At 68.7% G+C, this 57,671-nt stretch carries 50 protein-coding genes and 6 pseudogenes (2 of these 56 running past the window's edge); 39 read left to right on the forward strand and 17 right to left on the reverse strand.

Annotation, left to right across the window (positions count from 1 at the left end; all coding sequences use genetic code 11):
- The 3 genes from NF20_RS07025 to NF20_RS07035 form a co-directional block, all read left to right on the forward strand.
- Nucleotides 1-224, forward strand: partial view of an ArsA family ATPase gene (locus NF20_RS07025; RefSeq protein WP_085988250.1) — the end only. It extends 1,057 nt beyond the left edge of the window; the window shows 224 of its 1,281 coding nt (coding positions 1,058-1,281); the start codon falls outside the window, past its left edge; it ends in the stop codon at nt 222-224.
- Nucleotides 221-610 (forward strand): hypothetical protein, encoded by a 390-nt coding sequence (locus NF20_RS07030; protein ID WP_033713339.1) that lies wholly within the window; start codon nt 221-223, stop codon nt 608-610. Before NF20_RS07025 ends, NF20_RS07030 begins: the two co-directional genes overlap by 4 nt.
- Nucleotides 611-697: 87 nt before the next feature.
- A complete protein-coding gene (locus NF20_RS07035; protein ID WP_019733481.1) occupies nt 698-1,423 on the forward strand; it encodes a lysophospholipid acyltransferase family protein in 726 nt (241 codons plus the stop codon).
- Here the strand turns inward: NF20_RS07035 and NF20_RS07040 are convergent.
- On the reverse strand, nt 1,420-2,709 hold the full coding sequence (locus tag NF20_RS07040) for a glycosyltransferase 87 family protein (RefSeq protein WP_033713340.1): 1,290 nt from the start codon (nt 2,707-2,709) through the stop codon (nt 1,420-1,422). The genes NF20_RS07035 and NF20_RS07040 overlap by 4 nt on opposite strands.
- 106 nt (nt 2,710-2,815) lie before the next feature.
- On the opposite strand from NF20_RS07040, the gene NF20_RS07045 reads away from it, so the two are divergent.
- The 3 genes from NF20_RS07045 to NF20_RS07055 all read left to right on the forward strand — a co-directional run bounded on the left by NF20_RS07045 (nt 2,816) and on the right by NF20_RS07055 (nt 5,674).
- Nucleotides 2,816-3,685, forward strand: a complete 870-nt coding sequence (locus NF20_RS07045) for a hypothetical protein (protein ID WP_011724720.1) — start codon at nt 2,816-2,818, stop codon at nt 3,683-3,685.
- 20 nt (nt 3,686-3,705) lie between these two features.
- Entirely contained in the window at nt 3,706-4,194 is a 489-nt protein-coding gene (locus NF20_RS07050; protein WP_009976539.1) for a polyadenylate-specific 3'-exoribonuclease AS, read from the forward strand.
- A 91-nt stretch (nt 4,195-4,285) separates the two neighbouring features.
- On the forward strand, nt 4,286-5,674 hold the full coding sequence (locus NF20_RS07055; protein ID WP_003872245.1) for a class II 3-deoxy-7-phosphoheptulonate synthase: 1,389 nt from the start codon (nt 4,286-4,288) through the stop codon (nt 5,672-5,674).
- Here the strand turns inward: NF20_RS07055 and NF20_RS07060 are convergent.
- Together NF20_RS07060 and NF20_RS07065 are read right to left on the reverse strand one after the other, a co-directional pair.
- Nucleotides 5,671-7,116, reverse strand: a complete 1,446-nt coding sequence (locus NF20_RS07060; RefSeq protein WP_019733483.1) for an FAD-dependent oxidoreductase — start codon at nt 7,114-7,116, stop codon at nt 5,671-5,673. The two genes, NF20_RS07055 and NF20_RS07060, sit on opposite strands and share 4 nt — an antisense overlap.
- 135 nt (nt 7,117-7,251) lie before the next feature.
- Nucleotides 7,252-8,441 (reverse strand): annotated as a pseudogene (locus NF20_RS07065) (protein kinase domain-containing protein).
- A 175-nt stretch (nt 8,442-8,616) separates the two neighbouring features.
- On the opposite strand from NF20_RS07065, the gene NF20_RS07070 reads away from it, so the two are divergent.
- A complete protein-coding gene (locus NF20_RS07070; RefSeq protein WP_003878126.1) occupies nt 8,617-9,021 on the forward strand; it encodes an Rv2175c family DNA-binding protein in 405 nt (134 codons plus the stop codon).
- Here NF20_RS07070 and NF20_RS07075 read toward each other — a convergent pair.
- Nucleotides 9,015-10,532, reverse strand: a complete 1,518-nt coding sequence (locus NF20_RS07075; protein ID WP_003872241.1) for an alpha-(1->6)-mannopyranosyltransferase A — start codon at nt 10,530-10,532, stop codon at nt 9,015-9,017. The genes NF20_RS07070 and NF20_RS07075 overlap by 7 nt on opposite strands.
- 4 nt (nt 10,533-10,536) lie before the next feature.
- A complete protein-coding gene (idsA2, locus tag NF20_RS07080; protein ID WP_033713344.1) occupies nt 10,537-11,586 on the reverse strand; it encodes a bifunctional (2E,6E)-farnesyl/geranyl diphosphate synthase in 1,050 nt (349 codons plus the stop codon).
- Between the two features lie 264 nt (nt 11,587-11,850).
- Here idsA2 and NF20_RS07085 point away from each other — a divergent pair, with 264 nt between their 5' ends.
- On the forward strand, nt 11,851-12,744 hold the full coding sequence (locus NF20_RS07085; protein WP_003872239.1) for a mycobacterial-type methylenetetrahydrofolate reductase: 894 nt from the start codon (nt 11,851-11,853) through the stop codon (nt 12,742-12,744).
- A gap of 3 nt (nt 12,745-12,747) precedes the next feature.
- Here NF20_RS07085 and NF20_RS07090 read toward each other — a convergent pair whose 3' ends face one another.
- Together NF20_RS07090 and NF20_RS07095 are read right to left on the reverse strand one after the other, a co-directional pair.
- Nucleotides 12,748-13,428 (reverse strand): LppM family (lipo)protein, encoded by a 681-nt coding sequence (locus NF20_RS07090; protein WP_003872238.1) that lies wholly within the window; start codon nt 13,426-13,428, stop codon nt 12,748-12,750.
- A 119-nt stretch (nt 13,429-13,547) separates the two neighbouring features.
- Nucleotides 13,548-14,150: a GNAT family N-acetyltransferase gene (locus NF20_RS07095; protein ID WP_003872237.1), complete on the reverse strand. Its 603-nt coding sequence runs from the start codon at nt 14,148-14,150 to the stop codon at nt 13,548-13,550.
- 391 nt (nt 14,151-14,541) lie between these two features.
- Here NF20_RS07095 and NF20_RS07100 point away from each other — a divergent pair, with 391 nt between their 5' ends.
- The 20 genes and pseudogenes from NF20_RS07100 to NF20_RS07195 all read left to right on the forward strand — a co-directional run bounded on the left by NF20_RS07100 (nt 14,542) and on the right by NF20_RS07195 (nt 37,297).
- Nucleotides 14,542-14,943 carry a DUF3040 domain-containing protein gene (locus NF20_RS07100; protein WP_011724725.1) on the forward strand — a complete coding sequence of 134 codons (402 nt, stop codon included), beginning with the start codon at nt 14,542-14,544 and terminating at the stop codon, nt 14,941-14,943.
- Between the two features lie 413 nt (nt 14,944-15,356).
- Complete coding sequence (gene mraZ, locus NF20_RS07105; RefSeq protein WP_003872235.1) at nt 15,357-15,788, forward strand: division/cell wall cluster transcriptional repressor MraZ; 432 nt, start codon at nt 15,357-15,359, stop codon at nt 15,786-15,788.
- On the forward strand, nt 15,763-16,923 hold the full coding sequence (gene rsmH / locus NF20_RS07110; protein ID WP_095762091.1) for a 16S rRNA (cytosine(1402)-N(4))-methyltransferase RsmH: 1,161 nt from the start codon (nt 15,763-15,765) through the stop codon (nt 16,921-16,923). The genes mraZ and rsmH overlap by 26 nt, the downstream gene beginning before the upstream one ends.
- Nucleotides 16,923-18,196 (forward strand): annotated as a pseudogene (locus tag NF20_RS07115) (hypothetical protein). The gene rsmH and the pseudogene NF20_RS07115 overlap by 1 nt, the downstream one beginning before the upstream one ends.
- Nucleotides 18,193-20,184, forward strand: a complete 1,992-nt coding sequence (locus NF20_RS07120; RefSeq protein WP_033712798.1) for a peptidoglycan D,D-transpeptidase FtsI family protein — start codon at nt 18,193-18,195, stop codon at nt 20,182-20,184. Before NF20_RS07115 ends, NF20_RS07120 begins: the two are co-directional and overlap by 4 nt.
- A 102-nt stretch (nt 20,185-20,286) precedes the next feature.
- Nucleotides 20,287-21,849, forward strand: coding sequence for a UDP-N-acetylmuramoyl-L-alanyl-D-glutamate--2,6-diaminopimelate ligase (locus NF20_RS07125; RefSeq protein ID WP_033712797.1), 1,563 nt, complete (start codon nt 20,287-20,289; stop codon nt 21,847-21,849).
- The gene (locus tag NF20_RS07130) at nt 21,846-23,501 is read left to right on the forward strand and encodes a UDP-N-acetylmuramoyl-tripeptide--D-alanyl-D-alanine ligase (RefSeq protein WP_033712796.1); all 1,656 of its coding nucleotides are present in this window, start codon (nt 21,846-21,848) and stop codon (nt 23,499-23,501) included. Before NF20_RS07125 ends, NF20_RS07130 begins: the two co-directional genes overlap by 4 nt.
- On the forward strand, nt 23,498-24,577 hold the full coding sequence (gene mraY / locus NF20_RS07135; protein ID WP_009976557.1) for a phospho-N-acetylmuramoyl-pentapeptide-transferase: 1,080 nt from the start codon (nt 23,498-23,500) through the stop codon (nt 24,575-24,577). The genes NF20_RS07130 and mraY overlap by 4 nt, the downstream gene beginning before the upstream one ends.
- Complete coding sequence (gene murD / locus NF20_RS07140) at nt 24,577-26,046, forward strand: UDP-N-acetylmuramoyl-L-alanine--D-glutamate ligase (protein WP_033712794.1); 1,470 nt, start codon at nt 24,577-24,579, stop codon at nt 26,044-26,046. The genes mraY and murD overlap by 1 nt, the downstream gene beginning before the upstream one ends.
- Before the next feature lie 8 nt (nt 26,047-26,054).
- Nucleotides 26,055-27,899 carry a putative lipid II flippase FtsW gene (gene ftsW / locus NF20_RS07145; protein ID WP_033712793.1) on the forward strand — a complete coding sequence of 615 codons (1,845 nt, stop codon included), beginning with the start codon at nt 26,055-26,057 and terminating at the stop codon, nt 27,897-27,899.
- The gene (gene murG / locus NF20_RS07150; RefSeq protein ID WP_033717243.1) at nt 27,896-29,122 is read left to right on the forward strand and encodes an undecaprenyldiphospho-muramoylpentapeptide beta-N-acetylglucosaminyltransferase; all 1,227 of its coding nucleotides are present in this window, start codon (nt 27,896-27,898) and stop codon (nt 29,120-29,122) included. The genes ftsW and murG overlap by 4 nt, the downstream gene beginning before the upstream one ends.
- Nucleotides 29,119-30,608: pseudogene (gene murC, locus NF20_RS07155) on the forward strand (UDP-N-acetylmuramate--L-alanine ligase). Before murG ends, murC begins: the two are co-directional and overlap by 4 nt.
- Nucleotides 30,605-31,549 (forward strand): cell division protein FtsQ/DivIB, encoded by a 945-nt coding sequence (locus NF20_RS07160; protein ID WP_009976564.1) that lies wholly within the window; start codon nt 30,605-30,607, stop codon nt 31,547-31,549. The pseudogene murC and the gene NF20_RS07160 overlap by 4 nt, the downstream one beginning before the upstream one ends.
- A 270-nt stretch (nt 31,550-31,819) precedes the next feature.
- Nucleotides 31,820-32,980, forward strand: coding sequence for a cell division protein FtsZ (gene ftsZ / locus NF20_RS07165; protein ID WP_003872223.1), 1,161 nt, complete (start codon nt 31,820-31,822; stop codon nt 32,978-32,980).
- A 52-nt stretch (nt 32,981-33,032) separates the two neighbouring features.
- A complete protein-coding gene (gene pgeF / locus NF20_RS07170) occupies nt 33,033-33,740 on the forward strand; it encodes a peptidoglycan editing factor PgeF (protein WP_011724736.1) in 708 nt (235 codons plus the stop codon).
- Nucleotides 33,741-33,745: 5 nt separating this feature from the next.
- Nucleotides 33,746-34,531, forward strand: a complete 786-nt coding sequence (locus NF20_RS07175) for a YggS family pyridoxal phosphate-dependent enzyme (protein ID WP_033712811.1) — start codon at nt 33,746-33,748, stop codon at nt 34,529-34,531.
- Nucleotides 34,532-34,597: 66 nt separating this feature from the next.
- Nucleotides 34,598-35,242 (forward strand): cell division protein SepF, encoded by a 645-nt coding sequence (locus NF20_RS07180; RefSeq protein ID WP_003872220.1) that lies wholly within the window; start codon nt 34,598-34,600, stop codon nt 35,240-35,242.
- A 169-nt stretch (nt 35,243-35,411) separates the two neighbouring features.
- Nucleotides 35,412-35,702, forward strand: coding sequence for a YggT family protein (locus NF20_RS07185; RefSeq protein ID WP_003878110.1), 291 nt, complete (start codon nt 35,412-35,414; stop codon nt 35,700-35,702).
- Nucleotides 35,703-36,006: 304 nt separating this feature from the next.
- Nucleotides 36,007-36,789, forward strand: a complete 783-nt coding sequence (locus NF20_RS07190; protein WP_003872218.1) for a DivIVA domain-containing protein — start codon at nt 36,007-36,009, stop codon at nt 36,787-36,789.
- Between the two features lie 115 nt (nt 36,790-36,904).
- Nucleotides 36,905-37,297 (forward strand): phage holin family protein, encoded by a 393-nt coding sequence (locus tag NF20_RS07195; protein ID WP_023865801.1) that lies wholly within the window; start codon nt 36,905-36,907, stop codon nt 37,295-37,297.
- 12 nt (nt 37,298-37,309) lie between these two features.
- On the opposite strand, the pseudogene NF20_RS07200 reads toward NF20_RS07195, so the two are convergent.
- The 4 genes and pseudogenes from NF20_RS07200 to NF20_RS07215 form a co-directional block, all read right to left on the reverse strand.
- Nucleotides 37,310-38,002, reverse strand: a pseudogene (locus NF20_RS07200) (phosphoribosyltransferase); the annotation flags it as partial.
- A gap of 26 nt (nt 38,003-38,028) precedes the next feature.
- Complete coding sequence (locus tag NF20_RS07205; RefSeq protein ID WP_033712788.1) at nt 38,029-38,256, reverse strand: crotonobetainyl-CoA--carnitine CoA-transferase; 228 nt, start codon at nt 38,254-38,256, stop codon at nt 38,029-38,031.
- 323 nt (nt 38,257-38,579) lie between these two features.
- A complete protein-coding gene (locus tag NF20_RS07210; protein WP_019733675.1) occupies nt 38,580-39,287 on the reverse strand; it encodes a hypothetical protein in 708 nt (235 codons plus the stop codon).
- Nucleotides 39,288-39,327: 40 nt separating this feature from the next.
- Nucleotides 39,328-40,386, reverse strand: a complete 1,059-nt coding sequence (locus NF20_RS07215) for a hypothetical protein (protein WP_019733676.1) — start codon at nt 40,384-40,386, stop codon at nt 39,328-39,330.
- A gap of 324 nt (nt 40,387-40,710) precedes the next feature.
- Here NF20_RS07215 and NF20_RS07220 point away from each other — a divergent pair, with 324 nt between their 5' ends.
- Nucleotides 40,711-40,974: an SMODS domain-containing nucleotidyltransferase gene (locus NF20_RS07220; RefSeq protein ID WP_019733677.1), complete on the forward strand. Its 264-nt coding sequence runs from the start codon at nt 40,711-40,713 to the stop codon at nt 40,972-40,974.
- Between the two features lie 41 nt (nt 40,975-41,015).
- Here the strand turns inward: NF20_RS07220 and NF20_RS07225 are convergent, their stop codons facing one another.
- A complete protein-coding gene (locus NF20_RS07225) occupies nt 41,016-41,423 on the reverse strand; it encodes a MerR family DNA-binding protein (protein WP_019733678.1) in 408 nt (135 codons plus the stop codon).
- 271 nt (nt 41,424-41,694) lie between these two features.
- The gene (locus NF20_RS26105; RefSeq protein ID WP_075362388.1) at nt 41,695-42,543 is read right to left on the reverse strand and encodes a DUF732 domain-containing protein; all 849 of its coding nucleotides are present in this window, start codon (nt 42,541-42,543) and stop codon (nt 41,695-41,697) included.
- A 685-nt stretch (nt 42,544-43,228) separates the two neighbouring features.
- On the opposite strand from NF20_RS26105, the pseudogene NF20_RS28050 reads away from it, so the two are divergent.
- The 5 genes and pseudogenes from NF20_RS28050 to NF20_RS07250 form a co-directional block, all read left to right on the forward strand.
- Nucleotides 43,229-43,554: pseudogene (locus NF20_RS28050) on the forward strand (cadmium-transporting ATPase); the annotation flags it as partial.
- Between the two features lie 408 nt (nt 43,555-43,962).
- Nucleotides 43,963-44,274 (forward strand): DUF1490 family protein, encoded by a 312-nt coding sequence (locus NF20_RS07235; RefSeq protein ID WP_019734356.1) that lies wholly within the window; start codon nt 43,963-43,965, stop codon nt 44,272-44,274.
- Between the two features lie 49 nt (nt 44,275-44,323).
- Nucleotides 44,324-46,651: a copper-translocating P-type ATPase gene (locus NF20_RS07240; RefSeq protein WP_085989686.1), complete on the forward strand. Its 2,328-nt coding sequence runs from the start codon at nt 44,324-44,326 to the stop codon at nt 46,649-46,651.
- Nucleotides 46,652-46,778: 127 nt separating this feature from the next.
- A complete protein-coding gene (locus NF20_RS07245) occupies nt 46,779-47,417 on the forward strand; it encodes a DUF5134 domain-containing protein (protein WP_019734354.1) in 639 nt (212 codons plus the stop codon).
- Nucleotides 47,418-48,517: 1,100 nt separating this feature from the next.
- Nucleotides 48,518-48,916, forward strand: a pseudogene (locus tag NF20_RS07250) (PRC-barrel domain-containing protein); the annotation flags it as partial.
- Between the two features lie 210 nt (nt 48,917-49,126).
- Here NF20_RS07250 and NF20_RS07255 read toward each other — a convergent pair.
- From NF20_RS07255 to NF20_RS07270, 4 genes are all read right to left on the reverse strand, one after another.
- Nucleotides 49,127-49,849: a cation transporter gene (locus NF20_RS07255; RefSeq protein WP_196236150.1), complete on the reverse strand. Its 723-nt coding sequence runs from the start codon at nt 49,847-49,849 to the stop codon at nt 49,127-49,129.
- Nucleotides 49,850-50,117: 268 nt separating this feature from the next.
- Nucleotides 50,118-52,373: a manganese-exporting P-type ATPase CtpC gene (ctpC, locus tag NF20_RS07260; protein WP_033712784.1), complete on the reverse strand. Its 2,256-nt coding sequence runs from the start codon at nt 52,371-52,373 to the stop codon at nt 50,118-50,120.
- A gap of 9 nt (nt 52,374-52,382) precedes the next feature.
- Nucleotides 52,383-52,661 (reverse strand): DUF1490 family protein, encoded by a 279-nt coding sequence (locus tag NF20_RS07265; RefSeq protein WP_014379988.1) that lies wholly within the window; start codon nt 52,659-52,661, stop codon nt 52,383-52,385.
- A gap of 278 nt (nt 52,662-52,939) precedes the next feature.
- Nucleotides 52,940-53,278: a DUF732 domain-containing protein gene (locus NF20_RS07270; RefSeq protein ID WP_014379989.1), complete on the reverse strand. Its 339-nt coding sequence runs from the start codon at nt 53,276-53,278 to the stop codon at nt 52,940-52,942.
- A gap of 462 nt (nt 53,279-53,740) precedes the next feature.
- Between NF20_RS07270 and NF20_RS07275 the strand changes: the two genes are divergently transcribed.
- From NF20_RS07275 to NF20_RS28900, 5 genes are all read left to right on the forward strand, one after another.
- A complete protein-coding gene (locus tag NF20_RS07275; protein WP_033712808.1) occupies nt 53,741-54,463 on the forward strand; it encodes a YoaK family protein in 723 nt (240 codons plus the stop codon).
- A gap of 117 nt (nt 54,464-54,580) precedes the next feature.
- Nucleotides 54,581-54,934, forward strand: a complete 354-nt coding sequence (locus NF20_RS07280; RefSeq protein ID WP_075362273.1) for a zf-TFIIB domain-containing protein — start codon at nt 54,581-54,583, stop codon at nt 54,932-54,934.
- A gap of 76 nt (nt 54,935-55,010) precedes the next feature.
- The gene (locus tag NF20_RS07285) at nt 55,011-55,916 is read left to right on the forward strand and encodes a cation diffusion facilitator family transporter (protein WP_014379993.1); all 906 of its coding nucleotides are present in this window, start codon (nt 55,011-55,013) and stop codon (nt 55,914-55,916) included.
- Nucleotides 55,917-56,640: 724 nt separating this feature from the next.
- Nucleotides 56,641-57,114, forward strand: coding sequence for an ArsR/SmtB family transcription factor (locus NF20_RS07290; RefSeq protein ID WP_014379994.1), 474 nt, complete (start codon nt 56,641-56,643; stop codon nt 57,112-57,114).
- A 171-nt stretch (nt 57,115-57,285) separates the two neighbouring features.
- Nucleotides 57,286-57,671, forward strand: partial view of a DUF1490 family protein gene (locus NF20_RS28900; RefSeq protein ID WP_075362272.1) — the 5' portion only. 91 nt of this gene lie beyond the right edge of the window; only the first 386 of its 477 coding nucleotides appear in the window; the start codon lies at nt 57,286-57,288; its stop codon lies off the right edge, out of view.

Here is a 57,671-nt window from a genome sequence, read left to right on the forward strand (position 1 = left end):
GACTTGGGTCGATCTACCGGATGCGGCTAGCGTTGCCGCAACTCGACCCGTCGGCGCTGACGTTGGGCCGGGTCGACGACGACCTGATCATCAGCGCCGGCGGGTTGCGGCGCAGGGTGAGGTTGGCGTCGGTGCTGCGGCGGTGCACGGTGCTGGATGCGCATCTGCGGGGCAGCGAGCTGACGGTGCGTTTTCGACCAGATCCGGAGGTGTGGCCTAAGTGAGTGGGGCTCATCCCGACATCGGTCCGGAGCTGCGCAGGCTCGCCCAGTCGATCCTGGACGGCATCGACCCCGCCGTGCGGGCGGCGGCGGCGCTGACGGCCGGCGCCGGCCCGGGAACCGGTAAGTGCCAGCAGGTCTGGTGCCCGGTGTGTGCGCTGGCCGCGCTGGCGACTGGCGACCAGCACCCGTTGCTCACCGCGATCGCCGATCACAGCATCGCGTTGCTGGAGGTGATTCGCGACATCGTCGCCGACATCGACCGGGCGTCTCGCCCGACACCCGGACCCCCACCCGACGGCCCGCCCGGCGGCGCCCCCGACACCCCCGACACCGGGCAGGCCCCGCGGACCCGGTATCAGCCCATCCCGGTGACCTTCGAGGAGTGAGCCGGCCGCGCCGCAGGTGGTCCCTTCTTATCCGGATGGGTACAGTTGGCGCAGAACATCAGCGGGTGCAGCCGAGAGGGAGGGGCCATGTGGTACTGGCTATTCAAGTACGTGCTCCTCGGCCCGCTGCTGTCTTTGCTGGGACGGCCGAAAGTCGAAGGGCTGGAACATGTTCCGAGCTCCGGGCCGGCGATACTGGCCAGTAATCACCTGGCGGTGATGGACAGCTTCTACCTTCCGCTGGTGGTGCGACGGCGGATCACCTTCCTGGCGAAGTCGGAATATTTCACCGGCACCGGCCTCAAGGGCTGGTTTCAGCGGTGGTTCTTCACCGCCGTCGGCCAGGTGCCGATCGACCGCACCGACGCCGACAGCGCCCAGGCCGCGCTGACCACCGCGCAGCAGGTGCTGGCCCAGGGCAAGCTGCTGGGCATGTACCCCGAGGGCACCCGGTCACCCGACGGCCGGCTGTACAAGGGCAAGACCGGGCTGGCCCGGCTGGCCCTGCAGACTGGGGTTCCGGTGATCCCGGTCGCGATGATCGGCACCAACGTCGTCAACCCGCCCGGCTCCAACATGTTGCGGTTCGGCCGCGTCACCGTCCGGTTCGGCAAGCCGATGGACTTCTCCCGGTTCGAGGGGCTGGCCGGCAACCGCTTCATCGAGCGGGCCGTCACCGACGAGGTGATCTACGAGCTGATGGGGCTCTCGGGACAGGAATACGTCGACATCTACGCGGCCAGCCTCAAAAAGGGCGGCGCCGAGACACCCGGCGGCGAGGCCGCGCGGATTCCCGAGACGGCCGCGGGTTAGCCGGCCGCGGTGACCGGCGTCAGCTGCTGCGGCGCCGCGTCCCGCGAGGCGGCGCGGGCGGTGACCGTGACGCCCGCCGCGACGATGACCGCCAGCGCCCACCACACGTAGGACATCCCGGCGAGCTGGCGCCACCACACCGCGCTGGCCTCGTGATGCTTGGGCAGCAGGTCGATGGGCGTCCACCTCATCAGGGCCACCCCGACGACGCTCAGCACCAGCAGCGCCGCGTTGCGCCGCCGCCAGCCCAGGACGCCGGTGACCAGCACCGTCGGCAACACCCACACCCAGTGGTGCGACCACGACACCGGCGAGACCACCAACCCGAACAGCGCGACGCACACCAGCGCCAGCGTCGGCTCGTCGGCGCGCAGCACCCACCGCATCGCCCACACCGTCACCGCCAGCACCAGCAGCGACGCCGCCACCCACAGCAGCGACCGCGGCTGCTGCGCCAGCCCCAGGCGGGCCAGCGCGCCGGCGATGTTCTGGTCGGTGTTCAGCGACGCGGAACCGATCCGGTCGGTGTGGTGCACGGTGTGCGTCCAGTACTCCCACGAGTCGGTGTAGGCCAGGACGAAACCGAGCAGCGTCGCCCCCGCGAACGAGGCCAGCGCGGTGAGCACCGCGCGATGGTCGCGGCGCAGCAGGAAATAGAGCAGAAACACCGCGGGCGTCAGTTTCAGCGCCATGCCCAGCCCCAGCAGCAGGCCGCGCGGCCACGGCGTGCGCCGCGGCAGGCAGTCGGCGATCACCAGCGTCATCAGCACCACGTTGATCTGGCCGAAGGCGAAGTTCGAACTGATCGGCTCCAGCCAGATCGTCGCGGCCGCCGCGACCACCACGGCCAGCCACCACCGGCGCAGCCAGGCCGGGCCGGGCAGCAGCGCCGAGGTGCTCCACACGTCGAGGCGGGCCAGCACGATCACGGTCGAGACGACCAGCAACACCAACGTCAGGGCGGTGATCGCCACACTGGCCGTCGGCATGTGCATCCAGGCGAACGGGCAGAACACGATGGCGGCCAGCGGCGGATAGGTGAACGGCAGATCCACGATCGGTGTGTGGAACAGCACGTCTCCGCGGTACAGCGGGCGGCCGTCCATCCAGGCCCGGGCGCCCATCTGATACACGTCGATGTCGATGCGATAGGGGGTGTGCCCGAACAACTGCCACGCCGCGTACCCGAGGGCGGCGGCGGCCGTCAGCCACGCCAACCCCCACCACAGCGCCCACCCCGGTCGTTTGCCTGGGAAGCCGGCCCCGGGCGCTTGCCGCGTACTCATGTCGCACAACAGCGTAATGGGTGCGCAGGCCGCCACCCCTGCTGCAGCGCGGCTCCCACGCCCCGGACCCGCGCTGGCGTACGTTTCAAGGGTGCTCCACTCGTTCGTGTCCGAGGTCACCCGGTGGTTCGCACATGACGTCTACGACCGGGGACACCTGCCCCTGCTGTGCTGCCTGGTCGCCTTCATCCTGACGTTCTTCGTCACCCGCTCGTTCGTGCGGTTCATCCGGCACCGCGCCGAGACCGGCCGGCCGGCCCGGTGGTGGCACCCGCGCAACGTCCACGTCGGGGGGGTGCACATCCACCACGTGACGTTCGGGGTGGTCCTGACGCTGCTGTCCGGCCTGACGCTGGTGACGCTGTCCATCAACGGCCATGAGCCCGAATTCACCGTTGCCGCAACGTTTTTCGGGATCGGCGCCGCCCTGGTGCTCGACGAGTACGCGTTGATCCTGCACCTGTCCGACGTCTACTGGTCGGAGGACGGCCGCACCTCGGTGGACGCGGTGTTCGCCGCGGTGGCGGTGGGCGGACTGTTGATCATGGGCCTGCACCCGCTGATGTTCTTCCTGCCGATGTGGCACGGCGCCGACTCGATGATGCTGCGCGCGCTGGTGGGCGGCGCCATGGTGTTGACGTTGCCGCTGGCCGTGGTGGTGGTGCTCAAGGGCAAGGTGTGGACCGGCCTGCTCGGCATGTTCCTCGTCGTGCTGCTGGTCATCGGCGCGGTCCGGCTGTCGCGCCCGCACGCGCCGTGGGCCCGCTGGCGGTATTCCACCCAGCCGGAGAAGATGCGCCGCGCGCTGCAGCGGGAAAGGACGCTGCGCCGCCCGGTGGTGCGGGCCAAGCTGTATCTGCAGTGCGCCATCGCCGGCACGCCCCGATTTCCCGACGAGCGCACCGTCGATGCCACGCTCGACCACGAGGTCCATCCGGCACCGGCGCCCACCGGTCCCATCCTGATCGGCAGGTAAGCCGGCCGTAGGCTGCCCGGGTGCGGTATTTCTACGACACCGAATTCATCGAGGACGGCCGCACCATCGAGCTGATCTCGATCGGTGTGGTCGCCGAGGACGGCCGCGAGTACTACGCGGTGTCCACCGAATTCGATCCCGAGCGCGCCGGGCCCTGGGTGCGCGCCAACGTGCTGCCCAAGCTGCCGCCCCCGGCGTCGCAATTGTGGCGCTCCCGCAGGCAGATCCGCGACGACCTGGAGGAGTTCTTCGGGGTCCGCGCCGCGCAGAGCGAGCCGATCGAACTATGGGCCTGGGTGGCGGCCTACGACCACGTGGCCCTGTGTCAGCTGTGGGGCCCGATGCCGGATTTGCCGCGCGCCATCCCGCGGTTCACCCGGGAACTGCGCCAGCTGTGGGAGGACCGGGGCTGCCCGCGGATGCCGCCGCGCTCACCGGATGCCCACGATGCGCTGGTCGACGCCCGCGACCAGCTGCGCCGGTTCCGGATCATCACCGGGGCCGGCTGAGACGCCGACTGAGGCGCCCGGCTGAGGCGCCCGCGCGTTCCCGCAGTTCAACCCTGACCAGGGGACTTCGCGACCCGGTTACCATGGACCGATGAACTGGACCGTCGACATCCCGATCGACCAGCTGCCGCCGCTGCCGCCGCTGCCGGGCGATCTGCGGGCGCGGTTGGACGCCGCGCTGGCCAAACCGGCCGCCCAGCAGCCCAGCTGGCCCACCGACCAGGCCACCGCGATGCGCACGGTGCTGGAGAGCGTGCCGCCGGTGACGGTGCCCTCCGAGATCGTCCGGCTGCAGGAGCAGCTGGCCCAGGTGGCCAGGGGGGAGGCGTTCCTGCTGCAGGGTGGGGACTGCGCGGAGACGTTCACCGAGAACACCGAACCGCACATCCGCGGCAACATCCGCACCCTGTTGCAGATGGCCGTCGTGCTCACCTACGGCGCCAGCATGCCGGTGGTCAAGGTGGCCCGCATCGCGGGGCAGTACGCCAAGCCGCGGTCGGCCGACATCGACGCGCTCGGGCTGAAGTCCTACCGCGGCGACATGATCAACGGCTTCGCGCCGAATGCCGCTGTGCGCGAACATGATCCGTCGCGACTGGTGCGCGCCTACGCCAACGCCAGCGCGGCGATGAATCTGGTTCGGGCGCTGACGTCCTCGGGACTGGCTTCGCTGCACCTGGTGCACGACTGGAACCGCGAATTCGTCCGGACTTCGCCGGCCGGCGCCCGGTACGAGGCGCTGGCCACCGAGATCGATCGCGGGCTGCGCTTCATGAGCGCCTGCGGGGTGGCCGACCGCAACCTGCAGACCGCCGAGATCTACGCCAGCCATGAGGCCCTGGTGCTCGACTACGAGCGCGCCATGCTGCGGCTGTCGGACAGCGATGCCGGCGAGCCGCAGCTCTACGACCTGTCGGCGCACACCGTGTGGATCGGCGAGCGCACCCGCCAGCTCGACGGCGCGCACATCGCGTTCGCCGAGGTGATCGCCAACCCGATCGGCGTCAAGATCGGCCCGACGATCACCCCGGAGCTGGCCGTCGAGTACGTCGAGCGGCTCGACCCGCACAACAAGCCCGGCCGGCTGACCCTGGTGAGCAGGATGGGTAACAGCAAGGTGCGCGATCTGCTGCCCCCGATCGTGGAGAAGGTACAGGCCACCGGCCACCAGGTGATCTGGCAGTGCGACCCGATGCACGGCAACACCCACGAGTCGTCCAACGGCTACAAGACCCGGCACTTCGACCGCATCGTCGACGAGGTGCAGGGCTTCTTCGAGGTGCACCGCGCGCTGGGCACCCATCCGGGCGGCATCCACGTGGAGATCACCGGCGACAACGTCACCGAGTGTCTCGGTGGGGCGCAGGACATCTCGGACATGGATCTGGTCGGCCGCTACGAAACCGCTTGCGACCCAAGGCTGAACACCCAGCAGTCGCTGGAGTTGGCCTTCCTGGTCGCCGAGATGCTGCGCGACTAGGACCGTACCGCAATCCTGTTCCCCGGCGGGTTCGCCGGCCCGACCGGAGCCGTCTCGGAGCGGTGTCGCTTTGCGGCGAACCGGGCCCGTAGGTTGCCCCACACGATGCGCGGTAACAGAGCGGGATCCCGCAGCCGCGACGGCGGGTCGATGAAGTTGAAGACGCGAAAGCAGCGTTCGGTCAGCACGACATCCTGGGTTGACGCATTCAACGTCGCCCTGGATATCCAGCCTTGCAGCCGCTGCCGCACCCCGTGGTAGACGCCGGACGTGGTCCGGTCTCTGGCCTGATTGACGGCCCACGTCGCGCCGATGTACTGGGTCGTAGCCCGGAAAAAGCGTTGCGCCAGCAGGGCATCTCCCGCGCGCAGGCACTCGCGCAGGGTCAGCGCTTCCAGCGCGGCGATCGTCATGCCTTGGCCGTAGGTCGGGTCGAGACTGCACAGCGCGTCGCCCATCACCAGCAGACCCGACGGGAAATCGGCCAGCTGGTCGTAGCGCCGCCAGAACGCGGCGGTGTGGTGGTATGTCACGGCTTCCCCGATGGGGTAGGCGCGGCGCAGGCCCTCGACGACGGCCGGGGGCAGCGACGGCTCGGCCATCGCGAGCATCGCGGCGAAATCGGTTGGTGGCTCGCCGGTGTCGGCCGGCACGCCGATCGCCAGGATGAACGTGTCGTGTTCGTTGGCGAGCAGCAAACCCGCCGGTCTGCCGCCCCCCGGGTTGAACATGACCAGCCGCTGGGCGATCGACCCCTCGGGCATGCTCAACTGTTGGCTCGCGTAGCCGTATCGGGCCACCGCCCGCTCCTCGGTCGGCCGTTGGTAGCCCAGGCTCTCCAGAAATGCCGGCGTGCGGGCCGAGCGCCCCATGGCGTCGACGACTAAATCGGCATCCAGCGCCATGAGAAAACCGTTGTAGCGCCGGGTGATTCGCACGCCGTTGACGATGTCCGCGGTGTTGAGGAGGTCGCACACGTCGTGTCCGTCGAGGAACGTCACGTTCGGCAGGGCCTTGACGCGGCGGCGCAGGTGAAACTCCATGAACGGCCGGGTCGTCATGTGCAGCGCCAATGCGTCCGGATCGGCGAACGCGCCCGAGTTCTTCATTTCGTAGCGCCCGAAGCGCACGTAGAACCGCGACAGGTCACCGTCATCGACGACGACCGCCCCCGCCCGGGCCAGGTCATCGAGCAGACCGGGAAACAATTCCTCCAGGACTTGTAGGCCGCGGCTGTAGAAGTTGTGCACGTGACGGCCCTGGGGGATGCCCCTGCGGTGGCACGGATAGTCGGGCAATTTGTCCCGCTCGACCACGCTGACCGAATCGTAGAACTCCGAAAGTACGCGCGCGGCAAGCAAACCCGCGATCCCGGCACCCAGTACCACCGCGTGCTCACCGAGCCGGTTCGGCGAGTCGACGCCCTGCGTTGTCGAACCCATACGGAAGCACGGTACACCAAAATTAAGAAAAATAAGAGAACTTTGTGATTACTTTAAGATCGTGTCGCCCCCGGGGGCGCGATCCACCCGGCTAAGCCGCCGCGCCTTCCGATGGACGCGCGCCGCGCCGGAAAGCTAGAACAGTCCGTTCAGGTTGCGCCCGATGGTCCAGGCCGCGGTGGCGACCATCCCGGTGACCGCCAGCACCAGCGCCAACCAGACCAGTACCATGCGCCGGTTGTGCTGGCGGGCCCAGACGAACTCGCTGATCGGGATGCCGGCGAATTCGCCTGTGACAGGCTGGTATTCGTAGTCGTCCTCGTCGTCATCGGGTTCGGCCCCGACGTGTGCCGGGGGATCGGGCTGCGGCCACTCCTCGGGTCCGCGGGTCAAGTGGCGGGTGGGATGCCGCGCCGGCGGCTCGGCGCCGGCGCCCGCCGGCCGGCCTCGCGGTGCAGCGCCGCTGACCGGTGTAACGCGGAGTTGCGCGGGGCCGGCACCCGAAAGCCGGGCAGCGCAAGCTCATCGGCGATCGCGTCTAGATCGGCGCCCATCTCGACCGCGTCGGCGTACCGGTCGGCCGGGTCGCGGGCCGTCGCGCGCTGCACGAAGTCGTCGAACTGCGCGGGCACGCCGTCGATGGCCGCGCTGGGGGGCGGGACATCGGCGTCCAGCCGCCGATAGGCGATCGCCAACGTCGAGTCGCCGGTGAAGGGGGTGCGCCCGGTCAGCAGCTCGTAGGCGAGGATGCCGGCGGCGTACACGTCGCTGCGCGGGGTGGCCGCGCCGTCGCGCACCTGTTCGGGCGACAGGTACGCCGCGGTGCCCAAAATCACGCTGGCAGAGGTGATTCCGGCGGCCGCGACGGCCCGGACCAACCCGAAGTCGGCGATCTTAACCTCGCCGTCGTCGGAGATCAGCACGTTCTCCGGCTTGACGTCGCGATGGACCAGGCCGGCCCGGTGCGCGGCGGCTAGCCCGCCCAGCACCGGACGCAGCACCGCCGCCACCGCGTAGGGCGGCATCGGTCCGCGTTCGCCCAGCAGCTCGCGCAGCGTCCCGCCCTCGATGAGCTCCATCACCAGAAACGGATGCCGCGCGTCCAGGCCCTGGTCGTAGACGGCCACCAGGCCCGGATCCTTCAGCCGGGCCACCGCGCGGGCCTCGCGCTGGAACCGGGTCAGGAATTGCTCGTCGCCGGCGTAACGCGGGTCCATCACCTTCACCGCGACGGGACGGTCGAGCCGGGTGTCCACGCCGCGGTAGACGGTCGAGGTGCCGCCGCTGGCGATCTTGGACTCGATCAGATAGCGGCCGTCCAGCAACGTGCCCGCAAAGGAGCCGGGCGATTCAGCTTGGGCCTGGCGACGATGCGGGCCGGGCCGGCCCGAGGAGGAGCCGGGCGATTCAGCTTGGGCCACGGGGCCATCGTAGGGCGAGGTGGTGATTGGGCGCCGGAACACGGGCTCAACGCGCGCATCAACGCCTACACTTGCGCGAGTGAGCAGTATTCCTGCCGGCGACGATGTGCTAGATCCCGACGAGCCGATCTACGACTTGCCGAGGGTCGCCGAATTGCTCGGAGTCCCGGTTACCAAGGTGCACCAGCAACTCCGGGAGGGACACCTGGTCGCGGTCCGACGCGGCGAGGCCCTGGTGGTGCCGCAGGTGTTCTTCACCAAGTCCGGCGAGGTGGTCAAGAGCCTGCCCGGGCTGCTGACGATCCTGCACGACGGCGGCTATCGCGACACCGAGATCGTGCGCTGGTTGTTCACCCGGGACCCGTCGCTGACGGTGACCCGGGACGGCAGCCGCGACGCCATCAGCAACGCCCGCCCCGTCGATGCGCTGCACGCCCACCAGGCCCGCGAAGTCGTGCGCCGGGCCCAGGCGATGGCTTACTGAGCCGGCTGCGGAACCCGGTACAGGCTGTACCAGGCGACCAGCGCGACGGCGGTGGCCAACGAAAAGTGCAGCCACGAGTACATGCCGTGGGAGCCATCGGGTTTGAAGATCACCATCACCCAGGTCGAGAGGCCGCCGATGATCGCCACCGCGCGGCGGGACTGCGCCAGCGGGGCCAGCACCGCCAGCGGCCACGAGTAGTACCACGGCAACGCGGCGGGCACGAACAGCACCACGATCAGCATCGAGATCGCGATGCCGGTGAGCGCGTCGCGGTCGTCGCGGCGGAACCGCCACCACAGCAGCGGCAGCGAGATCGCGATGATCGCGATGCCGACCAGCCGGGTGACCCGCAATATCGGGTAGAAACTCACCGGAAAGAACCCGCTGCCGATCGCGTGGATCAGGTTGGCGGCCGCGGTCGGCACGGTCAGCCAGTTGATGATCTTCACCGATCCGGCCAGCGCGGTCAGCCAGCCCAGGCCCACCCCGGCCACCGCGGACAGGGCGGCGAACACCACCGCGAAGATCAGCAGCGAGGCCGCGGTGGCCGCGAAAAACGCTGGCACCGGCCGATACCCGCGCCGATCGCGCAGTTGGCGCGCCCACACCCACACCAGGAAGGGCAGCGCGATGCCGGCGGTGGCCTTGACCGCGATGGCGACGGTGATCAGCGTGACACCGGCGACGGGGCGGCCGCCGAACGTCAGCGCGATGCCGGCGGCCATCAACCCGACCATCAGCATCTCGTTGTGCACCCCGCCCATCAGATGGATGAGCACCAACGGGTTGAGCACGCAAATCCACAGCGCCGTCGGCTCGTCGGCGCCCAGGTGGCGCGCCAGGCGGGGGGTCGCCCAGATCAGCAGCACCAGGCCGGGCAGCATGCACAGCCGCAGCAGCGCGGTGCCCGCCACCACGTTGTTGCCGACCAGGATGGTGATGATCTTGGCCACCAGGATGAACACCGGACCATAGGGTGCGGTGGTGATCGACCAGATCGGACTGACGTTGTCCAGCAAGCTGTTCGGGTTGGCGACCGGCCCGACCGCGTAGGGATCCAGGCCGTCGCGCAGCAGGGCGCCCTGCGCCAGGTACGAGTAGGTGTCCCGGCTGAACACGGGCACCGACACCAGCAGCGGCGCCAGCCAGAAGCCGGTGGTGGCCTTCATGACGAACTCGGTTGCCTCGCCGGCCAACACGCGACGGCCCAGGCTCAGCCAGGCGATCAGCATCAGGCCGACGCCGGTCCACAGCACGATCGACGACAGCACCAGGCCGTGGCCGAAACGCAGCCAGGACATGTGAATCGACTCGAGCAGCGGGTCGTGCTGGCGGGTGCTGCCCGCTCCCAGCCCGCCGAGGGTGATCAGCACCGATCCCAGCATCCCCAGCTTCGCGGGACCGGAGTCGGCGCTACCGGCGAACGCCTTCAGCCGCGAAAACCATTGTCCGCGAGAGGGTTTGGCCGCCGGTGGGTCGGCGGCCGGGGTGTCGGTTCCGGTGGCCATCGGTTCAGGCCGACCGGTTGGTGGCCAGCTTGGCCAATTCGGACAACCCCGCCTTGGCGGCGGTGTTGATGGGTGCGGCCGCCAGGGTGGCCAGGGCCCGCTGGGTCAGCGTGGCGATGCGCTGCTCGGCGGCGGCCAGCGCACCCACCGACTCGATCACGTCGCGCAGCCGATCCACTTCGGCGTCGCTCAGCTGTGCTCCGATGGAGTCTCGTAACAGCTTGGCGGCCAACGGATCCGACTTCTCCGCCAACTCCACCGCCTCGGCCAACAGCACGGTGCGCTTACCGGATCGCAGGTCGTCGCCCGACGGTTTGCCGGTCACCGCGGGGTCGCCGAACACGCCCAGCACGTCGTCGCGCAGCTGAAACGCCACCCCGAGGTCGGTCCCGAACTGGCTGAACAGGTCGTGCACGTCCGGCCGGTCGGCGGCGGCGGCCGCGCCGAGCTGCAACGGGCGCGACACGGTGTAGCAGGCGGTCTTGAAGGTGTCGACGTTCATCGCCGAGGCGATCGAGGCGGCGGCGCTGGCCTCGGCGACGATGTCGAGGTACTGCCCCCCGAGCACCTCGGTGCGGATGTTGGCCCACACCCGCCGCACCCGGCGCGCCGCCTGCGGTGTCAGGTCGACACCGAGGACGATGTCGTCGGCCCAGGCCAGGGCGAGATCGCCGAGCAGGATCGCCGCCGACATCCCGAACCGCTCCGGCGAGCCCTGCCACTGCCGGTCGCGGTGCAACGACGCGAACCGCACGTGCGTGGTGGGCCGGCCCCGGCGCGTGGCCGAGTCGTCGATCACGTCGTCGTGCACCAGGGCGCACGCGTGCAGCAGCTCGAGTGCGGAAAACAGCAGCAGCGCTTGGTCATCGGGCGCCTCGGTGGCCACCGCGCGCCAGCCCCAGTAGGCGAAGGCGGGCCGCAGCCGCTTGCCGCCGTTCAGCACGAACTCTTCCAGCGCGGCGATCAGGCCGCTGTAGTCGTCACCGATGTAGGTGGTCTCGGCGCGCCGGTCATGCAGATACCGCCGCAATTGCTCGGTGATGGCGCCGGTCAACTCGACGGTTGCCGCCGCTTCTGAAGCTCGTAGGCTCAGCGCGGCGCCCCTTTCTGCTCGGCTGGCTGGGTGTTGCAGGCCCGACCAGTGTATTCGCCGCGTCGCCCGAGCCGGTCTCCGCGGCCGACGGGGTGCCCGCCGCGCCCAGTTGCTTCGACTGCCTCACTAACCCGCCCCTATGCTGGCGGGTGCGCTGGGCTGGCGCGGACAGTGCGCACACAGCAGACGCCCCGGGCCAATACCCGTCGGATGGAGAGAAGCCGCGTGACCCTCAACACCATTGCGCTCGAGCTGGTGCCACCCAACGCCGACGAAGGTCGGGAGCGGGCACTCGAAGAGGCGCACAAAGTGGTGCGGCATTCCGCGGAGTCGGGTCTGGACGGCCGGATCCGGCACGTGATGATTCCCGGCATCATCGCCGAGGACGACGATCGCCCGGTTCCGATGAAGCCCAAGCTGGACGTGCTGGACTTCTGGTCGGTCGTCAAACCGGAACTGCCGGGGATCAAGGGCTTGTGCACCCAGGTCACCGCGTTCATGGACGAACAGTCGCTGCACGGGCGCCTGACCGAGCTGTGCTCGGCCGGCATGGAAGGCGTGGTGTTCGTCGGCGTGCCGCGCACCATGAACGACGGCGAGGGCTCCGGGGTCGCCCCCACCGACGCGCTGTCGATCTACCGCGACCTGGTGACCAACCGCGGCGTCATCCTGATCCCCACCCGCGACGGCGAACAGGGCCGCTTCAGCTTCAAGTGCGACCGCGGCGCCACTTACGGCATGACCCAGCTGCTGTATTCCGACGCGATCGTGGGGTTTCTGCGCGAGTTCGCCAGGCAGACCGACCACCGGCCGGAGATCCTGCTGTCGTTCGGCTTTGTGCCGAAGATGGAGAGCCGGGTCGGGTTGATCAACTGGCTGATCCAGGACCCGGGCAACGCCGCGGTGGCCCGCGAGCAGGAGTTCGTCAAGACGCTGGCCGCCAGCGAACCGGCGCAGAAGCGCCGGCAGATGGTCGACCTGTACAAGCGCGTCATCGACGGCGTCGGCGACCTCGGCTTCCCGCTGAGCATCCACCTGGAGGCGACCTACGGGATTTCCGGCCCGGCGTTTCAGACCTTCGCCGAGATGCTGGCCTACTGGTCGCCCCGGCCGAGCTAGGGGCTATTCGGGTGGGGGTTGGTCGCGCGGGGCGGTCAACCGCGGTGACCGGTCCCGGCTGACCCAGGCCAGAAGCCCCACCACTCCGGCCGCCGCGAAGGACGCGATGCCCAGCCACACCACCGCGCCGGTGAACGACCGGGTGTTGGGGTCGGTGTAGCGGGCCTGGGCGGTCATGGTGCTCACCACGCCCGGCTTGAGCTTCCAGGACACCACGTCGGGCTCCACCCGGTCGCCGTTGGTCGAGGTCACCACGCCGGGAAAGGCCACCGTCAGCTCGACGTCGGCCTCCGGGTCGGTCAGCGAGGTCAGGTCCGCCCGGCCCTCCAGGAGCACCAGGTTGCCGTTGCGGCGCAGCGACAGGTTGACCCCGGCGGCGTCGGAGTTCATGTTGGCCAGCTGCGGCAGCTCGGCGAACGTCAGGTCCGAGAACACCGCCTGGGAGCCGACGTAGCCGTCGCTGTCGTAGTTCGACACCGCCACCTTCTGGCTGAACGGCAAGTTGTTGCTGTCCAGCTGCGGGCCGGTGTCCTTGGGAGTCTTGGGTTTCGCGGCGGCGACGATCTCGCCGGACACCAGGTCGTCGGGGGAGATGGTGAGCGAGGCGCGCACGCGCAGGCATCCGGTGGCCAGCGGCACCACCAGCAGCAGCATCGCGAAGGCCAGCAGGCGCCGCCGTCGCATCCGGGCGGCCTGGGATCCGCGGCGGCGGGGCGGGGCAGGGCGGGCGCGCACCAAGTCATCGTGCCAGATCCGCCGTGCCGCTCAGTGCAGCCTTGGGTCGCGTGCCGAATGTTGCGGTGTCACAGCGGGAGTTCGCGGCCCAGGATCGCGAACGGCCGGGGGTCGCCGGCGAAGTGGTAGCGGCGGATGATGTCGGTGAAACCCAGCCGCCGGTACAGCCGCCAGGCGCGGTTGGGCTCGCCGTTGGTTTCCGGTGTGGACAGCAGCACGTTCTTTTCGGCGCGACCGGCGAGCAGCCGTCGCGCCAGGGCCTCGCCGAGCCCGCGGCCTTGGGCGCGGGGGTGGATATGCAGCTCGGTCAGCTCGAAATAATCGTTCATCAGCCGGGCGATCTCCTGCGGCGGCGAGCCGCCGCGCTGCAGACCCAGCACCACCTGCTGCTGCCACCATTGCCCCGGCGCCCCGGGGTAGCCGTAGGCCACGCCGAGCAGCGGGGCGCTGGCCAACTCTTCGGCCGACGGCATCTGATCGTCGTCGTCCACCTCGGCCTCGACGACGGCCGCCCCTTGCCAGCCGCGGCGCCGGATGTGTTCCAGCCACATGGCGGCGCGCTGGTTCTCGGTGCCGCGCGGGTATCGCATCGCGTCCACGTACACCGCCAGGGCGTCGCCGAGTCGGCGCTCCATGTCGTGGGGGAGCAGATCGATGAGGAATATCGCCAACCCGCGGTGCCCTCCTCATCCAGCGATCTCGTCCAGCGATCTCGTCCAGGGATCCGTTGCTTCGCGGTGTCGGGGTCGCCCCGGAAATGGTCTCCGTGGGACCGGGCCGCTAGCGATCATTATCGGACGCGGGCGCGGCGGTCGGTAAGCGGTCGGCGCACCCGGTTTCGGAAGCCGGTTTGGAAGCCGGTTCGGAAGCCGGCTCGGGAAGCCGGTTGTAGCGCACGGGCGTTGCGGTCCTGCCGGGTGCCCGGATGCGGGCGGGATAGAATCGGCGCGGAACCAGTGGTATGGGGCAGATCGACCTCGTATCATTCAATTAGTTGCCCGCGCAACGGGCATCCGCGTGCTACCGATAGTCACGTGTCAACTTGTCGGCAAGGAGGGACGAATGCCACTCTCCGATCATGAGCAGCGGATGCTCGATCAGATCGAGAGCGCTCTCTACGCCGAAGACCCCAAGTTCGCTTCGAGCGTCCGGGGCGGAGGGTTCCGCGCGCCCACTGCGCGTCGGCGTCTGCAGGGCGTGGCGTTGTTCGTCATCGGTCTGGCAATGCTGGTTTCCGGGGTGGCCTTCAAGGCCACGATGATCGGAAACTTCCCGATCCTCAGCGTCTTCGGGTTCATCGTGATGTTCGGCGGTGTGGTGTTCGCCATCACCGGTCCACGGTTGCCCGGCCGGCCCGACCTGTCCGGCTCGGCCCCCACCTCGCTGCGGCAGCGCCGCAACAGGAGTGGAGGCTCGTTCACCAGCCGGATGGAGGATCGCTTCCGCCGCCGCTTCGACGACTGACGTCCACCCACACACCCGCGGGGTAGCCGAGTCGGCTGCCCCGCGTTGTTTTCCCGGCCCCGGTGGCCGCCGAGGGCTGACGGCGGGGCTGGACGGCGCGCAACCGTCGATGCCGTTTTGCGTCCCAATCGATCCCCAACCGAGGCGCGGGCCGCCCATTGCCCCCACTGCGCCCCACCGGAACTCCCCACGTTTCCCCACCCGCGGCATTTAGCCTGGTCAACCAGGTGATGGCGGCGTCCCGAAAGACGCCGCAGCAGGGCGGCGACACACCCCGGCGGCCACAATGTTCACCTTTTGACGTCGGACAACCCGAAAAACGCCACCCCGACACCCACGGAATGGGGCGAAGTGGGGGATTGTGGGGTATGGTGGCTGCAGTGTTTGGGTGACCTCGAACGGGAGGTGAGCTGGTGTTTCTCGGCACCTACACGCCCAAACTCGACGACAAGGGGCGGCTGACGTTGCCCGCCAAGTTCCGCGACGCACTGGCAGGGGGGTTGATGGTCACCAAGAGCCAGGACCACAGCCTCGCCGTCTACCCGCGGGCGGAATTCGAGCAACTGGCCCGCCGGGCGAGCAAGGCCTCCAAGAGCAACCCGGACGCCCGGGCGTTCCTGCGCAACCTCGCCGCCGGCACCGACGAACAGCATCCCGACGCCCAGGGCCGCATCACCTTGTCGGCCGACCACCGTCGTTACGCGAGCCTGTCCAAGGACTGCGTGGTGATCGGGGCGGTCGACTACCTGGAAATCTGGGATGCCCAGGCCTGGCAGGACTACCAGCAGACCCACGAAGAGAACTTCTCCGCGGCAAGCGATGAAGCACTCGGCGACATCATCTGAGGCGCATGCCCGTGCAACGTGGCCTCTGCCCGAACCGACCCTGGCGTACTTCCCCAACGCCAGGTTCGTGCCTTCGGACAGGGACCTCGATGCAGGGGCAGCTCGCCCGATCCGGGGAGGCGTTGCGGTGGTTGACGATTCACCGGACTTCGGGCACGTGCCCGTCCTGCTCGAGCGCTGCGTCGAGCTGCTCACCCCCGCACTGACCCGTCGTCACCCCGACGGCTCGGGCGCGGTCCTGCTGGACGCCACCCTGGGCGCGGGCGGGCACGCCGAACGGTTCCTGGCCGACCTGCCCGGGCTGCGGCTGATCGCACTCGACCGCGATCCCAGCGCGCTCGAGATCGCCCGGGAACGCCTGGCGCGGTTCGCCGACCGGATCACCCTGGTGCACATGCGTTACGACGGCATCGCCGCGGCACTGACCGAATCCGGTTACGCCGCAACCGAATCGGTCGACGGGATACTGTTCGACCTCGGGGTGTCGTCGATGCAGCTGGATCGCCCCGAGCGGGGCTTCGCCTACGCCCAGGACGCCCCGCTGGACATGCGGATGGACCCGGGATCGCCGCTGACCGCGGCCGACATCCTCAACACCTACGACGAGGCCGAGCTGGCGGACATCCTGCACCGCTACGGCGAGGAGCGGTTCGCGCGCCGGATCGCCGCGCAGATCGTGCGCCGCCGCGCCAAAGAGCCGTTCACCTCCACCGCGGACCTGGTTTCGCTTCTCTACCAAGCCATTCCGGCACCGGCCCGGCGCACCGGTGGACATCCGGCCAAACGCACGTTCCAGGCCCTGCGGATCGCCGTCAACGACGAACTGGACACGCTGCGCCGCGCGCTTCCGGCCGCGCTGGACGCGCTCGCCGTCGACGGGCGGATCGTGGTGCTGGCCTACCAGTCCCTGGAGGACCGGATCGTCAAGCGGTTGTTCGCCCAGGCGGTCGCCTCCCGCACCCCGGTGGACCTGCCGGTCGAACTTCCCGGCCACGAGCCACGGTTCCGCGCCCTGACCCACGGCGCCGGACGCGCCGACGCCGCCGAGATGGAACGCAACCCGCGCAGTGCCGCAGTGCGATTGCGGGCCCTGCAACGAACGCAAGCACCGCAGGCGACCGGGAAAGGCGATTGATGAGAGCAGAGCGCGAGACGGCGAAACGGCGCGGCGGCAGCGATCGTCGGGGCGCCCGCGACGGTGCCGCCCGCCGCGGCAGGCGTCCGGCGGCCGACGCCGGCGCGGCGCGGCGCGCCGCGGTGGCCGGGCCTCGGCGCCCGCCCGGGAATCCCGCGCGCCCAAGCCGGGTCCGCAGACCAGCCCCGTCGCGCGGCCGGCCGAGCGATCGGCCCGGCCCAAGAACACCAGCCAGGCCAAGGCGCGGGCCAAGGCTCGTAAAGCCAAGGCGCCCAAGGTCGTTCGGCCCCGGCTGACCGAGAGGCTGGCCGCCCGGCTGGCAGCGATCGACCTGCGGCCGCGCACCCTGGCCAGCAAGGTCCCGTTCGTCGTTCTGGTCATCGGTGCGCTGGGCGTCGGGCTCGGGCTCACCCTGTGGCTGTCCACCGACTCCGCCGAGCGCTCCTACAAGCTCAGCCACGCCCGGGAGCGGACCCGGTTGCTGCAGCAGCAGAAGGAGGCGCTGGAGCGCGACGTGCGCGAGGCGGAGGCCGCACCCGCGCTGGCCGAGGCGGCCCGCAAGCAGGGCATGATCCCGACCCGGGACACCGCGCACCTGGTCCAGGATCCGTCCGGCAATTGGGTGGTGGTGGGCACACCCAAGCCGGCCGACGGGGTGCCGCCGCCGCCGCTGAACAGCAAGCTGCCCGACGAGGCGCCGCAGCCGCCGAAGCCGGCGCCGCCGGCCGCCGAGGTCCCGATCCGGGTGGAGCCCGCCCCCGGCGGACCCGTCCCGGCCAGGTCCGGGCCCGAGGCGCTGCTGCGCGCGCCGGACGGCGCCTCCACGCTGGGTGGTCAACACCTGGCGCCGGCGGTTCCCCCGGCCCCGGGCGCGCCGCCCGGTGTGCCCGGCGGTCCCGTCGCCGCGCCGCCAGCGCTGCCCGGCGGTCCGGTCGCCGCTGTGCCACCCGCATTGCCCGCCGTGCCCACCGGCCCGGCCACCGGTCGCCCGCCGGGCCTGACGCCCGGGCTGCCGATGCCGGGGCTGCCGATGCCGGCCGGGCCGGCGGTGGCTCCGGCCCCCGCGGAGGTCTCGATCCCGTTGGGGGGCTTGCCCGTTCCGGCTCCCGGCCAGCTGCCCGCCCCGCTGCCGCCGGAGGTGCCGGTGCCGGTGCAATTGGGCCGCCCCGGCGCGGCCCCCCAGCCGGTGGTCCCGGCCGCCCCGCTGCCGCAACCGGTCAACGGCGCCCAGTCCGGGCCCGCCCCCGTCGCGACGCCGGGTGCCCCGAGGTGAGCCGCGGCGACTCGGCACGGGCCCGTCGGTCCCAGTCGGCGCGGCCGACGCGTGGGCCGCGTAAGGACGTGCAGGGCAAGGCGATTCGCCAGCCCAAACGCCGCGGCAACGCCAACCCGGCCGAAGCCGCACCCGGGCACTCGGCGCGGCAGCGGCGCACCCGTCAGATCGCGCAATTGACCTCTCGGGGCGGATCGTTCGTGTTCCGTCACCGCGCCGGCAACGTGGTGATGCTGGTGGCGATGGTGGTGGCCGCCGCCCAGCTGTTCGTCCTGCAGGTGACCAACGCGTCAGCGCTGCGCGCCCAGGCGGCCGGACAGCTCAAGGTCACCGATGTGGAAAAGGCGGTGCGCGGCAGCATCATCGACCGGCACAAGGATCAGCTCGCCTTCACCATCGAGTCGCGGGCGCTGACCTTCCAGCCGAAGCGGATTCACAAGCAACTGGAGGAGGCCAAGGCCAAGAACCCCTCGGCCCCCGACCCCCAGCAGCGGCTGCGCGACATCGCCAAGGAGGTGTCCGGCCGGCTGGGCAACAAGCCCGACTCCGCGACCGTGCTGAAGAAGCTGCAAAGCGACGAGAACTTCGTGTACCTGGCGCGCGCCGTGGATCCCGCTGTGGCCAGCGCGATCTCGGACAAGTTCCCGGAGGTCGGCTCCGAGCGTCAAGATCTGCGGCAATACCCGGGCGGATCGTTGGCGGCCAACATCGTCGGCGGCATCGACTGGGACGGCCACGGGCTGCTGGGTCTGGAAGAGTCGATGGACTCGGTGCTGTCCGGAACCGACGGCTCGGTCACCTATGACCGCGGCTCCGACGGCGTGGTGATCCCGGGCAGTTACCGCAACCGGCATCGGGCGGTCAACGGCTCGATGGTGCAGCTGACGCTGGACGACGACATCCAGTTCTATGTGCAGCAGCAGGTGCAACAGGCCAAGAATGTGTCTGGCGCGCACAATGTTTCGGCCGTGGTGCTGGACGCCAAGACCGGCGAAGTGCTGGCCATGGCCAACGACAACACCTTCGACCCGTCCCAGGACATCGGCCGTCAGGGCGACAAACAGCTGGGCAACCCGGCGGTGTCCTCGCCGTTCGAGCCCGGTTCGGTGAACAAGGTGATCACCGCGTCCTCGGTCATCGAGTACGGCCTGTCGAATCCGGACGAGGTGTTGCAGGTGCCCGGCTCGATCCAGATGGGCGGGGTGTCCATCCACGACGCGTGGGACCACGGCGTGATGCCCTACACCACCACGGGTGTGTTCGGAAAGTCCTCCAACGTGGGCACTTTGATGCTGGCGCAGCGGGTCGGGCCGGAGCGCTTCTACGACATGGTCCGCAAGTTCGGGTTGGGCCAGCGCACCAACGTGGGCCTGCCCGGTGAGAGCGCGGGGCTGGTGCCGCCGATCGACCAGTGGTCGGGCAGCACCTTCTCGAACCTGCCCATCGGGCAAGGTCTTTCGATGACGCTGCTGCAGATGACCGGCATGTACCAGACGATCGCCAACGACGGGGTGCGGATCCCGCCGCGGATCATCAAGGCCACCATCGCGCCCGATGGCACCCGCACCGAGGAGCCGCGCCCGGAGGGCGTGCGGGTGGTATCGCCGCAGACCGCGCAGACCGTGCGCAACATGCTGCGCGCCGTCGTGCAGCACGACCCGATGGGTTACCAGCAGGGCACCGGCCCGGCCGCCGCGGTGACCGGCTACCAGATGGCCGGCAAGACCGGCACCGCCCAGCAGATCAACCCCGCCTGCGGCTGCTACTTCGACAACGTCTACTGGATCACCTTCGCCGGGATGGCCACCGTCGACAACCCCCGGTATGTCATCGGCATCATGATGGACAACCCGGAGCGCAACGCCGACGGGACGCCGGGCCACTCCGCGGCCCCGCTGTTCCACAACATCGCCGGCTGGCTGATGCAGCGGGAGAACGTGCCACTGTCGCCGGACCCCGGCCCGCCGCTGACCCTGCAAGCCACCTGACCGACCGCCGCCCGCGGATCGCCCGCCGGCCCGCCCCGGCTAGGTAGGGTGTCATGGCCGATCATGAGGATGACGCGGCGCCGGAGGGAGGTGTGAGCAGAAGTGGTGTCGGTGCCCACGGGGTTGCGCCCCAGCGCCGTCCCCGGCGTGCGGCTGCCCGCGCTGGCCGACCATGTCGGCGCGGTGATGGCCGGCCCGGACCGGCGCGCTGCCGTCCCCGACGTCACCGTCACCGGCGTGACCCTGCGCGCCCAGGACGTGCTGCCCGGCGACCTGTTCGCCGCGCTGCCCGGTGCGACGACGCACGGCGCCCGGCACGCCGCCGAGGCGATCGAGCGCGGCGCGGTCGCGGTGCTCACCGATGCCGCGGGTGTCGCGCAGCTGACCGGCGGCCGGACCACGCCGACGCTGCTGCACCCCAGGCCCCGCAGCGTGCTCGGGGAGCTGGCCGCCGCCGTGTACGCGCACCCGTCCGAGCGGCTGACCGTCATCGGCATCACCGGCACGTCCGGCAAGACGACCACGACGTATCTGGTCGAATCGGGTCTGCGCGCCGCCGGCCGCACGGCGGGGCTGATCGGCACGGTCGGCATCCGCATCGACGGCGCCGACATCCCCAGCGCGCTGACCACCCCGGAGGCCCCCGCCCTGCAGGCGCTGCTGGCCGCGATGGCCGAACAGCGGGTGGACACCGTCGTCATGGAGGTCTCCAGCCACGCGCTGGCGTTGGGCCGGGTGGACGGAACCCGTTTCGCGGTCGGCGGTTTCACCAACCTGTCGCGTGACCACCTCGACTTTCACCCCACCATGGCCGACTACTTCGAGGCCAAGGCCTTGCTGTTCGACCCGAACTCCCCGCTGCGGGCGCACCGCGCCGTGGTGTGCATCGACGACGAGGCCGGGCGCGAAATGGCTGCCCGCGCCGGTGATGCGGTCACCGTCAGCGCCGAGGGACAACCGGCGCACTGGCGGGCCGTCGAGGTGGCGCCGCTGGGGACCGGGGGACAGCAGTTCACCGTGATCGATCCCGCCGGCGTCCAGCACCGGGCGGGCATTCGGCTGCCCGGCCACTATAACGTCGCCAATTGCCTTGTGGCGCTGGCACTTCTGGATGCAGTGGGAGTGTCCCCGGAGCAGGCGGCGCCGGGACTGCTGCAGACCAGGGTGCCCGGCCGGATGGAGGAGATCGACGCCGGCCAGGACTTTCTGGCGCTGGTCGACTACGCCCACAAGCCGGGCGCGTTGCGCGCGGTGCTGAGCAGCCTCAAGCGCCCGGATCGCCGGCTGGCGGTGGTGTTCGGCGCCGGGGGCGAGCGCGACCCGGGCAAACGGGCGCCGATGGGCGCGACCGCCGCCGAGCTCGCCGACCTGGTGGTCGTCACCGACGACAATCCGCGCGGTGAGGACCCCGCGGCGATCCGCCGCGAAATCCTGGCCGGTGCCACCGAAAGTGGTTGCGCCGCAGAGGTTATCGAGATCGGCGACCGGCGTGCGGCGATCCGCCACGCCGTTGCCTGGGCGGGACCGGGCGACGTGGTGCTGGTCGCGGGCAAGGGTCATGAGACCGGGCAGCGCACCGGCGAGCACACCCGCCCGTTCGACGACCGGGTGGAGCTGGCCGAGGCGCTGCGCGAGGCCGTCGGGCCTCGAAAGGCGCAGGGATGATCGACCTGACCGTCGCCCAGATCGCCGACATCGTCGGCGGCACCCTGGCCGACATCACCGCACCGGACGCCGCGCGCCGGCGCGTCACCGGCACGGTCGAATTCGACTCGCGCGCCGTCGGGCCCGGCGGGTTGTTCCTGGCGCTGCCCGGGGCGCGCACCGACGGGCATGACCACGCGGAGTCCGCGGTGGCCGCCGGTGCGGTCGCCGTGCTGGCCGCCCGGCCCGTCGGCGTCCCCGCCATCGTCGCGCCGCCGGTGGATGCCGCGGACGCGCTGGCCGGGGTGCTCGAGCACGACGCCGACGGGTCCGGTGCCGCGGTGCTGGCGGCGCTGGCCAAGCTGGCCCGGGCGGTGGCCGCCGAGCTGGTCGCCGGCGGGCTGACCATCGTCGGGATCACCGGATCGTCGGGCAAGACGTCGACCAAGGACCTGGTGGCGGCGGTGCTGGCGCCGCTGGGTGAGGTGGTGGCCCCGCCCGGGTCGTTCAACAACGAGCTGGGGCATCCCTGGACGGTGCTGCGCGCCACGGCCGACACCGACTACCTGGTTCTCGAGATGTCGGCACGCCACCCCGGCAACATCGCCGCGCTCGCCGAAATCGCCCCGCCGGCCGTGGGGGTGGTGCTCAACGTCGGCACCGCACACCTGGGCGAGTTCGGCTCGCGGGAAGCCATCGCACGCACCAAATCCGAACTGCCGCAAGCGGTTCCAGCGTCCGGCGTGGTGGTCCTCAACGTCGACGACCCCACCGTGGCGGCCATGGCCGAGGTGACCGCCGCCCGGGTGGTCAGGGTCAGCCGCGCCGAGCACACCGAGGCCGGCCCCAGCGACGTGTGGGCCGGGCCGGTGTCGCTGGACGAGTTGGCCCGGCCGGGGTTCACGCTGTATCACCGCCACGCCGGTGGGACACGACAGGCGCGGGTGCAACTCGGCGTCTCCGGCGATCACCAGGTCGGCAACGCGCTGTGCGCGGCCGCGGTTGCGCTGGAGTGCGGCGCGACGGTCGAGCAGGTGGTGGCCGCGCTCGCCGGGGCGGGCCCGGTGTCGCGGCACCGGATGCAGGTCAGCACCCGCGGCGATGGCGTCACGGTGATCGACGACGCCTACAACGCCAATCCCGATTCGATGCGGGCCGGGCTGCAGGCCCTGGCCTGGATCGCCCGCGGCGGGGCGGAACCGGGCGCCCCGGCCCGGCGCAGCTGGGCGGTGCTGGGCGAGATGGCCGAACTCGGCGACGACGCGATCGCCGAACATGATCGCATCGGCCGGCTGGCGGTGCGCTTAGATGTGTCTCGACTCGTTGTCGTGGGAACTGGGAGGTCGGTGAGCGCCATGCACCACGGTGCGGTCATGGAGGGTTCCTGGGGTTCGGCCGACAAGGGAGCCGTCAACGTGCCCGACGCCGAGGCGGCGCTTGAGCTCTTGCGGGCCGAGCTGCAGCCCGGTGACGTGGTGCTGGTCAAGGCATCCAACGCGGCCGGGCTGGGCGCACTCGCCGACGCGCTGGCCCGTGACGATCGCGAGGGCGGCGCAGCCGGACGACGCGGGTCGTCACCATTGGCCCGTGACGATCGCGAGGGCGGCGCAGCCGGACGAAGCGGGTCGGCACCATTGGCCCGTGACGACTCAGCCGGCGGGACCCGCCGATGAGACAGATCCTCATCGCCGTCGCCATCGCGCTGACCGTGTCGATCCTGTTGACCCCGGCGCTGATCCGGTTGTTCACCCGGCAAGGTTTCGGTCACCACACCCGCGAGGACGGCCCGCCCACCCACCACGCCAAGCGGGGCACGCCGTCGATGGGCGGGGTGGCGATCATCGCGGGCATCTGGGCCGGCTATCTGGGCACGCACCTGGCCGGGCTGGCCTTCGACGGCGAGGGCATCTCCGCGTCGGGGCTGCTGGTGCTGAGCCTGGCCACCGTGCTCGGCATCGTCGGATTCCTCGACGACCTGATCAAGATCCGCAGGTCGCGCAACTTGGGCCTGAACAAGACCGCCAAGACCATCGGGCAGGTCGCGGCCGCGGTGCTGTTCGGTGTGCTGGCGTTGGGATTCCGCAACGCCAACGGCCTGACGCCGGCCAGCGCCGACCTGTCCTACGTGCGCGAGATCGCCACCGTCACGCTGGCGCCCGGGCTGTTCGTGTTGTTCTGCGTGGTCGTCGTCAGCGCCTGGTCCAACGCGGTCAACTTCACCGACGGCCTGGACGGGCTGGCCGCCGGCAGCATGGCGATGGTCACCGCGGCCTACGTGCTGATCACGTTCTGGCAGTACCGCAATGCGTGCGTCACCGCGCCCGGGTTGGGCTGCTACAACGTGCGGGACCCGCTGGATTTGGCGATCGTCGCCGCCGCCACCGCGGGTGCCTGCATCGGCTTTCTGTGGTGGAATGCCGCGCCCGCCAAGATCTTCATGGGCGACACCGGATCGCTGGCCCTGGGCGGCATCATCGCCGGCATCTCGGTCACCAGCCGCACCGAGATCCTCGCCGTCGTGCTGGGCTCGCTGTTCGTCGCCGAGGTGAGCTCGGTTGTGTTGCAGATCTTGACCTTTCGCACCACCGGGCGACGGGTCTTCCGGATGGCGCCGTTTCACCACCATTTCGAGCTGGCGGGCTGGGCCGAGACCACCGTCATCATCCGGTTCTGGTTGCTCACCGCGATCGCCTGCGGCCTGGGCGTGGCCCTGTTCTACGGTGAGTGGCTGGCCGCGATCGGTGCCTGATGAGTGCTGCTGAGCCGGCCCTGGCCCCGCTGTCGCCGGGGGCGCCGGTGCTGGTGGCCGGCGGCGGGATCACCGGCAGGGCGGTGCTGGCGGCGCTGAGGAGATTCGGCGCGGCGCCGACCCTGTGCGACGACGACCCCGCCGCCTTGCGCGGATACGTGGACTCCGGAGTCGACACCGTCTCCACATCGGCGGCTGCCGAACGGATTTCGCGCTATGCCCTGGTGGTCACCAGCCCCGGGTTCGCGCCGACCGCACCGCTACCGCTGGCCGCCGCCGCGGCGGGGGTGCCCGTGTGGGGGGACGTGGAGCTTGCCTGGCGCCTCGACGCCGCCGGCCACTACGGGCCGCCGCGCCGCTGGCTGGTGGTCACGGGGACGAACGGCAAGACCACCACCACGTCGATGCTGCACGCCATGCTGACCGCGGCGGGCCGGCGAAGTCTGTTGTGCGGCAACATCGGGAGCCCGGTGCTCGACGTGCTCGACCAACCCGCCGAGCTGCTGGCCGTCGAGCTGTCCAGCTTCCAATTGCATTGGGCGCCCTCGCTGCGGCCGGAGGGGGGAGCGGTGCTCAACATCGCCGAAGACCACCTCGACTGGCACGGCACGCTGGCCGACTACGCCGCGGCCAAGGCCCGGGTGCTCGACGGCCGGGTGGCCGTCGTCGGGCTGGACGACAGCCGGGCCGCGGCGCTGCTAAGCACCGCCCGGGCGCCGGTGCGGGTCGGTTTCCGGCTGGGCGAGCCGGCCGCCGGGGAACTCGGTGTGCGCGGCGGCCAGCTCGTCGACCGCGCCTTCGCCGACGACCTTACCCTGCTGCCGGTCGACTCGATCCCGGTGCCCGGACCGGTCGGAGTGCTCGACGCCCTGGCCGCCGCCGCGCTGGCGCGCTGCGTGGATGTGCCTGCATCGCCCATCGCCGAGGCGATCGTCTCCTTCCGGGTGGGCCGGCACCGGGCCGAGGTGGTGGCCGTCGCCGACGGGATCACCTACGTCGACGACTCCAAGGCCACCAATCCCCACGCCGCCGAGGCCTCCGTGCTGGCCTATCCCCGCGTGGTGTGGATCGCCGGGGGGCTGCTGAAGGGCGCGTCGGTCGACGCCGAGGTGGCCAGGATGGCGTCCCGGCTGGTCGGCGCGGTGCTCATCGGCCGAGATCGGCGAGAGGTTGCAGAGGCGTTATCGCGACACGCGCCGGATGTCCCCGTCGTCCACGTTGTGACAGGCGAGGATGCTGGTATGGATGCGACGCCTGTGGTGTTTGGTGCCAATGTGACAAAAGTGAAACATTTGGGCGGGGATCTCGGCGCTGCGGTCATGAGCGCGGCGGTGGCCGTCGCCCGTGACCTGGCTAAGCCCGGTGACACCGTCCTGCTGGCACCGGCGGGAGCGTCGTTCGACCAATTCGCCGGGTACGCCGACCGGGGCGACGCGTTCGCGGCCGCGGTGCGCGCGGCCATCCGGTAGGGCGGGGCGTGGGTAACGCACTGACCCGGCTGCTGGGCCGGGGTAAGGACACCACCAAGACCGCCGAGCCGGCCGACGACGACGGCGCGGCGGCCGAAACCGGCGCGGTCCCGGACTGCGCGCCGGAGGCCGCCGACGAGCAGGACCAGCAGGCCACCGACGAGCCCACGAAGACGTCCAAGAAGGCGTCCAAGAAGGCCTCCACGAAGGCCTCCAAAAAGGAGTCCAAGAAGGGGCCGAAGGACAAGCCGAAGGACGGGAGCTCGCACAGCCGGTTCGGGGCCTGGCTCAGCCGGCCGATGACGTCGTTTCACCTGATCATCGCCATCGCGGGGCTGCTGACCACGCTGGGTCTGATCATGGTGCTCTCAGCGTCCGGGGTGCGCTCCTACGACGCCGACGGGTCGGCCTGGGTGATCTTCGGCAAGCAGGTGCTGTGGACGGTGATCGGGCTGATCGCCTGCTACGCCTCCCTGCGGATGTCGGTGCGGTTCATCCGGCGCGTCGCGTTCACCGGCTACGTCGTCACCGTCATCCTGCTGGTGCTGGTGCTGGTGCCCGGGATCGGCAACCTGGCCAACGGATCGCGTAAGTGGTTCGTCGTCGCCGGGTTTTCCATGCAGCCCTCCGAGCTGGCCAAGATCGCCTTCGCCATCTGGGGCGCGCACATGCTGGCGGCCCGCCGCCTGGACCGGGCCAGCCTGCGTGAGCTGTTGATCCCGCTAGTGCCGGCCGCGGTGATCGCGCTGGCGCTGATCGTGGCGCAGCCCGACCTCGGGCAGACGGTGTCGCTGGGCATCATCCTGCTGGCCCTGCTGTGGTACGCCGGCCTGCCGCTGCGGGTGTTCATCACCTCGCTGCTGGCGGTGTTCATGGCCGGCGCGGTGCTGGCGATGTCGGCCGGATACCGCTCCGACCGGGTGCGGTCCTGGATGAACCCGGAGAACGACCCGCAGGACACCGGCTATCAGGCCCGGCAGGCGAAATTCGCGCTGGCCCACGGCGGGATCTTCGGCGACGGGCTCGGGCAGGGCGTGGCGAAATGGAATTACCTGCCCAACGCGCACAACGACTTCATCTTCGCGATCATCGGCGAGGAGCTCGGCTTCATCGGCGCCTTCGGGCTGCTGGTGCTGTTCGGCCTGTTCGCCTACACCGGGATGCGGATCGCCCGCCGCTCGGCCGACCCGTTCCTGCGGCTGTTGACGGCCACCACCACGATGTGGGTGCTGGGCCAGGCGTTCATCAACATCGGTTACGTGATCGGCATCCTGCCGGTCACCGGCATTCAGCTGCCACTCATCTCCGCGGGTGGAACATCCACGGCGGCAACACTTTTCATGATCGGGATCATGGCCAACGCGGCCCGTCACGAGCCCGAGGCGGTGGCCGCGCTGCGCGCCGGCCGCGACGACAAGGTGAACCGGCTGCTGCGACTGCCGCTGCCCGAGCCGTATTCGCCGACGCGGCTGGAGGCGTTCCGCGATCGCAAGCGGACCGGCCCGCAGCAGGCCCCGAAATCGGCCCCGAAATCGGCCCCGAAATCGCGCCCGGCGCCGCGCAAGGGCGCCAAGCCGGCCGGGCGCAAGCCCACCCGCAACGCCGGCCGCAACGCCACCCGCAATGCCGGCTTCCATGCCGACGCGCCGCTGCCGCCCCCGCTGCCCCGCACGGCCGGCCGGGCGGGCCGCCAATCTGGGGGTAACACGCGCGCCCGGGCAAGGCATCATGGATCTGGCCAGCGCTATGCCAGTCTGGGAGCCAACTCCGGAGCAAACCCGGCAGCCAGTTCGCGCGCCGGCCAGCGTCAGCCACGGCGCGCACGGGCATTGGAAGGTCAGCGTTACGGGTGAACGACACGGTCAAGAAGCCGACCGGCGGGCGGGGGGACGATCCTCTGCCCGCCGGTGCCGCGTTGTCGGCCGTTGCACCTCATGAGCCGGTGTCGGTGGTGCTGGCCGGCGGCGGCACCGCCGGCCACGTCGAGCCGGCGATGGCCGTCGCCGACGCGCTGAAGGCCCTCGACCCAAATGTCCGGATCACCGTGCTGGGCACCGCACGCGGGCTGGAGACCCGGCTGGTGCCCGAGCGCGGCTATCACCTCGAGCTCATCACGCCGGTGCCGCTGCCGCGCAAGCCCACCGGCGACCTGGCCCGACTGCCGTCGCGGGTGTGGCGGGCGGTGCGCGAAACCCGGGCCGTGCTCCACGCCGTGGACGCCGACGTGGTGATCGGATTCGGCGGCTACGTGGCCCTGCCGGCCTACCTGGCCGCCCGCGGCGTCTCACCGCGCAAGCCCCGGGTGCCGGTGGTGATCCACGAGGCCAACGCCAGCGCCGGGCTGGCCAACCGGGTGGGCGCCCGCACCGCGCAGCGGGTCCTGTCCGCGGTGGCCGATTGCGGCCTGCCCGGCGCCGAGGTGGTCGGCGTCCCGGTGCGCGAGGCCATCACCTCGCTGGACCGCGCGGCGCTGCGCGCCGAGGCGCGCCGGCACTTCGGATTCGCCGACGACGCCCGGGTGTTGCTGGTGTTCGGCGGCTCGCAGGGCGCGGCCTCGCTGAACCGGGCGGTGTCCGGCGCCGCCGCGCAGCTGGCCGCCGCCGGCGTGTCCGTGCTGCATGCGCACGGCCCCAAAAACACGCTCGACCTGCGCGAACCGCAGCCCGGCGACCCGCCCTACGTGGCGGTGCCCTACCTGGACCGAATGGACCTGGCCTACGCGGCCGCCGACCTGGTGATCTGCCGGTCCGGAGCGATGACGGTCGCCGAGGTGTCGGCGGTGGGGTTGCCGGCCATCTACGTGCCGCTGCCGATCGGCAACGGCGAACAGCGGCTCAACGCGCTGCCGGTGGTCGACGCCGGCGGCGGCATGGTGGTCGCCGACGCCGACCTGACGCCGGAGTTGGTCGCCCGGGAGGTGGCCGGCCTGGTGGGCGACCCGCCGCGGCTGGCGGCGATGACGACGGCCGCCGCGCGGGTCGGGCATCCCGACGCCGCGCGCCGGGTCGCCCAGGCGGCGCTGGACATCGGCAGAACGGCGCGGCTCGGCCGCGGCGCGACCGGGGGCAGGCCGTGACCACCGACCAGCTGCCCGCCGAGCTGGAACGGGTGCACATGGTCGGCATCGGGGGAGCCGGCATGTCGGGCATCGCCCGCATCCTGCTCGACCGCGGCGGCCTGGTGTCCGGCTCGGACGCCAAGGAGTCGCGCGGCATCCACGCGCTGCGCGCCCGCGGCGCCCAGATCCGCATCGGGCACGACGCGTCGTCGCTGGATCTGCTGCCCGGCGGCCCCACCGCGGTGATCACCACCCACGCCGCCATCCCGAAAACCAACCCCGAACTCGTCGAGGCGCGGCGGCGCGGCATTCCGGTGATCCTGCGGCCGGCCGTGCTGGCCAAGCTGATGGACGGCCGCACCACCCTGATGGTGACTGGCACGCACGGCAAGACGACGACGACCTCGATGCTGATCGTCGCGCTGCAGCACTGCGGGCGCGACCCGTCCTTCGCGGTCGGCGGCGAGATGGGGGAGGCCGGGACCAACGCCCACCACGGCAGCGGCGACTGCTTCGTCGCCGAGGCCGACGAAAGCGACGGCTCGCTGCTGGAGTACACGCCCGACGTCGCGGTGGTCACCAACATCGAGACCGACCACCTGGACTTCTACGGCAGCGCCGACGCCTACGTCGCGGTGTTCGACGCGTTCGTGGAGCGGCTGGCCCCCGGCGGCGCGCTGGTGGTGTGTGTCGACGACCCGGGCGCGGCCGCGCTGGCCCGGCGCACCGCCGAACTTGGAATTCGGGTGCTGCGCTACGGATCCGGGTCGCACGGCCAAGCCCCGTCCGGCGAACCGCTGGCCGCCACCCTGGTGTCCTGGCAGCAGCAGGGTACCGAGGCGGTCGCCCAGATCCGGCTGGCCGGCGAGCAGCAACACCCGCTGGTGATGCGGCTCTCGGTGCCGGGGCGGCACATGGCGCTCAACGCGCTGGGCGCGCTGCTCGCGGCGATCGAGATCGGCGCGCCGACCGAGGCGGTGCTGGACGGGCTGGCCGGCTTCGAGGGGTGCGCCGCCGCTTCGAACTGGTCGGCACCGCCGGTGGGTCGGCCCCCAGCTCGACGGTGCGGGTGTTCGACGACTACGCCCATCACCCCACCGAGATCGCCGCCACGCTGGCGGCGGTGCGCACCCTGCTCGAACAGAGCGGCGGTGGTCGCAGCATCGCGGTGTTCCAGCCCCATTTATATTCGCGCACAAAGGCTTTCGCCGAGGAGTTCGGTCACGCCCTGGACGCCGCGGACGAGGTTTTCGTGCTGGACGTCTACGGCGCGCGCGAACAGCCGCTGGCTGGTGTCAGCGGAGCCAGCGTCGCCGAGCACGTCAGCGTGCCGGTGCGCTACCTGCCGGACTTCTCCGCGGCCGCCGAGCAGGTCGCCGCGGCCGCCGCGCCCGGCGATGTCATCGTCACCATGGGGGCCGGCGACGTCACGCTGCTGGGCCCCGAGATCGTCACCGCGCTGCGGGTGCGGGCCAACCGCGGTGCGCCGGGGGCGTTGCGATGACGCAGCCGGACCCCGAACCGACCGGGTCGGGCCCGGCCGACGTGGTGGGCGAGGCGGTCACCGAACCGCTGTTCGTCGGCACCGGCCCGCAGCAGCGCGCCGATGGCGGGGCGGAGCAGGCCGAGGTGGAGGGGCCGCGCCGGCGGGCCCGCCGCGAGCGAGCCGAACGCCGCGCCGCGCAGGCCCGGGCCATGGCCATCGAGGAGGCGCGCCGCGAGGCCAAGCGCAGGGCCGCCGGGCGGCCGGTCAACCAGCCCAAACCCGTTGCACGCGGCGTGGTTCGGGGCCTGAAGATGTTGATGGTGACCATCCTGCTGGTGATCGTCGGGATCGGTCTGGCCCTGGTCCTCTACTTCACGCCGGCGATGTCGGCGCGCAACATCGTCGTCGTCGGCACCGGCGTGGTGACCCGGGAGGAAGTGCTGGACGCGGCGCGGGTGCGGCTGGGCACGCCGCTGCTGCAGATCGACACCGGCCAGGTCGCCGACCGGGTGGCGGCGATCCGGCGGGTGGCCAGCGCACGAGTGCAGCGCCAGTACCCGTCCGCGCTGCGGATCACCATCGTCGAGCGCATCCCGGTGGCGGTCAAAGACTTTCCTGACGGGCCGCACCTGTTCGACCGCGACGGCGTGGACTTCGCGACCGGGCCGCCGCCGCCGGCGCTGCCCTACCTCGACGTCGCCGACCCGGGGCCCAACGACCCGGCGACCAAGGCCGCCCTGCAGGTGCTGACCGCGCTGCGGCCCGAGGTCGAGGGTCAGGTGGGCCGGATCGCGGCGCCCTCGGTGGCGTCGATCACCCTGACCCTGGGCGACGGCCGGGTGGTGATCTGGGGGACCACCGACCGCACCGACGAGAAGGCCGAGAAGCTGGCGGCGCTGCTGACCCAGCCGGGCAAGACCTACGACGTGTCCAGCCCCGACCTGCCGACGGTGAAGTAGCGATGTTCGTCACGCCCGCGCTGCCGGGATCCACCATACCCAGCGCTCACCGCCGCCGCGGTGGGAAAAATGCCCAAAATTTGCGGGACGCGCGTCGGCGCGCCTGCCGGGTTAGCGCGCGCCGTGCCCATACCGTTCTGGTTGCGCGGAACTACTTGACATAACTCTAACTCTATGGTTGAGGTTGAGGGTTTGCCGGGAGGGCCGCCGACGTCCGGAGGAGCCCACCGCCGGGAGAGCAGCCAAGCCCATCAGGGAGGAAGACGAATGATGACCCCCCCGCACAACTACCTGGCCGTCATCAAGGTCGTGGGTATCGGTGGCGGCGGCGTCAACGCCGTCAACCGGATGATCGAACAGGGACTCAAGGGCGTGGAGTTCATCGCGATCAACACCGACGCGCAAGCGCTGTTGATGAGCGATGCCGACGTCAAGCTCGACGTCGGGCGCGACTCCACCCGTGGACTGGGCGCCGGCGCGGACCCCGAGGTCGGCCGCAAGGCCGCCGAGGACGCCAAGGACGAGATCGAGGAGCTGCTGCGCGGCGCCGACATGGTGTTCGTCACCGCCGGCGAGGGCGGCGGCACCGGGACCGGCGGGGCGCCCGTCGTCGCCAGCATCGCGCGCAAGCTCGGCGCTTTGACCGTGGGCGTGGTCACCCGGCCGTTCTCGTTCGAGGGCAAGCGGCGCAGCAACCAGGCCGAGGCGGGCATCAACGCGCTGCGGGAGAGCTGCGACACCCTGATCGTCATCCCCAACGACCGGCTGCTGCAGATGGGCGACGCGGCCGTGTCGCTGATGGACGCCTTCCGCAGCGCCGACGAGGTGCTGCTCAACGGTGTGCAGGGCATCACCGACCTGATCACCACGCCGGGGCTGATCAACGTCGACTTCGCCGACGTCAAGGGCATCATGTCCGGCGCGGGCACCGCGCTGATGGGCATCGGCTCGGCCCGCGGCGAGGGCCGCTCGCTCAAGGCCGCCGAGATCGCCATCAACTCGCCGCTGCTGGAGGCCTCGATGGAGGGTGCGCAGGGCGTGCTGATGTCCATCGCCGGCGGCAGCGACCTGGGGCTGTTCGAGATCAACGAGGCGGCCTCGCTGGTGCAGGACGCCGCCCACCAGGACGCCAACATCATCTTCGGCACCGTGATCGACGATTCGCTGGGCGACGAGGTGCGGGTCACGGTCATCGCGGCCGGCTTCGACGCCGCCGGGCCGGGGCGCAAGCCGGTGATCGGCGGCAGCGCCGACAAGGGGGAGAAGACCGGCGGCGCGCACCGGATCGAGTCGGCCAAGGCGGGCAAGCTCACCTCGACGTTGTTCGAGCCGGTCGACGCGGTCAGCGTGCCGATCCACACCAACGGCTCGACGCTGAATATCGGCGGCGAGGACGACGACGTGGATGTGCCGCCTTTCATGCGCCGCTGAGGCCATGGACTCGACCCGCCTGGCGGACAAGCGCTTTGCGGATACTGGTCACGTGAGCGTTCGCATCCGCCGGGTGACGACCACCCGCGCCGGTGGTGTCTCCAAGCCCCCGTTCGACAGTTTCAACCTGGGCGACCACGTCGGCGACGACCCGGCGGCGGTAGCCGCCAACCGGGCCCGGCTGGCGGCCGCCCTCGGGCTCAAGCCCGACCGCGTGGTGTGGATGAACCAGGTGCACGGCGACCGGGTCGAGGTGGTCCACGGGCCCCGCGACGGCGCGGTGGACGCGACCGACGCGCTGGTCACCGGCACCGCGCGGCTGGCGCTGGCCGTGGTGACCGCCGACTGCGTTCCGGTGCTGCTGGCCGACGCCCGCGCCGGGGTGGCCGCGGCCGTGCACGCCGGTCGGGTCGGGGCCCAGCGCGGCGTGGTGGTGCGCACGGTGGAGGCGATGCGGGCGCTGGGCGCGCAACCCGCCGACATGTCGGCCCTGCTCGGCCCGGCGGTCAGCGGCGCCAACTACGAAGTGCCGGCGGCAATGGCCGACGAGGTCGAGGCGGCGCTGCCGGGCAGCCGCACCACCACCGCGGCCGGAACGCCCGGACTGGATCTGCGGGCCGGAATCGCTTGCCAGCTAAGGGAATTGGGTGTCACCGCAATCGACATCGATCCGCGGTGCACGGTGGCGGACCCGGCATTGTTCAGTCATCGCCGCGACGCGCCGACCGGACGGTTGGCCTCCCTGATCTGGATGGAGTGACGGCGATGACGGCAGGAACACCGGCCCCGGACAGCGCCGGCGACCGCGAAACGGAATTGACGCACGCCCTGGCGGCGGTGCGCTCGCGGCTGGCGGCGGCCGCCGAGGCGGCGGGCCGCAATGTCGCGGAAATCGAAGTGCTGCCGGTCACCAAATTCTTCCCGGCGACCGATGTCGTGACGTTGTCTCGATTGGGTTGTCGCGCCGTCGGCGAATCGCGCGACCAGGAAGCGACGGCGAAGGTGGCCGAAGTCACGCGCCTGTTGGCGACGTCCGCGCGGACGAATGTGGCGATTCCGCGCTGGCACATGGTGGGCCACATCCAGCGGAACAAGGCCCGGTCGGTGGCCCGCTGGGCGCACACCGCGCACTCGGTCGACAGCACCCACCTGGTGTCCGCGCTCGACCGGGGAGTGGCGGCGGCCCTGGCCGACGGCGGCCGCACCGACCCGATGCGGGTGTACGTCCAGGTCAGCCTCGACGGCGACGAGTCGCGCGGCGGCGTGGACATCTCCCGGCCCGGGGCCGTCGACGAGGTGTGCGCGCAGGTCGCGGCGGCGAACAACCTGGACCTGGTCGGCTTGATGGCCATCCCGCCGCTGAACTTCGACCCCGACGAGGCGTTTGACCGGCTGCAATCCGAGCATCGGCGGGTGCTCGAGACGCATCGCAACGCGGTGGGGCTGTCCGCCGGCATGTCCGACGACTTCGAAATTGCCGTCAAACACGGTTCGACATGTGTGCGTGTCGGTACCGCGCTATTGGGCCGTCGCCCGTTACCGTCACCGTAAGTAGTCACTGCAGTAACAGCTTCATCACTAACACCAGCAATCTCAGGGGCTAGAAGGGTCAACGCAATGAGCACACTGCACAAAGTCAAGGCGTATTTCGGGATGGCCCCAATGGACGACTACGAAGACGAGTACTACGACGACCGCGCGCCGTCCCGCGGTTTCCCGCGGCCGCGATTCGACGACGGGTACGGCCGCTACGACGGTGACGACTACGACGACCCGCGCCGCGAGCCGGCCGACTACCCACCGCCCGCCGGCTACCGCGGCGGCTACGCCGAGGAGTCGCGCTACGGCGCCGTCCACCCGCGCGAGTTCGAGCGCCCCGAGATGGGCCGGCCGCGGTTCGGCTCCTGGCTGCGCAACTCCACCCGCGGCGCGCTGGCGATGGACCCGCGCCGGATGGCCATGATGTTCGAAGAGGGCCACCCGCTGTCGAAGATCACCACGCTGCGGCCCAAGGACTACAGCGAGGCCCGCACCATCGGCGAGCGGTTCCGCGACGGCACCCCGGTCATCATGGACCTGGTCTCGATGGACAACGCCGACGCCAAGCGGCTCGTCGACTTCGCGGCCGGGCTGGCGTTCGCGCTGCGCGGCTCCTTCGACAAGGTCGCCACCAAGGTGTTCCTGCTCTCACCCGCCGACGTCGACGTGTCGCCGGAGGAGCGCCGCCGGATCGCCGAAACCGGTTTCTACGCATACCAATAACCTCGACCGCCCGGCGCCGCCGCCGGCGGCGCGATGCCCCGTCGGACCAGGTGAGATGGGGCATCGCGCCCGGAGTCGGTAGGCTGGCAGGCGCCGCGCAGGTCCGCGGCGCTTGGCTCTCATCCGCCAGGTCATCGGCAAGGTCATCGGTAAGGTCGGGGCACTTCAGTTGGTGTTGTTCTTTCAGATCCTCGGGTTTGCGCTGTTCATCTTCTGGCTGCTGCTCATCGCCCGGGTCGTCGTCGAATTCATCCGCTCGTTCAGCCGGGACTGGCATCCCACCGGGATCACCGTGGTGGTGCTGGAGATCATCATGTCGATCACCGATCCGCCGGTGAAGCTGCTGCGCCGGCTGATCCCGCAACTGACCATCGGAGCGGTTCGCTTCGACCTGTCGATCATGGTGCTGCTGCTGGTCGCGTTCATCGGGATGCAGTTGGCGTTCGGCGCGGCGGCCTGATCCGGTCCTGATCCGATCCTGATCCGGCTTGTCCCGCGCGGCGCCGTTCAGCGGGGGTGACGTGGGGCCGGATTCCGGCCCGGAGACGGTTCGGCCACGTTTTAGCGTCGGTTTGGTTCCGCCGATTTAAAAATTCTAAGGTTTCGGATTTTATTGGCCTCACTGTTTGAAATTGGTTCTTATTTATTGGGCTAATCGGCGACCGTCGCGCCTGGTGTGACAGGATGGACGGCAGTTGCACGACGGCTACCACTGCGTTCTACACTTTCCAGAACGTTCGACAGGAACTTGAGGGGACGAAACAATGCCGCTTACACCAGCCGACGTCCACAATGTGGCGTTCAGTAAGCCACCGATCGGCAAGCGGGGCTACAACGAAGACGAGGTGGATGCCTTCCTCGATCTGGTGGAAGCCGAGCTGACGCGACTCATCGAAGAGAACAGCGACCTGCGGCAACGGATCGAAGAGCTGGACCAGGAGCTCGCCGCCGGTGGCGGTGCCGCCGCGCCGGCCGCCGCCGCGCCCACTCAGGCCATTCCTGTCGCCGAGCCCGAGCCGGTCAAGGCCGCGCCGGCCGCCGCCGTCAGCAACGAGGAGCAGGCCATCAAGGCCGCGCGGGTGCTGAGCCTGGCCCAGGACACCGCCGACCGGCTGACCAGCACGGCGCAGGCCGAGTCGGAGAAGATGCTGGCCGACGCGCGGGCCAACGCCGACCAGATCCTCAGCGAGGCCCGCAGCACCGCCGAGACCACGGTCGCCGAGGCCCGGCAGCGCGCCGACGCGATGCTGGCCGACGCGCAGGCCCGCTCGGAGGCCCAGTTGCGTCAGGCCCAGGAGAAGGCCGACGCCCTGCAGGCCGACGCCGAACGCAAGCATTCCGAGATCATGGGCACCATCAACCAGCAGCGCACGGTGCTGGAAGGCCGCCTCGAGCAGCTGCGCACCTTCGAACGCGAATACCGCACCCGGCTCAAGACCTACCTGGAGTCCCAGCTGGAGGAGCTCGGCCAGCGCGGCTCGGCCGCGCCGGTGGATTCCAGCGCGGATGCGGGCGGGTTCGACCAGTTCAACCGGGGCAACAACTAGCCGCTGACTGGGCTCTGAGTCGTGCCGGTCACGCGCCGAGCTTCGGGGTTGGCACACTAGGTCTGAAACAAGGTCTGCAAGACCGCGGTCCCGCTCGTCGCCTGGAGGATGACTGATGCTCATCATTGCGCTGGTATTGGCCCTGATCGGGCTTGTCGCGTTGGTGTTCGCGGTCGTCACCAGCAACGAGCTGGTCGCCTGGGTGTGCATCGCCGCCAGCGTGGTGGGCGTGGTGCTGTTGATCCTCGACGCGCTGCGGGAGCGCCAGCAGCGCGACCTGGGCGGTGACGAGGCCCACGAGGACGCTGACGAGGACGCGGACGAGGCGGGCGCCGACGAGGACGACTTCGTCGACTATCCCGAGGACGCGCCCACCCAAAGCAGCGCAGACGCCGACGCCACCGAAAGCACCGAAGCCACCGAGCCGTCCGATCAGTCAGGGCAGGCCGGGCGGTCCGAGGAATCCGCCGTCCCGGCCGACGGCCGCGGCGACGAGGCCACGCACTGACGTTCCGCGCGCTCAGCCGGTCGGTGTGGCCAGCAGCTCACGCACCTCGTCGTCGCTGACCTGGTGAAAGTCGCCGTACACCTGCCCGACGGCCTCGAATCCCGGCGGCGTGCTCAGGCACACCACCTCGTCGGCCTCGCGGCCCAGCTCGCGGCAGGCCGACTCCGGTCCCACCGGCACGGCCACGACTATCGATCTGGGTGTCGCGCCGGTCGGGCCGGACCTCAACGCGCGCACCGCGGCCAGCATGCTGGCGCCGGTGGCGATCCCGTCGTCGACCAGGATCACGACCTTGTCCCGCAGGTCGGCCATCGGGCGATCGCCCCGGTACGCGTGCTCGCGCCGCGCCAGTTCGGCCGTCTCGCTGTCGATCACCGCGCGCACCTGCTCGTCGGTGATGCGCAGGCTGCTCACCACGTCGTCGTTCATCACCACGCCGCCGCCGCTGGCCAGGGCGCCCATCGCCAGCTCCGACCAGTTCGGCACCCCGAGCTTGCGCACCAAAAACACGTCCAGCGGGGCGTGCAGCGCCGCGGCGATCTCCCAGGCCACCGGCAGGCCGCCGCGGGCCAGCCCGAACACCAGCACGTCGCCGCGGTCGCGGTAGCCCATCAGCTCCCCGGCCAGCGCGCGCCCGGCCTCACGGCGGTCGCGAAAACTGCGCATCGCCGTTCGCCGGAGAAAGCCGTTCGGTCGGTTCATCGGTGGTGTCCCAAAGGTGTCTTCCAAGCCTACTGGCAGCTACGCCCGCGCATCGGCGAGCCGGCCTCGCTGCCGTCGTTCCAGGGGATGGCGCCGCCGGCCGGCAACACGTCGACCCGGCGACCGGACAGGTCGTGGCGCACCCGGACGTTCCGGTCGTCGAGTCGGATGTCGCATTCGCCGGGGCCGTCGCGAAGGGTGTTGTGCAGCTTGGTGTTTCGTAGCATCACCCACTTGTCGAGCTTGTTGTCGGCCATGGGGATAACGCTTTCGGATGTCGCCTGCTCGGCCGGTTACCCGATCGGCCGGCCCTCACACGCGCAGGGTGCATCGGCAGCGAGAAAGCTCTGGAACAAGACGAAAAACATGTGTGATCGCGGCGTCGCCGCTCAACGCACTCCATCGGCTCGCTCGCCTCAGTGGTGTGTCCGAGGGGGGACTTGTCCGCCTACGACACGAGTTGAGGTCTTCCAGCTGAGCCGTTGATCCTGACGAGTCATTATTCTGCCGACGCCGCGCTGGCAACTACTGACGAACGAATCAGTGCAAGCTTGTGCTGCTCCAAAGTGAGGTTCAGCGGTCAGTGGCCTAGCGCTCCGCTGAGTAGCTCGGCGGCGAGGTGGATGTCATCGAGACGTAAATCGGCGCCTTCGGGGATTGCGTTGATCAGTGATAGCGATCGGTCGGCACGCGCGTCGAGGCAGAACTCCACGTGTTGTGCGATGTCCCGCGCGAGCTGGGACTCAGCCAGTGAAAGCTGCTCTCGCACTGTGGGTCCCGATTGTTGATCCAAAGTGAGTCGGACGATGTCAAGCAAGTCCGTGCCTTCCTTGGCTTTGCCGCGATCGAAGGTCGCTTGAAGTTTCATGGCGATCAGCGGGCCGGGCTCGGCAACTGCAACCGCGATATCAGGCTGTCCGTGCACACCCATGATGACCGGAGTCGCGGTGGCAGCAGCCCAGGCGTGCGACAGCACGAAGAGCCGGCCGGTGGGATCGTCGGGCAGCGGGTGCAAATCGGCGTCGGCCACTTCCAAGACGTCAACGATCACTTTTCCGGCCGCAGTCGTGACCAGCGCCGCGTTGCGTCCTTCGACCGGCTCGCTCTTCGCTATCAGCAGTTCGAGCTGAGGGGCTTGATGGTCGTTGCGGCGGTTGACGATGTCGAGGTCGCTGGTGGCACGATGCGGGGTGCTGAGACGGCATATCACAGCCAGACCTCCGATCACCGTCACAGGCTGGCCAGTCAGGGTCTGGGTAGTGCGGATTGCGTCCGCCAGTGCCGACATTTGGGCGCCCAGCAGCTCTACCCGAGGGGTCTGAAGCTGTTTACCAGACACGAGACCACGGCTCTGGGGGAGTCCAGCTATCCAGTATCTCGCGCCCTCGACCTGGGTCCTGGGCCAGGTCGAGAGCCACGAATAGGGGGCGGGTCATGGGCCAGTACTCACTGTTCCCGTTGCCGGGAAAATCCACTGGATCTTGCCGGTATATGCAAACCAGGGGCGTGGGTGCAACACGCACGACGGCTGTGGGCGTGATGTGCTCGCGCGCGGGTGCGAGCAGTTTGGCTGCGCGGCGCATCACCTGCTGGTCGGGAACGTAGAGCACCGGTGGATGGTTTGATCTGATCGCGATCGGCGCGCCGTATACGGCGGCCGCGCGCGAATCGCTGAGCGCCCATCCCGGCTTGTCGAAGTCGTCGAGATTCACCCGCAGTGCATTAAGCAGGCCACCCTCTCGCGGCTCATTTGCGACGGCGAAGTCGGTGGGCTTCCACCGTGACGCTAACTCCCAGAAGAGCTCTGGTGTTCTAGGGTGCCCGGCCGGAGTGATCAGGTTGGCGTCGCGGAACGCGGCAATCGTGTCGGATACCGAGCTGGGGGCGCGGTCGATCTGCGTGGCGAGGGGACGAATGGAGACCACGCGGTCGGGTGTGAGCAGCATGGCTGACGCTAATTCGATGCCAACTTGACCGGCGAACGGTTCGCGCCGGCGTGGCGCGCGCATGGCAGCCGGCACGTTCGCGTCTACCAGCAGTCCATTGGCGGCGAGCCGTAGGTGGCCGCGAGTGTCCAACCAGCTCCAGCCGGCAGCGCGGAGCTCTTCGCGCGCATCGGCCGTAATGCGGTTGGCTACGACCACGCCGACGGTGTTCGCGCGCAGTTGGTGACTCCACAGTTGCAGCTGGTCCCGCAGGCCCTTTGTGGTCATTAGTGACGAGGTTTTGACCTCGACGAGCAGCTGGCGGTTGTCGGGCAAGACGAGGACCCCGTCCGCGTGCAGATCGTTCGCTTCGTTCGCGCGCACGAACTTGAGCCCCACCGCGGCCACGGCGTCGGCGAGTTCGTCGACAGCGTTCATCTCGGTGCGGAGCGATCCTGTCATGGGTAGATCCTCGCATGCTTTCGGTGTTCGGTCTATACCGAACACCGAACGGCGTCTTCAGTGGATGCTTGTCGGTCACGTGTCTCGCGGAATGCCGGTTCGCTCAGTTGACGCCGGCGTGCTGTACGTAGGAGCGGCACGCTGCGGGTCTTCGCACTTCGGGTCGATGTGCGCCGATCAATGCTTGCCGCAGCGCTTTCGCGTCATAGATGGGCGATCTCAGTTGGCGTGGCGACGCCATACTCGCCGCCTGGATGCCGGAAAGAGTCCTCGGCACGCGACTGCTCGGCGACAGCACGAAACGACTCGTCATCCCTGCTTAGGATGTGCAACTCGCTGATTACCGGCAAGAGGCCGCAAGGTTCGTGGGCGCATCGCACCATCATCGACCCCGCCGTCGGCGACAACGAGTTTGACGCCGACTTCATGCTCGATATGAGCGAGAACCCGGACTGGGCCGACAACCCCAAGGCCTGCATCGGTGAGGTCCACGCCGCCCTTCACCGGCACAGCACCTACGGCACCATGCCGCACTCACGGAAGTGCCGCTGCGTGCGGCTCGTCTACGCCAACTCCATGCACACCTGACGACCAATTTCTGATCGACCCCGGCCTCGTAGGTGGTCTCCTTATGCCGTTGGGGATTCAATGATGCGGCAGACGGTGGCAGCGCGTCCGCGGCGTTGATCGCTGCGGGCGGTTTGTAGCGCGGTGGTCAGGGTGGTGCGTAGGGCGCGTAGGTCGGCGATGGCGCGGTCGATGTCGCGAATGTGCTTGTCGAGCAGGGCGGTGACCTGCTCACAGGGCGCCGTGCCGTGGCGATGCAGGTCGAGGATGTCTTTGATCTCCGACAACGTCAGGCCGAGGGTCCGGGCCCGAAGAATGAACCGCAGGATCGCGATGTCGTGGTCGCTGAACAGCCGGTAGCCGGCTTGGGTGCGCTCAGCAGGCGGCAGCAGGCCCTTGGCTTCCCAGATCCGGATGGCCTTGGCGGACACGCCAATGGCTTTGGCGGCGTCACCGATGGTGTGCGTCACTAGGGTCCGTTCACGGACGGCGGCCGCTATCGATGACCCTTCCCAGCTGCGAGGTTCAAGCGTAGCCGTGCGAGTCCCGGATGCAGCTGCCTCACTCATTGGTCGTTAGGGGCGCGGTGCCGACGAGTCCGTTTCCCCTTCCTCCTATTCCAGCTGAATTGCAAGAGTGGTCCGGCGACGCCGCGCTCCGTCGCGAACGGCAACGTCGACGGTGACTCCAACGGTAGGGGTTGCCCCAGGGGCAAGGTCAAGGGTACGCCGCGGCAGCCTCTCACGGTGCGAGCCTGACAAAGCCCGGAGGCATGGGTCGCGCCGGCGACGGCTCCACCGGACCGCCACCGGCGTTGCCACCACTGCCTCCGCCGCCGATGCCGCCACCGCCGTTGCCACCGCCGCCGGCAGGGCCCCCCGGAGGAGCATCGGCAGGGGGCTCCACCTCTTGCGGTTGCGGCGGCGATTGTTTTGGTGGCGGCGGTGCGGCTATCGGCGGGGGCGGTGCCAGGATATGCGCCGTCGGGGGCGGTGGCGCCGGAATCTGCGGCGGGTTCGGTAGGAGGGGATCCCCCGCGGGAACCGCTCCGATCAGTGAGGCGAGCATTGTGCGGCCCGCCGCCGGCATATTGGTCATGTCCAACCCCGGCGGCGTGTCCCGCAGATCGCTTCCTGAGGTGACTGTGTCATGCGCGTACGCGGCGAGCCGGTGCGTCGGTTGCCTCGATCCCGGCGCGCGATTAGCCATGATGGAAGCTATCTTGCCCCGGTGGTACGGGCAGTAGATCTCCACTGCCGCGGTAATGAATCGGGCCTCGGTGCGCGCGAGGCGGCCGGGAGCGTATAGGCGCTCGGGCGGGTCGATGCGATACGCGTTGTTCACCATCTCGTCGACTAAGGCATCCACCGGCATGCCGCCATCGAGTTTGCGACAGACTTTATGGGCTGTGGCGATGAGGCTCGGAACGTTCTTGAGGGCGGGGATTTCTGCTTTATCGAGCAGTGCCAGAAACTGGTCGTCCTGGTTTGGGTCGGCCGCTGCTGCGCCGCCGCTCAGAATTGCGGCGCCGGTTAGCACCACGATGGCGGTGACCAGGGCACCGGCGTGGCTAGTGGTGCCGGTGAACATGGTAGGGGTTTCCATTCTGCTAGGGTTCCCACGGCGTCGCGGGCGGGCGATGCCGTGGTCGGTCTTGTGACGTGAGCCGTTGCGTCGCAGAATGTTTCGCTACGGCGCTGGTGCTCGAAGGATCGGTGTGAAGTGATGGACTATGTAGCGAATCGATGAATCTGCTTACGGCGTTGGTGGGTGCGCCGCATCAGTGGCCTACGGGGACCACGAGGCCTAATTACGTTGTCGCTCAGCTCATGTTCGCCTCCTTCGCGTGACTACGGTGGAGGCATCACCGCCGGTGACTCCAACGGTAGGGATTGCCTCAAGGGCAAGGTCAAGGCGCAGTGCCGTAATTCTTTGCCGCCCGCCCGCCCGCCCGCCCGCGTCGCGGGCCGTCGGCTTTCGTTCAACCGCACTGAAATTGCGTAAGAAAGTGCGTTTCAACGTCTTTCGTTACGGCGCACGTACGAACGATGGGGTCCAGTTAGGACCCGCGTGAGCTCGATGAATCCAGCCTCGGCGCCGGTGTGGCCTAACCCTTGACCTTGCCCCGGGGGCAACCCATACCTTGGGGTTGCTCGTCGGCTAACGCGAAGCGACGGGAGAGCGTGCGAGATGAAGGCGGCGCCCCACCTGGTGAGTTTTGCGGCGTACGAAGTTGCGCCCCCGCCGCGGCGGACTGACAAGGCCAGGATCACTGATGCTGACCGTTGATCCTGACCGGGATGTTGGGTTGACCGTTGTATCCGCCGCTGCGGGGCGGATGCATGTGTCCGCCAACGGGTTTCGTATCTACACGGTCCCGGCCGTCGCGATCGAGGATGCGGTCGGCAGCTGAGCGGTGTGCGTGCCGTGCGTGTCTATCCGCGAACGGCATCCGTTGTGATCCGGTATTCGCCCGCTGCCTGCGACACCGCTGCCGTCTTGTCGGCGATCACCGATGCACAGCACACCCCCGCCGCGTCGGTGCCCGCGCATGCCCCCCGCTCGGCTGATTTCGGCAACGGCGGCATAGTGGACAAAGTCACCGGCGGGATAGGGCGAACGCAATTACGCCTGCGCCATGGAGTGCCAGACCATCCGCCGGAGATCGAGCGGCGGCTGGAAGCTTCGAAGAAGATCGATACGGTCGTGTTTGACAAGACCGGCACCCGCACCCGCGCCCAGATACAGCTCGCCGATGAAACGCCATAGCATTAAATCCACGGGGTGGCCCTAGCACGGGCGCTGATTCACCTATGCATCAGAGGTCGAATAATCCAGTGCAGTTGAACCGTCGGACTCGATGAATCCGACCTCGGCGCTGGTGCGACCTAACCCTTGACCTTGCCCTTGGGGCAACCCTTACCTTGGGGGTGGCCCGTCAGCTGACGCGACCCGCGCCGCCGAGGCGTGAGCCATGCCGGGGCAACGATTGCGAAGGGAGCGTGCGAGATGGCATTGCATGGGTTTTTGGTGAAGGCGGCGCCCCACGTGTTGACCTTCGCCGCGTATGAGGCGCTACACCGAGTGGTGGCGAAGGCTCCGTGGCGGGAGGCAACGGTTTCCGCAATGGCCTGTGGTGTTCGCGGCGTGCGCACGGCTGAGGAGAAGGCCGAGCGGGCTCGATTGACGGCCGCCGACATGTTCGCCGAGGCGATAGAGCGCAGCGGGGAGAAAGCTCCGCTGTCAGCGGTGGCGGACGAGGAAGTTGCGCCCCAGCCGCGGCGGACTCGGAAGACTAGGACCACTGATGCTGACAATTGATGCTCAGCGAGATGTGGGCCCGACCGTTGCGTCCGACGCGGCAGGACGGATGCGTATACACACCAACGGCTTTCGTATGGACGAAGGCCGGGCCGTCGCAATCGAGGAGACGGTCGGCAACCTATCTGGTGTACGCACCGTGCGTGTGTATCCGCGCACGGCATCCGTTGTGATCCGATATTGGCCCGAGCGATGCGACACCGGCGCCGTCTTGTCGGCGATCACCGAGGTGGAGCGCAGCCCTGCCGCTTCGGAGCCGGCGCCTGTTTCGCGGTCGGCTGATATCGGCAATGGCGGCATCGTGGGGAAGGTCGTCGGCGGGATCGGGCGGATGCTGCTGGGCCTGCACAGTGACGAGTCAGAAGCTCCGCCGGAGATCGAGAGGCTACGAGAGGCGCTGAAAGGTATCGGCTATCACCTCGCGCCGGTTACCGAGGGTCAGCCCTCGCCGCGCGAGGAGGCCCAGCGTGGGATTCGGGCCTGGTTGCGGCGGGTCTGGTTGGCCTGGCCGCTGGGGCTGCTGGCGTCTGGCTTGACGATGTTCTTCGCCGCGTCCCCGTGGGCGGGGTGGTTGGCCTTCGCCGCGACGCTGCCCGTCCAATTCATAGCCGGGTGGCCGTTCCTGTTGGGGGCGGCCCAACGGGCGCGGGAGAAAACCGCGAACATGGACACGCTGATCACACTCGGCACGTTGACCGCGTTCATCTACTCCACCTATCAGCTCCTCGTTGGCGGGCCGCTGTTCTTCGACACCTCGGCGCTGATCATCGCGTTCGTGGTGCTGGGCCGCTATTTCGAAGCCAAAGCCCACGGCAAGACGCTCGAGGCCATCAGCAAGCTGTTGGAAATGGGCGCCAAAGAAGCCCGGCTGCTGGTCGACGGCCAGGAGCTCCTTGTGCCAATCGATCAGGTGCAAGTAGGAGACCTGCTGCGGGTGCGGCCGGGGGAGAAGATCCCGGTCGACGGCGAGGTCGTCGACGGGCGTGCCGGCGTTGATGAGTCGATGCTGACCGGCGAGTCCGTCCCGGTCGAAAAAACGGTGGGCGACCATGTTGCCGGGGCCACCGTCAACACCGACGGGCTGCTGACCATCCGCGCTACCGCCGTAGGGACCGACACCGCGCTGGCGCAGATCGTGCGACTGGTCGAACAGGCCCAGGGCGGCAAGGCCCCGGTGCAGCGCTTGGCCGATCGGGTCTCGGCGGTGTTCGTGCCAGCTGTCCTCGGCGTGGCCGTGGCGACGTTTGCGGGCTGGACGCTGTTCGCCGCCAACCCGGTCGCCGGCATGACGGCGGCGGTCGCGGTGCTGATCATCGCGTGCCCGTGTGCGCTGGGCCTGGCCACCCCCACCGCGATCATGGTCGGCACTGGCCGCGGCGCCGACATGGGGATCCTGGTCAAGGGCGGTGAGGTGCTGGAAGCCTCGAAGAAGATCGACACCGTGGTGTTCGACAAGACCGGCACCCTCACCCAAGCCCAGATGCGACTCACCGACGTGATTGCCGACAAGCGCCGTCAGCCCAATCTGGTGCTGCGAATTGCCGCCGCGGTCGAATCGGGCTCCGAACACCCCATCGGCGCGGCGATCGTCGCCGGGGCACACGAACGGGGGGTGGAGATCCCGGCCGCTACGGCGTTCACCAACCTCGCGGGGCACGGAGTGCGCGCCGAGGTAGAGGGCCGACCCGTGGTGGTCGGGCGGCGCAAGCTCCTCGATGTGCACGACGTGAAGTTGCCTGAACACCTTGCCGCAGCGGCGACGGAGTTCGAAGAACAAGGCCGCACCGCGGTTTTCGTCGGCCGCGACGGCGAAGTTGTGGGTGTGCTCGCCGTGGCCGACACCGTCAAAGACGACGCCGCCGACGTGGTCCATCAACTGCGCGCCATGGGGCTGCATGTCGCATTGATCACCGGCGACAACACCCGCACGGCGGCCGCGATCGCCAAGCAGGTCGGCATCGAGCAGGTGCTGGCTGAGGTGTTGCCGCACGACAAGGTTACCGAGGTGCGCCGACTCCAAGACGAGGGCCGCGTGGTCGCGATGGTCGGCGACGGCGTCAACGACGCGCCCGCCCTGGTGCAGGCCGATCTGGGCATTGCGATCGGCACCGGCACCGACGTGGCCATCGAGGCATCCGATATCACGCTGATGTCCGGCCGGCTCGACGGCGTCGTCCATTCGATCGAGCTCTCGAGGCTGACGCTGCGCACTATTTATCAAAACCTCGGCTGGGCGTTCGGCTACAACACCGCCGCAATTCCCCTCGCCGCGCTCGGCGTGCTAAACCCGATCGTCGCAGGCGCGGCGATGGGATTTTCCTCGGTCAGCGTGGTGACCAACTCGCTGCGACTTCGCCGCTTTGGCCGCGACGCTTGACATGTGGTCTGCAGTCTGCGAGTAGCTCAGCGGCCATGACACCCCTTAATCGTGAATCCAGCCAAAGGAGACGACCAACGGTGCCGGCGCAGCGCAGAGGAGTCCCGAGCATGCGGTGTAGCGGAACTTGATTGGCGACCTCGCGCTGCGGTGGACGGTTAGCGTCCTCTTCGGCGCCAGCTTCGCGGGACACCTGTACGGCCTTGTCGCGCAACGTGAACGATGGATATGCACAGTCGAACGCCTGCTGCACATAGTGATGTGCGCGGGAATGGTTGCGATGGCCTGGCCGGTCGGAATGGAACTCCCCACACTCGGGCCGATGGCCTTCTTCCTCGCGGCGGCCGTCTGGTTCGTGCTGGTGGCTGCCCACGTGTTCTCCGGCGACGATGGCCGACTGACCAACGGCTACCACGCCAACATGATGGCGGCGGTAGCTTGGCTGTACGCGGTAATGCGCGGCGGCCCGCTGGGCCGGCGCGATCACCCACCCGACCACACAATGCCCAGCTCGCCCGGAATGAAGATGCCGGGTATGGACATATCGGTACCCCACACAGCCGAACCCTGGTGGATCACTACCCTCAACTGGATCGCGGCGGTCGGATTCGCAAGTGCCGCAGTGTATTGGCTGTATCACTATTTCGCCCAGCGGAAAGCGAACCCTGCGCAGCACACCACGCTCCTCGGGGACTGGGGAACGCTATGCCAGGCATTCATGGCCTCCGGCATGGCCATCATGTTCGGCGTGATGCTGGAGGTATGACCCGCCGCAGCTCGGCGCACCAACGATGCTGCAGGCCCCTGCGTGGTGTGTTGCAGGCGTTGGGCGCCGGTTTTGGCCCTACGTGCTGCCGTGGCGTTCACCTCGTCACAGTCAGTCGCTGGTAGTTAACCCATTCCTGCGATGGCCCGGGATCCGTGTAGCCGTGGTCGTTGACTCGCCGACCCCGAAGCGCTCTGGCGCAAAGACCACTCGTAAGCCGCTGCCGGACGAAGATCACCAAACAACCAGATTCGTTCCGTTACTACGGCGACGCCGACAACCTCAACAGCACGATCAAGCAGGTGCTGTTCGGGCGCTCTGCTGGTGGAGTGCAGGTCTTCCAAACGTGCGCTATTCGTGTGAAACCGCTGGGGAAGCAGGCACCGATGCACGGCGGAGCATCGGTTCTGCGAAGCACAGCCTGGGTGCGACGCGTGGTGCCGACGATCCTTCCGCACCAGATCACTGAGTTTCCTCCAGTCCTTGGCCTCAGCCTCGGGGTGTTTTGCGTGAACCTTGGCCGCGATCGGGGCTAAGGAGGCAGCGCGGTGTCATCTGTAGCGCGCTGCCGGGGTGTATACGATTGTGCCCCATGGTTACTGCCGCAGGTGCGTGGGCTCGGGGACCTCAGCAAGCAGTACCACGCTCGGCCAACGAACTCGGCAATCACACAGTTGATTGCAATCGGCCTACCGATGACCGTCGTGCATTTCTCAGCAGACAGTAACCGGGTGGCACGCGCTATCGCCGGCGAACCCGGTTCGATCGTTCTCGGCCCCGTCGACGTTGGATGATGCGGATGATGATGATGTCACCACCGTGATCGCGGCGATCGTGGCGAGGATTGTTGTGCCGATGATTTGCTGGGCGTGGTTGTAATGGGGTAGGTAACCAGGTTCTGCGGCCGACCATAGACGCAGTGGTGTGCTCATGGCGGTGGCCGTCGACGCAGGTGTGGGCGCATGCTTATCGGCCCGTACAGCCGTAGCTTGATACGTCTGCGAACCTGGCCCTGGATTGGACACCACGGGTCGCCAGTATGGGGCCCTGAGCCCTGAGTGCAGACCGCTGGCGGCTCTATCGCGTTTGAGGAGAATGTAATGAATGCATCACAGGCTGCGGTCGAGCACGACGCGGCGCGGCCGGTGATCCACTTGTCGGAGTTGCTGCGTTCGCCGGTTTTGGCTCGCTCCGGCGAGGCTGTAGGCCGCGTGGAGGACGTGATCGTGCGACTGCGGGGCGCCGACGATCATCCGCGGGTGACTGGGATCGTGGCCGGGGTAGGTCGGCGGCGGGTGTTTATCGGCAGCCCTTCCATCAACGAGTACGCCGCGCAGCGAGTTGTGTTGGCCAAGAACACAATCGACCTCCGCAGCTTCGAGCGCCGCGACGGTGAGGTGTTGTTGCGCGCCGATGTGCTCGGGCACCGGTTGATCGATGTGGCGGCTGTGGAATTGGTACGCGCCTACGACGCGGAGCTCGAAGATACTGGCGGTGGGCGCGGCCGCTAGATCGTACGACCCTAATGCCGTCGATAGCCACCACCAACGGGTAAACATCGGTGACGGCTATTTGCTCGGGCTCGCCGAAACCGCCCGAGCCGCAGGAGAAAGGGAGGTCGGCATCGGCGGGCTTGCGCAATGCACGTGCATCGATTCAGCTTGCGGTCTCACCCGCGACGGCCGTGGTTGCTGGCGTTGCATCGATGGTTAGCAGCCGCAGTCCTCACCTCGCCAGGATCGAAAGCCTTGCCAGACCGCGACGACGGCAACGCCCAGCCCGATCACCGGATCGAGCCACCAACCGCCGGACCAGTTTGCGGTCGTCGCCAGGCCAATGAGCACCGCGGCAGCCTGAACAGCGCACAAATAATTCTGGGTGCCTTCGGCCACGGTGGCCGCCGAGTCCAATCGCGCACCGAGAATTCGTTGGGCGCGGCCCAGGAGCGGCATTTGCAGCACCGCGAAGGCGGTCAGCACGATGCCGATCACGCTGGTGTCGGGATGGCGCTCACCGAACAGATGGTGCACCGATTCGGCGGCGATGTAGGGGGCTGTCATCCAAAACGACACCGCCACACCGCGTTGGGCGCTGCGCTCAGCCGTCGCCGACAGCATCCGCGATCCGGTGAACCGCCAGATCACCACCACGCCGGCCAGACCCTCGGCCACACTACCCAGCGCCCAGCCGGTCAGGGCGACTGACCCAGCAGCCAAGCCTTGCCACAGCCCCACGGCGGCCTCAATGGCCAGAAAGACCAGGCTCACCCACGCCAGAGCGCGGGCCGCGCCGGCCGCACGCAGCCACCCCGCATCTGCGGCCAACACTGCCGGCGCATTCTGCGCGGACGCTGCGCAGCACGCATCGTCAAGCAACTCGCCCGGACCATTGGCCGGACCGGAATTTGTCACAAAGTACCTCACTGGCTGCATTTGGCCATTTTACGGGCGCGGGCGAAAGGCATCCACGACCGCCACACTCGCTGATCCAACCAAGTATGCCGGTGCAGGATTTCAACTTTCAGCGCCTGGATCCATCTTGGACGCGGCTGGACGCTTGGTGCTACCGCGGGGCCGGGTAGCAGACCGTCATGAACTGGCGGTCGCAGCTCGTTCCTCGACGAGCATTGCTTGCGAACTCACGACCTTGGGCTCGCAGGACGAGGGGCGAGCCCAAGGGTGTGAATCCGAAGTGACGCCGTCAACGGGATGATTCTTGGGCCACCAGCGGACGCACCGAGCCGCCTGGCAACTGCAGACTACCCTGGGTAGTAGTGCCGCGGTCCCCGGCATTACCCAAGGCGGTATCGCTGAGGCGGTAGCGGATCAGCCGGGAGCTGTTGGTGGCGACTGCGACTGAGGACGCGTTGTGCAGAATCGCGGCGAGCACCGGCGATAGTGCGCCGCCGGCGCCGATCAGCAGGCCAGCGGCGTTCACGGCGATCGACATGCCGTAGTTCTGCCGGATGACTTCGACCGCACGCGCACCCAGGTCCGGGACGTCGAGCAGACGTTGCAGATTGTCGTTGGCCAGAGCGACGTCGGCGGTCTCGACGGCCACATCGGTGCCAGCCAATCCCATGGCGATCCCGATGTCGGCGGTCGCCAACGCTGGGGCGTCGTTGACACCGTCGCCCACCATCCCCACGACGTAACCCTCGTCCTGCAAGGCTTTCACCACTGCGAGCTTGTCGTCGGGCAGCACCTCGGCGCGCCACTCCTCAATACCGAGTTCGTTGGCGACCGCTGCAGCGGTCTCGGGATGATCGCCAGTGAGCATGACAATCCGGCGTATCCCGGTGGCCCGCAATCTCTTCAGCACCTCGGCCGCCTCGGGGCGGACCTCGTCACGCAGACTGATCAACCCGACCAGCTTGCCGTCCACCGCGAGCAACAGCGGGGTTTCGGCCTGGCGGCGCAGCGTGTCGACCCACTCCGTAGCTTTCTTGGAGATGCGGACACGTTCATCACGCAGCAGTGACGGGCTGCCCAGCAACAGGATCCTACCGTCGGCCCAGGTGCGCATGCCCAGTCCCACCAGCACCTCGCATTCCTCATGTGGGGGAATGGTGATGCGGCGTTCCTCGGTCGAGCGGATTACCGCTTCGGCCAGCGGATGACGCGAGTGGATCTCGGAGCTGGCCGCATAGGCCAAGACCTGTTCTGGTTCCCAATCCTTGTGCAACGCAATGATATTCGTGACCACTGGGCGCCCAACGGTGAGCGTGCCGGTCTTGTCGAACACCATCGCGTCCACCCGGCCGGCCCGCTCCAAATGGGAGCCGCCCTTGATCAGGATGCCGCGGCGGGCGCCGTTGCCGATTGCGGCGCTGATCGCTGTCGGCGTGGACAATCCCACCGCGCACGGGCAGGCGATCAACAGCATGGTCATCGCGCGCCGCACATCCCCGGTCAGCACTAAGGTGAGCGCAGACAGGATGAACGAGGCGGGAACGAAACGACGGGAGAAGTTTTCGCCGACAGTCTGAATCGGTGCCCGATCGAGTTGCGCCTCTTCGACGCGGGTGATGATGCGTCCGATCACGGTTTGACTGCCCACCGCACTGGCGCGCACCACCAACCGTCCACGCACCACCACCGAACCGGCGTGCACCGGCGATCCCGCGGTGATACTGACCGGCAGGTTTTCCCCGGTGATCGCGGACTGGTCGACAATCGCCTCCCCGTCGATCACCTCACCGTCGACCGGGATGGCCACGTGATCGTGCACTACCACTTGATCGCCGATCTCCACGGTGTCGATCGAGACTTGAACCTCGCTGCCGTCATTCAGGCGAATCCAGGCGGTGTCGGCGGTGCCGCGCAGCAGCTCGGAGATGGCCCGCCGAGTCCGCCGCACGGTCAGATCCTGCAGATACTCACCAATGTTGAGCAGCCACAACACGGTAAGCGCCACCACGTTCTCGCGTAGCACCAAGCTGGCCACGGTGGCCGCAGCGACCAACGCGTCGGTGCCCGCGCGGCCTGACCGCAGCGAACGCAAGGCGCCGCGCAGGAACGGATACCCGGTGAAGATGGTCACGCCGGTTGCCACCAGCTGACCGGTCGGACTCAGCAGCGGTGGCCGTTTGAACCCGTAGCGGCGCACGCCCAGTAGGGCCAGCGCCGCCCCCCCGATCACCATGCGCAGCACCTCGGTGTTACGCACATCGGCTGATCGGGGTGAGCGCGCCGGAATCAGATTTTCGGCGATATGGGCGGCCTCCGCGATTGCCCGCTGCACTGCGGAACGGTCGCAACGTCTCGGCGAATACCACACCACCACCGAACCAGTGTGCGGATAGGCGTGCACCGCCCGCACGCCGTGTTGCCGTCCTACTGACTCTTCCACCGCCACAGCGCGACGCGAATTCGCCTGCACCCATGGGACCACCACCCGCATCCGCCCACCGGCATCCGACACGACCGGCAACACGGTGTCATCGACAACGGTCATATCGAGCGATCAGTGGTCGTGGTCGTGGACGTCGGCAGCGGCGGGAGGCGGCACCTCTTCGCCAATGCGCTCACGGGCCTCGGCGACCACGTCCGACACCTTCAGGCGCGCCGACTCCGCCGCGACCTCAGCGCGCCGTGTCCCGCGCAAACCCAGCTCCGTCGTTGCGACCGCAGCTCGGCGGAACGGCGCCTTACCCACCGCCTTTTTCACCACTTCGTAGGCGCTCACGCCGACCAAGCCGGTAAACACCGCCGCGCCCGCCTTACCCAATAACCCGTGCAGCATTACTCTTCGTTCCTTCCTTCCCGGGTCTGCCCCTGATGGGCAGACGTTCACCGCGTCACCAACCGACGTTAACATAGACGCATTGCAATATCGACATACATTGCCGGTGAAGTCTTCGCCTCAGAGATCCGGGCGGTCAGATCGGATGAATAGCCCACATCGCGGATCAGACCGCGCACCCGGACGCCGGCCCCAACAGCGCGAGTTGTGGCACAGACAGTGGCCGGCGCACCGGACGCAATGGGCCGCGCCTAACCTAATTTCACGCGGGCATCGGGCTAGAACGCCGAACCGTCGAGCTCGCTCTTATGTTGCGGGCAGTAGGACGTTACCGAGGCGCCGATGAAGTACCCGGCTTCATGTGCCGACAGATTCGTGTCCTTCACCAGCGACAGATCCACGAAGATAGGCGTTTGGCCTTTGTCCAGTCCCGCGCACACGGCGTGTCCCATTGCGATCGAGGTGTTGGCGTCGGTCACGACGACCGCGTGTCTTTCAAGCGTCGCGAGGAACGCGTCATCTGTTTGATCCGCCCATGCTGGCGGCGCGCAGAGCAGCCCGGCGGCCGACAACACAACAGCAGTGATCATCGACCGCTTCGCCGAGAACGGGTTCATTCCGGTCCTCGCGTCCCGCCAGTGGCGAACGTGTGCCTGCGCATTACAGGTCACCCCGGTGGTGGTTGCTCATTGATCGGCCGACAAGGTTGAGGATTTCCTGCCGCCGGATCGCGGTCAACTGCGACACCGACGGGCCTTGCAGCCCAATGCGAACAACCAGCAGCTCGTCAATCCCCTCGGGATTTTCGCATCGCGACGTCAGCGGTGCCATCCCAGCCCGGGCACCGCTAACACGACAACGAGCAGACCGCGAAGAGGACCGGTTGAACCCCATAGCAACATATAGTAATTTGCGCATGCAAGAGCGCCAACCACACGAGCCGCTGGGTCAGCGCATGGGCCGCATTCAGGGAGCACCGTCGCTCGCTTCGGCGAGGATTTTCGTTTGGCGGCTATGGTGGTGTCGCTGCTGAGGCGCTCGCGTTAGCGTCGCGCCGATCACTGGAGATGAAAGAGACGATGCCGCAAAAGCTCACGTCTAAAGACTGGCCGACTCGGTTACTCGTTCTCGGCTACGGAGGGCTGTTGGCCGCAGTCGCCGGGTTCGTCAATTCGGTGGCGTTGCTGGTATTGGCGTTCCCAGTGGGCAACCTGACCGCCTTGACCACCAAGTTGGGCATGGATTCAGCCAATCCGCTGCTGTATGAGAGCTGCATGATCGTGCTCATCGTGTTCGGGTTCCTGTGTGGCGCCGCGGGCGCCGGCGCTATGTTGGGTGGCACGCGGACCAACACCGGCCCGCGCCACGCTGCAGTCCTGGTCGGCGAAGCCGCGCTGCTGCTCGCGGCGACCGCCGGGGGACTTGCGGGAATCAAGGTGTTGCTGGCCGCCGCCGCGTGTGGGCTGCAAAACGGCATGACGTCGAATTTTCGCGGGATGACGATCCGTACCACGCATTTCACCGGCACCATGACCGACCTCGGCTTCATGCTGGGCCGCAGCCGTCGTCACGGGCTCGACACGTGGAAGGCCACGGTTCTGGTCACCACGGTGGTGTTGTTCCTTGGCGGCGGCGCCGCCGGGGCGGTGATCGGCGGCCGAATCGGCGACCACGCCCTGATATTGCCGGCGACCGCCTGCCTCACGGTGGCGGCTGCCAGTCTGCTGCATGCCCGTCGACGTGACAGTGTGGCGGCTCGCGCGATATTCACGCCCGAGCCCGCGCCCGCATCCTCCCACTGACCGGCGTCAGCCAGGTCAGCCCAGGACGACCTTACGCGCGACTTTCATTCATACATGCGAATGATTCTATTATTTGTTAGCCTGTGGACGTTGCTGCGATCAGCACCGGGAGGTCAAGTGAACGATGAGCGCGGATCAGCCGAGACCAGGGAGTCGCCCCTGCAGTGTCCGCGGTGTGTATCGCAGATGTTGCCGGTGCAGCGGTTCGGGGTGACGATCGATCAATGCACCGGCTGCGGGGGCATATTCCTGGACCGCGGCGAGCTTGAGCAGCTCGCCGAGGCCGAAGCCAAATTCTATTCCGCCCAGCAGCAACCCCAATCCCCTCCGAGCCCCTATCCGCCGCAGCAGCAGTACCCGGCGCAGCCGGTGTATGTCGAGGGCGCCCGCCCGAGAGGCTTTCTAGGCGGGTTGTTCGGCGAGGGTTATTACGGTGGCCGCCACGGAGGTTATCGCGGTGGACACCACTGATCCCAGGTGCCAAGCGCCCCGCCCCCCGGTGGAGCGGGCCAACGCACACGGCCAAGCTCACGACCACGGCCATGGGGTGTCCGCGGACGCGGACCGCAAATGGCTAGCAACCGCGCTCGGTTTGATCGTCGCTTTCATGGGCGTCGAGGTGGTTATCGGCGTTGTAGCGAACTCGCTGGCGTTGATCTCCGACGCCGGCCACATGCTTACCGACGCGGCGTCAATCATGTTGGCGCTGATCGCGATCCGGCTGGCTGACCGTCCGGCGCGGGGCCGCTACACCTACGGTTTCAAGCGGGTGGAGATCCTGTCGGCACAGGCCAACGGGATCACACTGCTGTTGCTGACGGCGTGGTTCCTCTATGAGGGGGTGCGTCGGCTTATCGCCCCGCCAGAAGTTGCGGGCCCGCTGGTGCTGTTCACCGCGCTGGCCGGGATCGTGGTGAACATTGGCGCTACCTGGTCGATCAGCCGCGCGAACCGCACCAGTTTGAACGTAGAAGGCGCTTTTCAGCACATCCTCAACGACCTATACGCGTTCATCGGCACCGCGGTTGCCGGTCTGGTGGTGTGGGTGACTGGCTTTGCCCGCGCCGATGCCATTGCCGCCTTGCTTGTGGCTGCATTGATGGCGCGCGCCGGCTGGGGGCTGCTCCGCGAATCTGGCAGGATCTTTTTAGAGGCCGCCCCAGCGAACCTGGATCCGGCCGAGATCGGCGCCAGGGTCGTCGCAGTACCGCAGGTGATCGAAGTGCACGACCTGCACGTCTGGCAGATCACGTCAGGCCAACCTTCACTCTCAGCGCACGTACTCGTCGCTGACGACGCCGACTCCCGCATGGTTCGCTCCCACATCGAAACGGTGCTGCACGACGAGTTCGGTCTCGAGCACACCACCTTGCAAGTCGACCACACTGTCGCCGATGGCGACAACGGCGGCGAGCACTGCGCCGGACCACACGGGCCAGTGCACCGCCCGTGATCCGAGAACGAGGCAGGAGCTATGCGCATCAACGGAGCGAATCGGATGCCCAGCCCGGACCAGGGCCGGGGAAGTTCCTCCTCAGAACGACGAACGCCACAGCGAAGTGCTTCAGGCTCTTCATGGCTCTCCTCGCTTGTGCCGGTATCGCGTTGAGCGTGGCGGCCCGAGCCACCGCCGATCCCAGTCCCTTTGGCAGCCTCTCTTGCTCCTGCGATCACCCGGTGTCAGGACCACACCGTCCCCCTGCTCAGCAAATAATGCAGGGCATCCGGGACGGCGTGCCCAACCTGCATCAACACAGCACCAAACCGAGCGAGTGAGCGAGTTGACGGGCGTCGCCTTGGTGGTGATGCCGCTCGTGGGTCGGGCGAACCACATACTGGCGGCGGGCTGGGCTCGGCGGCCGCCGCGGCTCTGGTCGGTCTGGCGATCATCGCCAGCTGGTCCGGCGGTTGGTGGTTCGACCCCGCGATCGGGCTGGCGGTCGCCGCCGTCGCGATTGGCAGGGCATCCGCTCCTGACGCGGCAAGGATTGCTCCTGCTGAAGGGACGCGAGGGCCGCACGCGATTCGCCGACTCTGTCAGCGGTTGTGCAAGTGTGAATCGGTCGGTCATCGTGGCCAGTTCGGTGTTGTGATCGCGTCACGTCAAAGCCGCCACCATGTGCGACGGTTGACACCGAAGGCTTGTAATCAATTAGCTGGGCCGCTATCATCGGGTTATGTCGATGAAAAGTCTCGATGCTGTCCCGCCCGCCGCGTCACCGCGTAAGGATTTGGCGGACGCGGTCGCGTTGTTTCATGGCCTGTCGGATCGGACCCGGCTAGCGATCGTCCGCCACCTCGCCCATGGGGAAGCGCGGGTGGTCGACCTCACCCGCATGCTGGGGTTGCCGCAATCGACGGTGTCTTCACACCTGGCGTGCCTGCGTGACTGTGGACTTATCGTCGGCCGACCCGAGGGGCGGCAGGTGTTTTACGCGCTGGCCGTGCCCGAACTGCTGGACTTATTCGCCGCCGCGGAAGCCGTCTTGGCGGTGACAGGCAACGCGGTGGCACTGTGCCCCACCTACGGCACCAAGGCCAACGCCCGCCCTGACGGAGCTGGAACGGGGGTCTCGTTGGACGAGCCGATTGAGGTGGGCATCGCCACGCCGACCGATGACGGGCCTGTGACGGCTGGGAGCAGGGCATGACGAACACGACATTTGTCGGTAGCAGTCATTCGTTCAGGCACGTGCGGCAGGTGATTGAGGCGTGATGCCAGCCACCGAGAGTTGGCCGGGGTCAGAAGTAGAAGGTGGCGGCGGGGGCTGTGACTGCCCGCAGCGCTGTGATGGCGCAACGTTTGGAAGGGAGCGGTCGGGATGGTGAAGCACGGACTTTCGGCGAAGGCGGCACCCACGGCGGGTTTTGTGGGGGCTGCGGCGTTTGAGGCCGTAGGCAGGGCATGGGCGAAGGTTCCCTGGCGGGAGGCGACGGTTTCCGCTAGCGCCTGTGGTTTGCGCGTTGCCCGTGAGGCCCAGAAAAGCGTCAAGCGGGCTCGACTCGCGGTCGTCGACGTGGTCGCCGAGGCGCGAGAGCGCGTCGGTGAGGAAGTCGAGGAGGAAGTTGCACCGCCGGCGGTGGCTGAACCTGCGCCCCGCAAGCGTCCCGGCAAAGCGGCCAAGCGGCCACCGCAGGCGGCGGCGGAACTTGAGCCTCGCAAGCGTCCCGGCAAAGCGGGCAAGCGGCCACCGCAGGCGGCGGCGGA

The sequence above is a fragment of the Mycobacterium sp. MAC_080597_8934 genome, assembly GCF_000523975.1.
In the GTDB taxonomy this organism is placed as follows: Bacteria; Actinomycetota; Actinomycetes; order Mycobacteriales; family Mycobacteriaceae; genus Mycobacterium; species Mycobacterium avium.

Bases quoted from the DNA above. Each gene is read 5' to 3' on its own strand.
- NF20_RS07035 (WP_019733481.1), top strand. From the start codon at position 698: ATGTGGTACTGGCTATTCAAGTACGTGCTCCTCGGCCCGCTGCTGTCT.
- NF20_RS07040 (WP_033713340.1), bottom strand. From the start codon at position 2,709: ATGAGTACGCGGCAAGCGCCCGGGGCCGGCTTCCCAGGCAAACGACCG.
- NF20_RS07055 (WP_003872245.1), top strand. From the start codon at position 4,286: ATGAACTGGACCGTCGACATCCCGATCGACCAGCTGCCGCCGCTGCCG.
- NF20_RS07060 (WP_019733483.1), bottom strand. From the start codon at position 7,116: ATGGGTTCGACAACGCAGGGCGTCGACTCGCCGAACCGGCTCGGTGAG.
- NF20_RS07075 (WP_003872241.1), bottom strand. From the start codon at position 10,532: ATGGCCACCGGAACCGACACCCCGGCCGCCGACCCACCGGCGGCCAAA.
- NF20_RS07090 (WP_003872238.1), bottom strand. From the start codon at position 13,428: ATGCGACGGCGGCGCCTGCTGGCCTTCGCGATGCTGCTGCTGGTGGTG.
- NF20_RS07100 (WP_011724725.1), top strand. From the start codon at position 14,542: ATGCCACTCTCCGATCATGAGCAGCGGATGCTCGATCAGATCGAGAGC.
- rsmH (WP_095762091.1), top strand. From the start codon at position 15,763: ATGAAGCACTCGGCGACATCATCTGAGGCGCATGCCCGTGCAACGTGG.
- NF20_RS07130 (WP_033712796.1), top strand. From the start codon at position 21,846: ATGATCGACCTGACCGTCGCCCAGATCGCCGACATCGTCGGCGGCACC.
- mraY (WP_009976557.1), top strand. From the start codon at position 23,498: ATGAGACAGATCCTCATCGCCGTCGCCATCGCGCTGACCGTGTCGATC.
- murD (WP_033712794.1), top strand. From the start codon at position 24,577: ATGAGTGCTGCTGAGCCGGCCCTGGCCCCGCTGTCGCCGGGGGCGCCG.
- NF20_RS07160 (WP_009976564.1), top strand. From the start codon at position 30,605: ATGACGCAGCCGGACCCCGAACCGACCGGGTCGGGCCCGGCCGACGTG.
- ftsZ (WP_003872223.1), top strand. From the start codon at position 31,820: ATGACCCCCCCGCACAACTACCTGGCCGTCATCAAGGTCGTGGGTATC.
- NF20_RS07175 (WP_033712811.1), top strand. From the start codon at position 33,746: ATGACGGCAGGAACACCGGCCCCGGACAGCGCCGGCGACCGCGAAACG.
- NF20_RS07180 (WP_003872220.1), top strand. From the start codon at position 34,598: ATGAGCACACTGCACAAAGTCAAGGCGTATTTCGGGATGGCCCCAATG.
- NF20_RS07190 (WP_003872218.1), top strand. From the start codon at position 36,007: ATGCCGCTTACACCAGCCGACGTCCACAATGTGGCGTTCAGTAAGCCA.
- NF20_RS07195 (WP_023865801.1), top strand. From the start codon at position 36,905: ATGCTCATCATTGCGCTGGTATTGGCCCTGATCGGGCTTGTCGCGTTG.
- NF20_RS07205 (WP_033712788.1), bottom strand. From the start codon at position 38,256: ATGGCCGACAACAAGCTCGACAAGTGGGTGATGCTACGAAACACCAAG.
- NF20_RS07210 (WP_019733675.1), bottom strand. From the start codon at position 39,287: ATGTCGGCACTGGCGGACGCAATCCGCACTACCCAGACCCTGACTGGC.
- NF20_RS07215 (WP_019733676.1), bottom strand. From the start codon at position 40,386: ATGACAGGATCGCTCCGCACCGAGATGAACGCTGTCGACGAACTCGCC.
- NF20_RS07220 (WP_019733677.1), top strand. From the start codon at position 40,711: ATGTGCAACTCGCTGATTACCGGCAAGAGGCCGCAAGGTTCGTGGGCG.
- NF20_RS26105 (WP_075362388.1), bottom strand. From the start codon at position 42,543: ATGTTCACCGGCACCACTAGCCACGCCGGTGCCCTGGTCACCGCCATC.
- NF20_RS07235 (WP_019734356.1), top strand. From the start codon at position 43,963: ATGGCATTGCATGGGTTTTTGGTGAAGGCGGCGCCCCACGTGTTGACC.
- NF20_RS07240 (WP_085989686.1), top strand. From the start codon at position 44,324: ATGCGTATACACACCAACGGCTTTCGTATGGACGAAGGCCGGGCCGTC.
- NF20_RS07255 (WP_196236150.1), bottom strand. From the start codon at position 49,849: ATGCAGCCAGTGAGGTACTTTGTGACAAATTCCGGTCCGGCCAATGGT.
- ctpC (WP_033712784.1), bottom strand. From the start codon at position 52,373: ATGACCGTTGTCGATGACACCGTGTTGCCGGTCGTGTCGGATGCCGGT.
- NF20_RS07265 (WP_014379988.1), bottom strand. From the start codon at position 52,661: ATGCTGCACGGGTTATTGGGTAAGGCGGGCGCGGCGGTGTTTACCGGC.
- NF20_RS07270 (WP_014379989.1), bottom strand. From the start codon at position 53,278: ATGAACCCGTTCTCGGCGAAGCGGTCGATGATCACTGCTGTTGTGTTG.
- NF20_RS07275 (WP_033712808.1), top strand. From the start codon at position 53,741: ATGCCGCAAAAGCTCACGTCTAAAGACTGGCCGACTCGGTTACTCGTT.
- NF20_RS07290 (WP_014379994.1), top strand. From the start codon at position 56,641: ATGTCGATGAAAAGTCTCGATGCTGTCCCGCCCGCCGCGTCACCGCGT.